Source organism: Achromobacter sp. NFACC18-2, from assembly GCF_900108985.1.
Lineage (GTDB): Bacteria > Pseudomonadota > Gammaproteobacteria > Burkholderiales > Burkholderiaceae_B > Achromobacter.
On the sequence record NZ_FNYM01000016.1, the window covers coordinates 1 to 55,887 of the forward strand.

Sequence of the window (55,887 nt, forward strand, 5' to 3'; positions counted from 1 at the left end):
CGATGCTGGAGCGATTGTTGTGCAAGACGCCTGCCACGATCTCACCGTTGGCCCCGGCTACTTGCAACTCAAACTTGCCGACATCGACCCCAATAAAAATGATTGAAGTTTGCATGACAGCTCTCCCTGCGATACGTTAAGTCCGCTGGGGTAGCCACGCCTCGGGCGTTACCTTGCGATCAATCGGCGGTCTCGGCCGCTAGATTCCTTATCGACGCGTGAGGCGGGGTGGGATGCTCTCGTAGTGGCAGTCCGGGTGCAACCGGCTGATGGTTGAGGACGTCCCTTACCCCAGCGCCTTTCTTCTTCGAAAGACGCATCCGCACCATACAAGGTTGAGGATGGGGCAGTCCGGAGCGAAGGCTCCGGACCGCAACCGGAGCCCCGCCCGCCCCAGGCCCACGCCGCGCCGGGCGTCTAAAGAACCCAACTCACCCGCCCCAGGTCCCAGGTCCCAGGCCTCAAGCCTCAGCCCACCATCAGCCATGAACAGCCCCCCGCAGCATCGCCTCCCGAGCCCCCCGGTACTCCTGCGCCAACTGCTCCACCAACTCCCCCACAGCCAGGATCTCCTGCGCCGCGCCGACGCCCTGCCCAGCGCTCCACACATCCTTCCAGGCCTTCGGCCGCGAGTTCTTGTCCATGTTCGGCGGCGGCGCAACGCCGTTGGCCGCCAGCGCCACAGGGTCCAGCCCCGCGGACCGGATGCTCGCCGACAGATAGTTCGCCGGCACGCCGGAAAAATAGGGTGTATAGGTCACATCCGCAGCCTGCGCGGCCAGCACCATTTCGCGGTAGTCATCCCCCGCCAGCGACTCCTGCGTCGCAATGAACCGCGTGCCCATGTATGCAAAATCGCAGCCAAGGATCTGCGCCGCCAGAATATCCTTGCCGTGGCTGATGCAGCCTGACAACGCCAACGGCCCGTCATAGAACGCCCGGATTTCGTTCACCAGCGCGATCGGATTGATCTGCCCCGCATGGCCGCCCGCGCCGGCCGCCACCAGGATCAACCCATCGGCGCCGGCTTCCAGCGCCCGCTTCGCATGGCGCACGTTCGTGACGTCGTGATAGACCAGGCCGCCATAGGCGTGCGCCGCCTTCACCACGGCCTCCGGCGCGTGCAGCGACGTGATCAGCAGCGGCACCCGGCGTTCGGCGCAGATGGCCAGGTCGCCCTGCCAGCGCGGGTTGCTGGGGTGGATGATCAGGTTCACGCCGTAGGGCGCTACTGTCGCCGACGGGGCCTCGCGCCGCGCGTCAGCAAGGCCGTCCTCGATGCGCGTGATCCACTCGTGCAACTGCTCCTGTGGCCGGGCGTTCAGCGACGGAAACGTCCCGATGATGCCCGCCGCGCACTGCGCCACCACCAGTTGCGGCCCCGAGACCAGGAACATGGGGGCGCCGATCACAGGCAGGCGGATCTGGTCTCGCAATGCGGTCGGGGAATTCATCGTGATGCTCCGGAGTAGGTCAGTTGGCCTGGATATTGGCGGTCTGGATGACATCGGACCACAGGGCGTACTCGCGGTCGATGCGGGCCTGCAAGGCGGTGGAATCGCCCGTGTTGATCGTGTAGCCGCCCTCGGTCATCGCCTGGCGGAACGCGGGATCCCTGGACACCTCGGCCAACGCGCGCGTCAGGCGCGCCGTCACGGCGTCGGGCAGCTTCTTGGGGCCGACCAGCGCGTACCAGCCGACCACCTCGTAGTCCTTCATGCCCGCTTCCATCATGGTCGGCACGTCCGGCAATTCAGGATTGCGCGTCCTGGACGTCACCGCCAGCGCGCGCGCCTTGCCGCTCTTGATGAACGGGATCGCCGTGCTGGTGATGTCGAACATGAACGTCACCTTGCCGCTCACCACGTCCATCATGGCCGGCGAATTGCCGCGATAGGGAACGTGCAGCATTGGCGACTGGGTCTGCTTCTTGAGCAGCTCGGCCGACAGGTGATTCGACGCCCCGATCCCGGCCGACCCGAACGACACCGCGTCCGGATGCGCGCGGGCGTAGTCCACCAGTTCACCCACGTTCTTCGCCGGAATCTGCGGGCCGATCAGCAACACGTTCGCGTAATCCACGACCAGCCCGATCAGCGAAAAATCCTTGCGCGGATCAAACAGCGTGCTGCGCTGGACCTGTGGCGACATGGTCAGCGTCGGGCTGGCGGCAAAGCCCAGCAGGTAGCCGTCCGGCGTGGCCTTGGCGGTCGCGTCCGAGGCGATCATGCCGCTCGCGCCGGCCCGGTTCTCCACCACGACGGATTGTCCCAGCTTGTCGCCCAGGTACTTGGCGAAGACGCGGGCCGTCGTGTCCACCGGCCCCCCGGGCGCGTAGCCCACGAGCAGGCGGATGGGGCGGTCGGGATAGGTCTGCGCCTGGACGGCGCTGGCGCCGGCGAGGGCGGCCACGGCGGAGGCCGTGGCGATGAGGGTCTTGAGGTTCACGCTCTTGTCTCCTTGTGCATGGGGGCGGGTCGTGGAGCGGAACATCTGTCCGCGCCTACGCCAGCCTTTCTTTCAGCGGCTGCTTCAGGATCTTGCCGCTGACGGTGGTGGGAATCGTCTCGATGGGAATGATTTGCGCCGGCCGCTTGTACGGCGCAAGCTGGGCGCGCAGGTGCAGCATCAGCAGGTGGGTGTCGACCGTCGCGCCGGGCAGGGCCTCGACGAAGGCGATGACTTCTTCGTTGTGGTCGGCGGTGTCGCGGCCCACCACGGCGGACAGGCGCACGCCGGGAAAGGCGTTGATGACCGACTCGACCTCGATCGGGTAGACGTTGAAGCCCGAGCGGATGATCAGGTCCTTGGAGCGGCCCGATATGAAAAGCGCGCCGCTGTCGTCCACGTAGCCGATGTCGCCCGTGTTGAGCCAGCCGCCCGGCAGCAGCGCCAGCGCGGTCTGTTCCGGATTGCGGTAGTAGCCCAGCATCACGCCGGGACCGCGGATCAGGATGTCGCCGCGTTCGCCGGGGACCGTGGCCGCGTCCGGGCTGCCGATGCGCAGCTCGACGCCGTCCACCGCGTGGCCCGCCGAGCAGTCGTCGCGCGGCGCATCGATGTCGGTGATGAACATCGACCCCGCATATTCCGTGATCCCGTAGCCGTGGTGCATCGGCACGCCGAAATAGCGTTCGGCGTCGCGCTTCTGGGTCGGATCGAGCGCCGCGCCGCCGGTGTAGAGGTAGCGCAGGGCGGGCGCGCGCAGTTCCGCGCGGGGCGGCGCCGCCGCCATCAGGCGGCTGAACATCGTCGGCACACCCTGCAGGATGCTGACGCCGGGATGCGCCAGCGACTTGAACACGTCCTCCGGATCGAAGCGGCTGCGCAGCACCAGGCTGGCGCCCGCGTGCAGCGTGGCCATCAACACGGTCGCGATGCCGAAGATGTGCGACATGGGCAGCGCCGCGTAGCCGATATCCTGGGGCGTCAGGCGGCGCGAGGCGGCCGACACCCGCGCGAAATGCACCAGCCCCCGATGCGGCACCATCACGCCTTTCGGCGCGCCCGTGGTGCCGGACGTGTAGATCACGGTGGCGACTTCGCCGGCCAGTTCGCCGGTTTCCGGCTGCGTGGGCGCGGCCGCGCGCCAGAACTGCACGCCGGGGCCCCACGCGGCCGGGTCCGCCGCGATGGCGCCGGCGTCCGCGGCATGGGCGGCGGCGGCCGGCGACACCCCGTTGGTGTACAGCACCAGCTCGGGTTGCGCGTGCTGGCGGATGTTGTCGATCTCGCGGGCCGACAGGCGCGCGTTCACGCCCACCGGCCACGCGCCCGCCACGCCGCAGCCGAACAGCGCGGCGATCATGGCCGTGCAGTTCTCGCCCACCATCATCACGCGGTGGCCGGCCTGCACGCCTTGCGCGCGCAGCCAGTCCGCCGTGTCCTGCGCCCGCTGCCATAACTGGCCGTAGGTGAGCGTGCCGCCGCCTTCCTCGTAAAGGCAGATGGCGTCGGGCTGCCGGCGCGCCTGCTGCGCCAGGACGTGGTGGATGCGGGTGATGGGTTCTGCTTGGGACATGGGTGTTACGGTCGGATCAGAGTGTTGCCTGGGTGCCCAGGATGGCGGTCGATTGGCTGGACAGCGTACCGCCATTGCCATGCACCAGCGCCAACTGCGCATCCGCGACCTGCCGTTCGCCGCATTCGCCGCGCAACTGGCGCACCGCTTCGATCATGATGAACACCCCATACATGCCGGGATGCACGCAGCACAGGCCGCCGCCATTGGTGTTGACGGGCAGCCGCCCGCCTGGCGCGATGGCGCCGTCCGCGATGAACTCCTTGCTTTCCCCCTTGGCGCAGAAGCCCAGGTCTTCCAGGAACAGCAGCGTATTGATGGTGAAGGCGTCGTAGAGCTCGACGACGTCGATGTCCTTCGGCGTGACGCCGGCCATGTCATAGGCGCGGCGGCCGGATTCGGACGCCGCGGTCACGGTCAGGTCTTCCATGGAGGAGATCTGCCGGTTCCAGACCGCCGTGGCATTGCCCAGCACATAGACGGGCGGACGCGGCAGGTCGCGCGCCCGGTCGGCGCGCACCAGCACGTAGGCGCCCGCGCCATCGGTGACCAGGCAGCAGTCGCGCACGCTCAAGGGATCGGACACCATGCGCGCGGACAGGATCTGCTCCAGCGTCGTCGGCTCGCGCAACTGCGCCTCGGGATTGAGCCGGGCCCATTGGTTGGCCGCCAGCGCCACCCGCGCCAGGTCTTCGCGGCGGGTGCCGTACTGGTGCATGTGGCGGGCCGCCGCCAGGGCATACGAGGACAGCGGGCTCAGCGGGTCGTAGGGCGTTTCATAGGGTTGTGGATCGAACTGCTTGCGCACGCGGCCGATCTCGGCGCGGCTCAGCGTGGACGTGCGCTGCGTGCTGCCATAGCAGACCAGCACCGCATTGCACTGGCCCGACGCCAGCGCGTGCAGGGCGGGCATCAGGTGCGCCACGAAGCTGGAGCCGCCCAGCATGGTGCTGTCGATAAAGGTGGGGCGGATGCCCAGGTGTTCGATCACCGGCATGGCCCACATCGGCGCGGCCACGCTGGCGGTGCAGATGCCGTCGATGTCGCGCATCGACAGGCCCGCGTCCGCCACGGCGCGCTGCGCCGCCTGGACCAGGATTTCCATTTCGGTGTAGCCCGCGGCCTGTCCCAGGCCGGCATGGCCCACGCCGGCCACGGCCACGGCGCCGCGCAGATCCTTCAGCGTCATGGCGCCTCCTTGTTGGGGATGAAAACGACCAGCCCGCGCCCTTCCTGCTGGACCACCTGCGCGCGCACCGCCATGCCGATCCGGACCGCGTCCGGCGCCACGCCGTCGACGCGGCTCATGAGCCTGACGCCCTCGTGCAGGTCGATCAGCGCCACGTTGTAGTCGCCGCCCGCCTCGGGCTTGCGCCGCACCACGGTCGTGGAATAGACGGTGCCGCGTCCGTCGGGCGTTGCCCAGGCGAGTTTGTCCGCGCCGCAATGGGGGCAGATCATGCGGGGATAGAACACGGCGCGGTCGCAGCCGGCGCAGCGCTGGATGAGAAAGCGGCCGTCGTCGAGCGCCTGGCGGTACTGCGCCTCGACGCCTTGCGACACGCTATCCGTCTGATCGGGAGCAGTCATGGTGCGTTGAATTTCCGGTGATGACGGGTTGAATCGGAACAGGCCCCTAGTGTCGGCACTGCGGCCCCGCTTCGGCCATTCTTCATTGCTGAAGCAGGACTTTTGCCAATCCGTAGTGGGCCGCGCGCCCTACACGCAGCGCGAAGCCCGTCTTCGGGAGAGGCAGATTGTCCGGCCGTGCGGGCCGTGGCTAGATACCGGGCAAAGGAGGTGGACCATGAACCTGACCTGGACGCCGCAAGAGCGCCAATTCCGCGAAGACGTGCGCGCCTTCGCCGCCGCCAAGCTGCCGGACGACATCCGCGGCAAGGTGCTGCGGCACCAGCGGCTGGAACGCGACGATTACGTGCGCTGGCACAACATCCTGGCCGATCAGGGCTGGGGCGCGCCCAACTGGCCCGTCGAGCACGGCGGCACGGGCTGGAACGCGCTGCAGCGCCTGATCTTCGAGGTGGAATGCTTCAAGGCCGGCGCGCCGCGGCTGCTGCCGTTCGGCCTGTCCATGATCGGCCCCGTGCTGATGAAATACGGCAGCGCCGACCAGAAGGCCCGCCTGCTGCCGCGCATGATCCGCGTGGAGGACTGGTGGTGCCAGGGCTATTCCGAGCCGGGCTCGGGGTCCGATCTGGCGTCCCTGAAGACGCGGGCCGTGCGCGACGGCGACGATTACGTCGTCAACGGCCAGAAGACCTGGACCACGCTCGCCCAGTACGCCGACTGGATGTTCTGCCTGGTGCGCACCGATCCCGAGGCGCGCGCCCAGCGCGGCATCTCGATGCTGCTGCTGGACATGCGCTCGCCCGGCGTCACCGTGCGCCCCATCCGCACGCTCGACGGCGGCCATGACGTCAACGAAGTCTGGCTCGAAGACGTGCGCGTGCCGGCGGCCAACCTCGTGGGCGAAGAGAACCAGGGCTGGACCTACGCCAAATACCTGCTGGGCCACGAGCGCACCGGCATCGCGGGCCTGGGCCACTGCCACCGCGAGCTGGGCATCCTGAAGGACATGGCGGCGCGCGCGCAGTCGCGCGGCAGGCCGCTGCTGCAAGACAGCCGGATGCGCGACCGCATCTCGCGCATCGAGGTCGACATCATGGCGCTGGAGATGCTGCTGCTGCGCGTGGCGGCCAGCAACGACGGCACGCCGGGGCCGGAGGCCTCGGTGCTCAAGATCCGCGGCTCGGAAATCCAGCAGGATCTGGCCATGCTGCAGATGGAGGTCGCGGGTCCGGATTGCTGGCCCTACGACCCCGACTGGATGCGGGCGGACGCCGACGATCACGGCCCGGGGCCCGAGATGGCCGCGGCGGCGGGCGCCGGCTATGCCGATATGCGCAAGACCTCGATCTACGGCGGCACGACCGAAGTGCAGAAGGGCATCATCGCCCGGCTGGTGCTGGGCGTATAGCGCACAGGCGCCGCCGCAACCCGACAGGAACACGACGCATGGATTTCATCTACACCGAAGAACAGCGCATGCTGGCCGACAGCCTGCGCCGCCTGGTAGACCAGGCATGGACCTTTCCCCAGCGCCGCGCCCGGCAAGCCGCGGGCGCGCTGGACCGGCAGGCCTGGAATGCGCTGGCCGAGCTGGGCGTGCTGGGCCTGAATATTTCGCAGGACCACGGCGGCTTCGGCGAAGTGCCCGCGAGCCTGCTGCCCGTGCATGTCGTGCTGGGCCGCGCGCTGGTCTCCGAGCCGGTCATCCCCAGCGCCGTGATGGGCGCCGCGCTCATCGACGCCTGCGGCGATGCGGCGCGCGGGCGCTGGCTGCCGGCCATCGCCTCGGGCGAGGCCATCGTCAGCGTGGCCTGGCAGGAGCCGGGTCGCCGCTACGCGGCCGAGCCGGTGGACTGCCGCGCCGCCCGCACCGCCGAAGGCTGGCGGCTGGACGGCGCCAAGCACCTGGTGTGGCACGGCGCGGCAGCGGATGCCTGGTTCATCAGCGCGCGCGGCGACGACGGCAAGACCGTCCTGCTGGCGGTGCCGGCCGATGCCGCCGGGGTGCGCGTTACGGACACGCCCACGCTGGACGGCGCGCGCTGCGCGCGGCTGGACCTGGACGCGGTGGGCGTGCCCCAGGACGCGCTGCTGGCGCAGGGCGAGGCCGCCGACCACGCGCTGGCCCAGGCCCTGCAGTGGGGCACGGCCGCGCTGTGCGCGCATGCGGCGGGCGCCATGGAGCGCCTGCTGGAGATCACGGTCGACTATCTGAAGACCCGCAAGCAGTTCGGCCAGCCGCTGGCCGCGTTCCAGGCATTGCAGCACCGCCTGGCCGAGATGCTGGTGGCCAAGGAGCTGGCGCTGTCGATGGCGTACGTGGCGGTGGCGGCGCTGACCGAACCCGACGCCGCGCAGCGGCGCCGCATGATCGCATCGGCCAAGCTGGAGGCCGCGCGCGCCGGGCGGCTGGTGGCGCAACTGGCCGTGCAATTGCACGGGGGCATGGGCATGACGGACGAACTGGAAGTCGGCGACTACTTCAAGCGCCTGACGGTCGTGGACCTGTTGATGGGCGACAGCGCCGAGCAACTGGCCGTCCTGGAGGAACTGGCATGAACGCGCAGACACCTGAATTCACGCAGATCCGCTTCACGCTTGAGCGCGGCGTAGGCGTCATCACGCTCAACCGCCCCGAGCGCATGAACAGTTTCACCGAGATCATGCACGGCGAGCTGGCGCGGGCGCTGGACGTGCTGGAAGGCCACCAGGGCCTGCGCGGCCTGGTGATCACGGGCGCCGGCCGCGGCTTCTGCGCCGGGCAGGACCTGGGCGAGCGCAAGCCTGCCGAGGACGGCTCGCGCCGCGACCTGAGCCTCATTCTGGAAAAGTGCTATCGGCCCCTCATCAACCGTCTGCGCGCCCTGCCGGTGCCGGTGGTGTGTGTGATGAACGGCGTGGCGGCGGGCGCGGGCGCCAGCCTGGTGCTGGCCTGCGACGTGGTCTTTGCCGTGGAGTCGGCGCGTTTCGTGCAGGCGTTCAGCAAGATCGGCCTCTTGCCCGATGCCGGCGGAACGTGGTTCCTGCCCCGGCTGGTGGGATCGGCACGCGCGATGGGCGCGGCGCTCTTCGGCGAATCGGTGTCGGCGGCGCAGGCCGAATCCTGGGGTCTCATCTGGCGGGTCGTGCCCGACGCGGCGCTGGCCGACACGATCGGGCAGGTGACCGACACGCTGGCCGCCGGCCCCACGCGCGCCTACGCGGCCACCAAGGCGGCGCTGCAGGCGTCCAGCGGCAACACGCTGGCGCAGCAGTTCGACCTGGAATGCCGCTTGCAGCGCGAGCTGGGCTACACCGACGACTACCTGGAAGGCATGCGCGCCTTTGCGGAAAAGCGTCCGCCGGCGTTCAAGGGAAAGTGAGGCGCGGCGGACTCAGGGCGCGGCCGGCGACTGGATCTGTTCGATGAGTTCGCGCGCGCAACCGGGCAGGGCGTCGATGTCCCGCACCAGCAGCTTGCGTTCGCGCACCACCCACGGCTCGTCCAGTTCGACGACGCGCAGCGCGGTGTCCGCCCCATAGCGGCGCGCGGCCGAATCGGGAATGACGCCGATGCCCACGCCCGCCTGCACCATGCGGCAGATCGAGTCGAAGCTGTAGAGCTGGATGCGCTGCGGCAGGCGCTGCCCGACGCGTTCGAGCTGGTCGCGCAGAAAGGCCACCAGCGTCGAGCCTTCGTGCATGGTGATGAACGGATAGCGCACCGCGTCCGCGAGCTTGACCTTGTCCTGGTCCTGCAGCGGATGGCCGTTGGGCACTACCAGGACCAGCCGGTCGGTGCTGAAGTGGATGGCCTGCAATTCGGGCGCGTCCACCGGCCCGGCGACGATGCCCAGGTCGGTGGTGCCGTCCAGCACGCCGCGCACGATGTCGCGCGTCAGGCGTTCCTGCAGGTCCACCGTGACGCCGGGATGGCCCGACAGGAATTGCGCCAGGATGTCCGGCATAAACTCGGTCACGGCCGTGGTGTTGGCGAAGATGCGGATGTGGCCCGCGTCGCCATCCGCCTGTTCCTGGAAGTCGTGCTTCAGGTGATCCACCTGCCGCATGATGACCCGCGCGTGCTGCAGCAGTTTCTGGCCCGCGGGCGTGATTTCCACGCCGCGGCTGTCGCGATACAGCAGGCGCGTGTTGAGCTGGTTTTCCAGCGCCTTGATCCGCACGCTGACCGCGGCCAGGGACAGGTGCGCCCGCTTGGCCGCCTGGGTCAGGCTGGGGGATTCGGCGATGTGGATGAACAGACGGAGATCGGCTAGGTCGAAGTGCATGGCCCATATATTACGGCGCGCCGACGCGCCACGGGCTACTGGCGATACGAGGGTGGCGACCGGCCGCCGGTCGCGGCGTGGATGGCCGATTCAGGCGCAGCAAACCCCGCCTTGAGGAAAAACGAATTCACAGGGGCGATGGCTTGCGGGCATGCTTCAGGCTGTGAAAACTCCACCAAAGGGACTCGGCATGACATCTACAGATCCGGCCGCATGGGTCGGCAGCGGCGAGCGCAAGGCGGACGCCATGGATCCCGGCCACGCCGCGCGCATCGCCGCCACGCTGGGCGGGCCCGTGCCGGGCCAGGGGGACGACCTGCCGCCGCTGTGGCAATGGGCGTTCTTCATTTCCACGGTGGGCATGGACGGTTTGGGGACGGATGGCCATCCCTCGCGCGGCGGCTTTCTGCCGCCCGCCCAGGACCGCAACCGCATGTGGGCGGGCGGCCGGGTCGAATTCCGCCAGCCCCTCAAGGTCGGCGTGCCGGCCGAGCGCGTGTCCACGGTGGCCGAGGTCAAGGAAAAGACGGGCCGCACCGGTTCCCTGCTGTTCGTCACCGTGCGGCATGAGTACGTGCAGTCGGGCGAAGTGGCCATCCTCGAAGAGCAGGACATCGTGTATCGCCAGCCGACGCCGCCCAAGCTGACGGGCAGCGAGCCCGCGCCGCGGGCCGAATGGAGCGATACCGTCCATCCGACCCCGGTCCTGCTGTTCCGCTATTCGGCCGTCACGTTCAACGGCCATCGCATCCACTACGACCATCCCTACGTCACCGGCGTCGAGGGCTATCCCGGCCTGGTCGTGCACGGTCCGCTCATCGCCACCGAGATGGTCGCCGCCTTCGTGCGCGCCCATCCCGGGGCCCGCCTCACGCATCTGTCCTACCGCGGCTTGCGCCCGCTGATTTCACCCGCGCCCTTCCAGGTTGCCGGCCGCTTGTCCGAGCCGGGCGTCGCCCAGCTCTGGGCCGAGCAGGACGGCACGCTGGCCCACCAAGCCGAACTGAGGTTCACCGAATGAACACGCAGGCCTCCCGACCGCTGGACGGCATCACCGTTGTCAGCCTGGAACACGCCATCGCCGCGCCTTTCTGCACCCGCCAGCTGGCGGACATGGGCGCGCGCGTCATCAAGATCGAACGCCCGGGCAGCGGCGACTTCGCCCGCGGCTACGACGAACGCGTGCGGGGGCTGTCCTCGCACTTCGTCTGGACCAACCGCAGCAAGGAAAGCCTGACGCTGGACCTCAAGCGCGACGAGGCCGCCGGCATCATGGGCCGCCTGCTGGAATCGGCCGACGTGCTGGTGCAGAACCTGGCCCCCGGCGCCGCGGCGCGGCTGGGCCTGTCGTTCGAGGCGCTGCACGCGAAGTACCCTCGCCTGATCGTCTGCGACATCTCGGGCTACGGCGAGGGCGGTCCCTACCAGGACAAGAAGGCCTATGACCTGCTGATCCAGAGCGAAAGCGGCTTTCTGTCGGTGACCGGCACGAAGGACGATCCGGTCAAGGCGGGCTGCTCGATCGCGGACATCGCCGCGGGCATGTACGCCTATTCGGCCATCCTCAATGCCCTGCTGCTGCGCCAGCGCACGGGCCTGGGCAGCCGCCTGGACGTGTCCATGCTGGAAAGCATGGTCGAATGGATGGGCTTTCCCATGTACTACGCCTTCGACGGCGCGGCCCCGCCCGTTCGCGCCGGCGCGGCCCATGCGTCCATCTATCCCTACGGGCCGTTTCCCGTGGGCGGCGGCTCGACCATCATGCTGGGCCTGCAGAACGAGCGCGAATGGCGCGTCTTCTGCGCCCAGGTGCTGCGCCAGGCCGAGCTGGCCGAGGATCCGCGCTTCATCTCGAATTCGCTGCGCACGGCCAATCGCGAGGCCCTGCGCGCGCTGATCGTTGCCGCGTTCGCCGACCTGTCCATCGAGCAGGTGACGCAGCGCCTGGAGGACGCGCAGATCGCCAATGCCCGCGTCAACGACATGGCGGGCGTGTGGGCGCATCCGCAGTTGCAGGCGCGCCAGCGCTGGAGCGAAGTGGACAGCCCCGCCGGCGCGCTGCCGGCGCTGCTGCCGCCCGCCAGCAGCAGCGCGTTCGCGCCGCGCATGGGGGCGGTGCCCGCGGTGGGCCAAAATACCGATGCGGTGCTAGCATCACTGGGATACGCGCCGGAACAGGTGGCGCAGTTCCATGCCTCGGAGGTCGTGTGATGCATCCCGTCGTACGTAGCGCGCTGTTCGTGCCGGCCTCGCGGCCCGAGCGCATCCCCAAAGCGCTGGCCGCCGGCGCGGACGCCGTGATCGTGGACCTGGAAGACGCCGTGGAGCACCTGGCCAAGGCGTCGGCCCGCGAAGCCCTGTGCGATTTCTTGAGCCTCAATCCCCAGGCGCGGCTCTGGGTGCGCATCAACGACGCGTCGACCTCCTGGCATGACGACGACCTGAAGGCCTGCCGCGGCCGGGCCAACGTGGCCGGGATCCTGCTGCCCAAGGCCGAAGGCATGATGCAGGTGCGGCATGCGGCGCAGGCCGGCTGTCCGGTGATCCCCATTCTTGAAACGGCGCAGGGCATCCTCAATGCCGGCGAAATCGCCGCGACGCCGGGCGTGGCGCGGCTGGCGTTCGGCAGCCTGGATTACGGCCTGGACCTGGGCCTGACGCCCGACACCCCGGGCGCCGACACGGTGCTGGACCAGGCCCGGGTGCAGGTGTTGCTGCATACCCGCGCCGCGGGTCTTGCGCCCGCGCTGGACGGCGTCTTTCCCGGCGTGCAGGACCTGGCGGGGCTCGCGGCCGCCGCCGGCCGCGCGCAGCAGATGGGTTTTGGCGGCATGCTGTGCATCCACCCGACGCAGGTGCCGGTCATCCATGCCGCCTTCGTGCCGGCGCAACAGGAACTCGAATGGGCGCGGCGCGTCGTCGCCGCCCATCGCGACACGGCCGCGGGCACGTTCATGCTGGACGGCAAGATGGTCGACGCGCCCGTCATCGCGCGGGCCCGGCTGGTGCTGGCGCAGGCGGGCGAATCCGCGCGCGCCTGACGCGCCCGGCGCAGCCAGACTCCTCACACTGCTTCCTGACAAGGCGGGCCCATGGGCGAGGCGCTTTTCATCGGACATACCTATATCGACGTCACCGTGCTGGCTGACGAGTGGCCCACGGGCGACCAGAAGCGCGTGGCGCGGGATTACGCCGTGTCCTTCGGCGGCAACGCGGTCACGGCCGCATTCGCCTGCGCGCGGCTGGGATGCCCGCCCGACCTGATCTGCACGCTGGCGCCCGACTGGCTGGGCCACATGTACGCCGACATGGCCGCCGCGCACGGGGTCACGCTGCATGCGCGCCAGGTGCGCCGTTCCTCGCTGTCGTTCATCATGCCCAAGGACGGCAAGCGCGCCATCCTGCGCGCGCGCGATGCCGACTACCTGAACGATTTTCCCCGGCTGGACATCGGCCGCTACCGCGTCCTTCACCTGGACGGCCATCAGCCCGACGCTGCCCTGCATTACGCGCGCGCGTGCCGCCAGGCCGGCGTGCTCACCTCGCTGGACGGCGGCGGCGTGCGCGAGAACACCGACGAGCTGCTGCGATATATCGACGTGGCGGTGTGCGCCGAGCGCATGTGCGAGCAGCTTGGCCTGTCGCCCGAGGGGCTGCTGGACCTGCTCAAGGCGCGCGGCTGCCGCATCGGCGCGGTGACGATGGGCGAGCGGGGGATGCTCTGGTACGACGAGACGGGGCGGGTCGACACGCTGCCTTCGCTGGACGTCCCGGCGTCGCGCATCATCGATACCTCGGGCGCCGGCGACGTGTTTCACGGCGCTTATGTGTGGTCCTACCTGACGCGGCCGGAGCAGCCGTGGATCGAACACTTCACGTTCGCGCGCGCCGCGTCGGCGCACAAGATCCAGCATCTGGGCAATGAGGCGGGGCTGCCCCAGGTGGAAGACGTCGAACGCGCCATGATGGCGTTCACGCCCAAGGGATGATGCGCGGGTCCGGCGCCGGTCTGATCAGCCGGCGAGCCGTTCGATCGGCTGGTCGTGGATGGCGTCGATCCACGCGTCGACCGGCTTGCCCGATACCAGCATGCCGGGCGCGAGGTCGCGCAGGGGCAACAGCACGAACGCGCGCAGATGCAGGCGGGGATGCGGCAGGATGAGCCGCTCGTGGTCCAGCCGCGTGTCGCCGTACAGCAGCAGGTCCAGGTCCAGCGTGCGGGGGGCGTTGCGATAGGGGCGCTGGCGCCCGTGCTGGTTCTCCAGCGCCTGCAGGACGTCCAGCAGGTCCAGCGGCGCAAGCGCGGTATCCACGGCGGCCACGGCGTTGACGAAGTCCGGGCCGGCGGCGTCCACCGGCGCGCTGCGGTAGAACGGCGATGCGGTCACCGCGTTGATGCCGGGCGTCGCCTGCAGTTGCGCCAGGACCTGGCGCAGCGTGGCCGCGCTGTCGCCCAGGTTGGCCCCCAGGCCGACATATGCGCGCACGGTCGGCTGCGGCACGGCGCTACTCGGCGGCGGGCGCGCTGCGCGGGCCGCTGCGGCGCGGACGGCGGCGCCGGCGCGCGGGCGAGGCGGGCGCATCGCCGGCCTCGCGCGGCTGGCGCGAGACTTCTTCGATCATGTCGGCGCGGGTCGCGTCGTCGGCATTGGCCAGGTCCATCCACCACTGCGCCAGCACGCTGTCGAACTCGCCGGCGGCGGCGCGCAGCTGCAGGAAATCGCAGGCGGCGCGAAAGCGCGGCTGCTCGATCATGCGGTAGATGGTCTTGCCCATGCGGCGCTCGAAACGCGGCTGCATGAACCAGATCTCGCGCATGTCGGACGAGAAGCGGCGCTGGATGGCGAGCTTTTCCGTCTGTTCGTCCAGCACCGAGTCCGCGGCCGTCGACAGCGCCGGGATGGTGTGCTCGCCCTGGGCGCGCAACTGCTTCCAGCGCACTTCGACCTGCTGCCACAGCAGCGCGGCGAAAAGGAAGCTGGGGCTGATGGTCTTGCCGGCGCGCACGCGCGCGTCGGTGCGTTCCAGCGCAAGTTCCACGAAGTGCTCGCCGCCGGGCTGCTCCAGCACCACGTCCAGCAGCGGCAGCAGGCCGTTGTGCAGGCCGTCGGCACGCAACTGGCGCAGGCAGTCCATGGCGTGGCCGCAGGTCAGCAGCTTGAGCATTTCGTCGAACAGGCGCGAGGCCGGGACGTTTTCGATCAGGTCCGCCATGGTGCTGATCGGTTCGCGCGTCGCCGGGTCGATCGTGCCGTTGAGCTTGGCGGCAAAGCGCACCGCGCGCAGCATGCGGACCGGGTCTTCGCGGTAGCGCTTGACGGGGTCGCCGATGATGCGGATCTGGCGCTTTTTCAGGTCGGCCACGCCATCGTGGTAGTCGATGACTTCCTCGTTGTGCGGGTCGTAGTACAGCGCGTTCATGGTGAAGTCGCGGCGCTTGGCGTCTTCTTCCTGCGATCCGAACACGTTGTCGCGCAGGATGCGGCCGTGCTCGTCGGTTTCCTGGTCTTCCGAGGCGGGCGCGCGGAAGGTGGAGGTCTCGATGATCTCCTGGCCGAACACGACGTGCACGAGCTGGAAGCGGCGGCCGATGATGCGCGCGCGGCGGAACAGCGGGCGGATCTGTTCGGGCGTGGCGTTGGTGGCCACGTCGAAGTCCTTGGGCTCCAGGCCGACGATGAGGTCGCGCACCGCGCCGCCGACGATGTAGGCTTCGTAGCCATGCTGGCGCAGCACCTCGCACACCTTGATGGCGTGGCGCGAGACGTTGCGCCGGTCGATGCCGTGCTTGTCGCGCCCGATGCGCAACGGCCCCCTGGGTGTCGGCGCGAACAGCCGGCCGACGAATTTTTTTATGGTTTCAGTGATCATTAGGACTTCGAATCTTCCATGTGGTCGAACAGGTCGATCACTTGCCAGCCGCGTTCCTGGGCGATGGCGCGCAGGGACGGGCTGGGGTTGGCGGCAATCGGACGGGTCACTTTTTCGAGCAGCGGCACATCATTGACCGAATCGCTATAGAAAAACGATTCGGAGAAATCCGCAAGCCCCAGCCCCATGCCGCCCAGCCAGTCGTTGACGCGCACGACCTTGCCTTCCTTGAAGCTGGGCGTGCCCAGGATGCGGCCCGTGTAGCGGCCGCGCAGGTACTCGGCGTCGGTCGCGACCAGGTGGGGCACGCCGAAGGCGCGGGCGATCGGGGCGGTGACAAAGCTGTTGGTCGCCGTGACGATCGCGCAGAGATCACCGGCTTCCAGGTGCGCTTCCACGAGGTCGCGCGCGGCGGGCGTGATGGACGGGCGGATGACTTCGCCCATGAAGGTTTCATGCCAGGCCGCCAGATCATGCGGCGCATGCGCGGCCAGCAGCCCCAGCATGAACTCGGCGGCCTGTTCGGCGGTGAGCTCGCCGCGGTTGTAGCGGTCCATCAGGTCGTCATTCAGGCGGCGGGCCTGGACGGGGTCGCCCGCGCGGCCCGTGCGCGCCAGGTAATCGGCCCATTGGTAGTCGCTGTCGAGCGGCAGCAGGGTGTGATCCAGGTCGAACAGGGCGAGACGTCGGGTGGTCATGTGCGTTGTGAATCAGGATCTGCGAGCATGGCGCGCAGCAGGGGCAGGGTGATGGGACGGCCGGTGGCCAGGGAGTAACGGTCCAGCGCGTCGAGCAGCGCCGCCAGCTTGCGGATGTCGCGCTCGTGGTGCGTGAGCATCCAGTTGATGATTTCGGGCGCCAGGTGCAGACCGCGTTCGGCCGCCTGGGCGGACAGCGCGGCCAGCTTGTCGGCATCGGACAGCGGATCCAGGCGGAACACCAGGTCCCAGCCCAGGCGCGTGCGCAGGTCTTCGCGCAGCGGCATCGACAGCGTCGAGCGGTCGCCCGACAGCGCCAGCGCGAAGGCCCGGCCGGTGGCCGCGGATTCGCGCCAGCGGTTGTACAGCGCGAACAGCGCGGCCTGGCGGCTGTCGTCCATGCGGTGCACGTCGTCGACCGCCACGAACTGGGGCATGGGCGATTTGGAATCGGCCTCGGCCAGGCGGCGCAGCATGTTTTCGCCGTTGGCGGGGTCGATGAAGACGGCGTCGGGGCGCGCGGTCAGCGCGCGCAGCAGGTGGGTGCGGCCGCAGCCGGCGGCGCCCCAGATGTACAGGGCCCGGCCCGGCTTGAGCGCACGCACGGCCGCCACCGCTTCCCCGTTGGGGCCGGCGATATAGTTGTTCAGCGATGGCGCTGGCGCGGGGAGAACGTCGAGCAGAAGCTGGCGGTTCATGAGAGTTAGCAATCGGGCTTTTTCGGAACCACCGGAAATCCGCGCCTGCCAGGCAGGGGATTTCCGCGGGCGACATGCCGGGCAAACATTGCCGGGGCGCCGGAAAAGCCAAGAAAATCGGTGATACACGGGTCGAAAAGCGCCCCGGCCTGGCCCATGGGGACTGTGCCGTGGGGCTTGCCGGACGGCTGCCCGGACCCGCCCGGGGGCTTGCCTTGCCAGAAACTGGCAAAATCAATACCGGCCAACCCTACACTTTAAACCACCTGGGGGGCTGGTGTCGCGTCCGAGCGCCTGCACTGGCACGGGTTTGCGCCCCGCATGCCTGTCGGCGCCCGCGTCATCGTAAAATGCAGGGCGTTCCACCAAAATCCCAGCAATTGTTACATACCCCACGGCATTTCTCATGACGAACCAACCTAAAGCCCCCCTGACCTACCGCGACGCGGGTGTCGACATCGACGCAGGCGACGCCCTGGTCGACCGTATCAAACCCCTAGCCGCGCGCACCATGCGCCCGGGGGTGCTGGCCGGTATCGGCGGCTTTGGCGGCCTGTTCGAAGTGCCGAAGACCTATAAAGAGCCCGTGCTGGTGTCCGGCACCGACGGCGTCGGCACCAAGCTGCGCCTGGCGTTCGACTGGAACCGCCACGACACGGTCGGCATCGACCTGGTCGCCATGAGCGTCAACGACATCCTGGTGCAGGGCGCGGAACCGCTGTTCTTCCTGGATTACTTCGGCTGCGGCAAGTTGTCGGTGGACACGGCCGCCGCCGTGGTGGGCGGCATCGCCAAGGGCTGCGAACTGTCGGGTTGCGCCCTGATCGGCGGCGAGACCGCCGAAATGCCGGGCATGTATCCGGACGGCGAATACGACCTGGCCGGCTTCGCGGTGGGCGCGGTGGAAAAGTCCAAGATCATCGACGGCAAGTCCATCAAGGCCGGCGACGTGGTGCTGGGCCTGGCTTCCAGCGGCGCGCACTCCAACGGCTATTCGCTGCTGCGCAAGATCCTCGAACGCGCCAACGCCAAGCCGGACGACGATTTCCACGGCCAGAAGATGGTCGATGTCGTCATGGCCCCGACCCGCATCTACGTCAAGCAGGTGCTGGCCGCGCTGGCCAAGCACGGCACGGCCATCAAGGGCCTGGCCCACATCACGGGCGGCGGCCTGCTGGACAACGTGCCGCGCATCCTGCAGGACGGCCTGGCCGCCAAACTGCACCGCGACGCCTGGGAAATGCCCAAGCTGTTCCAGTGGCTGCAGGAGCAGGGCGGCGTCGAAGACACCGAGATGTACCGCGTGTTCAACTGCGGCATCGGCATGGTGCTGGTGGTGGATCCGGCCCAGGCCGACGCCATCGCCGCCACGCTGCGCGAGCAGGGCGAGACCGTCAGCAAGCTGGGCGAGATCGTGCCGCAGGAAGCCGGCATGGCGCAGACCTTCGTGGTGTGACGCCGCGGCGAATGCGCTGCAAGAAAGATGACCGCCTGATGGCGGTCATTTTTTTTTGAGTGGGGGGCGGATGGCGGGGCGGCGCTGCGTTGCTGGGGGTGTCTGACACCTTCGCGTACCGCGAGCCCCGCAACCCGTCAGTTGGCCAGCGCCCGCGCCACGGCGTCGATGGTCTGCGCGACGGCGTCGGCGGCCAGGCAATCCACGATCACGCGTTCGGGCTGCGCGCGCAGCCAGGTGATCTGGCGCTTGGCGAGCTGGCGGGTCGCGGCGATGCCCTGTTCGCGGGCCGTGTCCAGGTCGACCTCGCCGTCCAGGTACGCCCACATCTGCCGATAGCCGACGCAGCGCACGGACGGCAGGCCCGGGTGCAGGTCGGCGCGGGCGTGCAGGCCGCGCACTTCGTCGAGCAGGCCCTGGCGCAGCATCGCGTCGAAGCGCTGTTCGATGCGCGCGTGCAGGGCGGCGCGGTCGGAGGGTTCCAGGCTGATGGTCAGGTAGCGGTTGCCGTCGTCGTCCGGCTTGCGCTGCGCGCGCTGCAGCAGCGCCGACATGGGCTGGCCGGAAAGCTGGCAGATTTCGAGGGCGCGCTGGATGCGCTGGCTGTCGTTGGGCGCGAGCCGCGCCGCGGTGACGGGGTCCAGCGCCGCCAGCTCGGCGTGCAGGGCGGGCCAGCCCAGGCGCGCGGCGCGCGCTTCCAGTTCGGCGCGCAGGGCCGGATCGGCCTGTGGCAGGTCGTCCAGGCCGTCGCGCAGCGCCTTGTAGTACATCATCGTGCCGCCCGCCAGCAGCGGAATGCGGCCGCGCGCGCGGATGTCGTCGATCAGGCGCAGCGCGTCGGCGCGGAATTCCGCGGCCGAATACGACTGGGCGGGATCCAGGATGTCCAGCAGGTGCTGGGGCACGCGCGCCCGTTCCTCGGGCGAGGGCTTGGCCGTGCCGATGTCCATGCCGCGATAGATCGTGGCCGAATCCACGTTGACGATTTCGAGGGGCCAGCGTTCGGCCAGGGCCAGCGTGGACGCGCTTTTTCCGGCCGCGGTGGGGCCCGCCAGGCAGATGACCGGAAGCGTTGCGGGGGTGAGGTCGGAGGGCAAGCTACTGTCCGCGCAGGAAAAGCTTGTCGAGGTCCGACATCGACCACTGCACCCAGGTGGGGCGGCCGTGGTTGCACTGGTCGGCGCGTTCCGTGGATTCCATCTGCCGCAGCAGGCCGTTCATCTCTTCGAGGGTGAGCTTGCGGTTGGCGCGCACGGAGCCGTGACACGCCATGGTCGAGAGCAGTTCGTTGCGCTGTTCCGTAAGCAGGCGCGAAACGCCCACGGCGCCCAGGTCGCGCAGCACGGCGCGGGCCAGGGTTTCGATGTCGCCGCGGGCCAGGATGGCGGGCACCGAGCGCACGGCGATGGACGTGGGACCCGAAGGCCGCATTTCGAAGCCCAGGTCATTCAACTGTTCTTCGTATTCTTCCACCAGGGCCACGTCCTTCTCCTGGGCGTGGAACACCACGGGCACCAGCAGGTCCTGGCGCGGCAGGCTGCGCGCGTCCAGCGCCTGCTTGAGCTGCTCGTACACCACGCGCTCGTGGGCGGCGTGCATGTCCACCAGCACCATGCCGCGCCGGTTCTGCGCCAGGATGTAGACGCCGTGCAGTTGCGCCACCGCCATGCCTAGCGGATGCTCTTCATCGGTGGGCAGCGCGGCGGCGGGCGCGGGCTCGCGCAGCGGCGCGGTCCGGGCGGCGGTGTCGTCGTTCAGCGGGCGATAGAGGGATTGCCAGTCGGCGGCCGGAATGCCGGCGGGTTCCGCGTGCAGACGGAAGGGCACCTGGGTGTGCGGGCGCTGCGGCGCGGGCGACGGACGCAGGCCGTAGGCCGGGCCGTTGCCTGAACCTGAGCCGGCGCCTGTCCCGCCGTTCATGCCGTTCATGCCATTCACGCCGCCGTACCCCGGGCGCGGGGACTCGGACTCGGCCTGCGCGGCGGGGCGGTAGGCGGGCGGGGCGGAAGCGGGCGAAGGCGGGGCCGTTTCGCCCGCGGGTCGCGCGACGGTTTCGAATTCCGCGTCGCCGGTTTGTCCCGCCGGGGCGACCGCCGACGAGCCGCCCAACTGCGCCAGCGTCTGGCTGACCGCATGCGAGACGAAACGGTGGACGGCGCCGCTGTCGCGGAATCGGACTTCATGCTTGGCCGGATGGACGTTCACGTCCACGGCGGCCGGGTCGATATCCAGGAACAGCACGTAGGCGGGCTGCCGGTCGCCATGCAGCACGTCCGCATAGGCGGCCCGCAGCGCATGGCTGACCGTGCGGTCGCGCACGTAGCGGCCGTTCACATACAGGTACTGGCGGTCGGCGCGCGCGCGCGCGGCGGTCGGCCGGGTGATCATGCCGGCCAGGCTGACCGTGCCGACCGAATGCGACAGCAGCAGGCCGTGCTCGGCGAATTCCGCGCCCAGCACGTCGCGGATGCGCTGGGGCGGATCGGCCGGCAGCCACTGGCGCTGCGCGCGGTCGTGGTGGAAGAGGCGAAAGGCGATCTGCGGATGCGCCAGCGCGATGCGCTCCATGGCATCGACGCAGTGGCCGAACTCGGTGGCCTCGGATCGCAGGAACTTGCGGCGGGCGGGCACGGCGTCAAAGAGCTGGCGCACGTCCACGGTGGTGCCGGGCGGGCCCGACGCCGGACCGACCTGCATGCTGCCGGCGTCGATCTGCCAGGCGTGGTCGCCGTCGCGCGTGCGGGAAATGATGGACACCTGGGCCACCGAGGCGATGGACGCGAGCGCTTCGCCACGGAATCCCATGGACGCCACCGATTCCAGCTCGTTCAGCGATCGGATCTTGCTGGTGGCGTGGCGCGCCAGGGCGAGCGGCAGTTCTTCGGGGGGGATGCCGCCGCCGTCGTCGGTGACGGCGATGCGCCGGATGCCGCCGCCTTCGAGGCGGACCTCGATGGCGCGCCCGCCCGCGTCGATGGCGTTTTCGAGGATTTCCTTGAGCACCGACGCGGGGCGCTCGATCACCTCGCCAGCGGCGATCTGGCTGATCAGCAGGTCGGGAAGCGCGAGGATGGAACGACGTTCGGTCATGTGGCCCAGATCTTGTGTAGCAGTGCGGACGATTTTAGCGTCATGCCCCGGTCGGCTATAGTCGCTGGAAATTTCCCTTCCGATATCGGGGCCGCTTCAATGCTTGAGTTTTTCAATATGGTGCTCCACATCGACCAGACGCTCGGCCTGTGGGTCGAGCAGTATGGGGTGTGGGTGTATCTGGTGCTGTTCCTCATCGTCTTCGCCGAGACCGGACTGGTGGTGCTGCCCTTCCTGCCGGGCGACTCGCTGCTGTTCATCGCCGGCGCGTTCGGCGCGACGGGGCACATCGATCCGATCCTGATGTCGGTGCTGCTCATCGTCGCGGCGGTGACCGGCAATTCGCTGAACTATGCCATCGGCCGCTACATCGGGCCGCGGGTGTTTTCGATGAACCTGCGCTTTCTGGACCGCGGCGCGCTGATGCGCACGCACGCGTTCTATGAGAAGCACGGTGGCAAGACCATCGTCATGTCGCGCTTCATTCCGGTGGTGCGCACTTTCGCCCCCTTTGTGGCGGGCGTGGCCGACATGTCGCTGGCGCGCTTTCAGATGTTCAATATCCTGGGCGCGCTGCTGTGGGTGATCAGCCTGGTGGCGGCCGGCTATTTCTTCGGCAACATCCCGATCATCCGCGATCACCTGAACACCATCGTCCTGGTGGGCCTGGCCGCGGCCATCGTGCCGGTGGTGGGCGCCGCCCTGGTCAAGCTCTTTCGCGCGCGCCGCACGCAGTAGGGCGCCAGATGGGGTAAGCAAAAAGGCTATGCGCCGGGGCGCATAGCCTTTTTTTCGTTGGGCCGGGGCCCGGGCTAGCTGATGTCGCCCAAACGGGCCAGCGGCGGGTTGGCGGTGAAGTAGCGCTGAATGCCGGTCATCATGGCCTGCGCCAGCTTGTCCTGGTGCGAGGAGCTGCGTAGCAGGGCTTCTTCCTGGGGGTTGCTGATGAAGGCGGTTTCGACCAGGACGGACGGGATGTCCGGCGCCTTCAACACCGCAAAGCCGGCCTGTTCGACGCTGTTCTTGTGCAGGCGGTTGATCTTCTTGATCTCGTCCAGGAAGGCGCTGCCGACCTTGAGCGAATCATTGATCTGCGCGGTGGTGGACAGGTCCAGCAGCACCTTGGCGACCTGGCGGTCGTGGGTGCCCAGGTTGACGCCGCCGATCAGGTCGGCCGCGTTTTCCTTGTCGGCCATCCAGCGCGCCTGCGCGCTGGAGGCGCCGCGCTGGGACAGCGCGAACACCGACGACCCGTTGGCCGACGGCTTGACCCAGGCGTCCGCATGGATCGAGATGAACAGGTCCGCGTGCACGCGCCGCGCCTTCTGGACGCGCACGTGCAGGGGCACGAAGTAGTCGTCGTCGCGCGTCAGGTAGGCGCGCATGTAGGGCTGGCTGTCGATCAGCGCCTTCAGGCGGCGCGCGATGCGCAGCACCACGTCCTTCTCGCGCAGGCCGGTCTTGCCGATGGCGCCGGGATCTTCGCCGCCATGGCCCGGGTCCAGCGCGATGGTCAGCATGCGCGGCTTGCCCCGGCTTGCCGTGGCCGGCGGCTTGGGCGGCGTGGGCAGGGGCGGGGCGGGCTGCTGGCCGCGCACGCGGGGCGGCTCGGGGGGATCGGCGCGGGTGACCGGGTTGCGCTGGATGTCTTCGAGGATGCGCGCGAGCGGATCGTCCACATCGGGACCGCTCGACTTGTTCAGGATCGCGATCAACGGGTCCTGCGCCACCTTCGGGTACAGGTCCAGCACCAGACGGTACTGGTAGTCGGCAACCGGCTTGAGCGTGAAGACCTGCGGCGCCACCGGCTGCTTCAGGTCGAACACCAGCCGGACCACGTTGGGGCGATTCTGCGCCACGCGCAGGCTCTGGATGTAGGGGTCGTCGGGGCGGACCTTGGAGACCAGATCGTTCAGGGCCGCACTGAGGGTCAGTCCCTCGATGTCGACCACCAGGCGATGGGGATTTTCCAGGGTGAATTGTTCCGCCTTGAGTTCGCTGTCCAGTTCCAGCGTGACGCGGGTGTATTCGTCGGCAGGCCAGGTCCGCACGGCCAGGATCGTTGCCGCCTGCGCCAGCGTCGGCACGACAGGCAGGACGAGCAGGGTGGCAGCGACGCTGATCAGGCGTCGGCGGGTGGCGCCTGCCGGGGGGAGGGCGCCGTCAGGGGCGGGGGGACAATCGCGTTCAACCATGTTTGTCCTCGGGCGGTGTACGCGGTCAGGGTGGCGTCACGTCCGTCGCCTGCATAGGCGAGGTTGATCAGCAGGTCGGGCGGGGGCAAAAGACCTTCGGCCCGCTCCGGCCATTCGATCAAAACGACCGCATCGTCACGCAGTAAATCCCGAAATCCTGCGTCCAACCATTCGCGCGAATCACTAAATCTATAAAAATCAAGGTGATAGAAGTATAAGTTAGAAACTTTATAGGATTCAAGCAGCGCGTAGCTTGGACTCTTGATTCGGCCTGTGATGCCGCTTTCCCGCAACAATGCCCTGGAGAAGGCCGTTTTTCCTGCACCCAGGTCCCCTTGAAGGTGGATGCATGCGCCTGCCGGGCCGGTTTTGCCTCCGGACACCATGGGCGCAAGCTGGCGCGCCAGCGACTCGGTGGCAGCTTCGTCGGGCAAGTGCAAAGTCAGGGTGGCGAGGGGGGCGGACATGGCGCGGGGCGAGTGGTAAAAGACGATGATCGGAGCACAGATTGGAGCAATTATAGGAATGCGGGTTTCTGCTAACCTATAACTGATTGTTATTCTCAATAATGTCGTGAACGACGGCTTCCCGCCGCCCGCGACTGACGCCGCCACGGAGTTGTACGCGCCATGAAGACCCGCATCGAAAAAGACACGTTTGGCCCCATCGAGGTGCCGGAAGACCACCTGTGGGGCGCCCAGACCCAGCGCTCCCTGCATTTCTTCGCGATTTCCACCGAAAAAATGCCGGAACCGCTGACCAACGCGATGGCGCGGCTCAAGCGCGCGGCGGCCAAGGTCAACGCCGACCTGGGCGAGCTGGACCCCAAGATCGCGGACGCCATCATGCGCGCGGCCGACGAGGTCGTCGCCGGAAAATGGCCCAACGAGTTTCCGCTGTCCGTCTGGCAGACCGGTTCTGGCACGCAGAGCAACATGAACATGAACGAGGTGCTGGCCAACCGCGCTTCGGAACTGCTGGGCGGCGTGCGCGGCGAAGAGCGCAAGGTGCACCCCAACGACCACGTCAACCGCGGGCAGTCGTCGAACGACACCTTCCCGACCGCGATGCACGTGGCCGCCGCCGTCGAGGTCGAACATCGCCTGCTGCCGTCCCTGAAGGCGCTGCGCGCCACGCTGGCCGCCAAGAGCGCCAAGTTCTATGACATCGTCAAGATCGGCCGCACCCACCTGCAGGACGCCACGCCGCTGACCCTGGGCCAGGAGATCTCGGGCTACGTGGCCCAGCTCGACCTGGCCGAGCAGCAGATCCGCGCCACGCTGCCGGGCCTGCACCAGCTTGCCATCGGCGGCACCGCGGTCGGCACGGGCCTGAACGCGCATCCGCAGTTCAGCGCCAAGGTGTCGGCCGAGCTGGCGCACACCACCGGCACGGCCTTTGTCTCCGCGCCTAACAAGTTCCAGGCGCTGGCGTCGCACGAAGCGCTGCTGTTTGCGCATGGCGCGCTGAAGTCGCTGGCGGCGGGCCTCATGAAGATCGCCAACGACGTGCGCTGGCTGTCGAGCGGCCCGCGCTCGGGCCTGGGCGAGATCAGCATTCCCGAGAACGAGCCGGGCAGCTCGATCATGCCGGGCAAGGTCAACCCCACGCAGTGCGAGGCCATCACGATGCTGGCCGCGCAGGTCATGGGCAACGACGTGGCCATCAACATCGGCGGCGCCAGCGGCAACTTCGAGCTGAACGTCTACAAGCCGCTGGTGATCCACAATTTCCTGCAGTCCGTGCGCCTCCTGACGGACGGCATGGCCAGCTTCGACAAGCACTGCGCGGCGGGCATCGAGCCCAACCACGAACGCATCGCCGAACTGGTCGACCGTTCGCTGATGCTGGTGACCGCGCTGAATCCGCACATCGGCTACGACAAGGCCGCGCAGATCGCCAAGAAGGCGCACAAGGAAGGCCTGTCGCTGAAGGAGTCGGCGCTGGCCCTGGGCTACCTGACCGAAGCGCAGTTCGCCGAATGGGTCGTGCCCGGCGCGATGACTAACGCGCACAAGCCGTCGTAATCCGCCGTCGTAATTCAGCCCGCGTCGCGTCAATCCGGAATGGCCGCCCCCCGGGCGGCCATTTTCATGGCGCGTGGGGGCTCAGGTCTCGGTGTCGCCGTAGGCGGCATCCACGATTTCCCAGACCAGACGGCGGGACGAGTCGCTCTCCAGATCCACGTCCTGGAGGGGAACGAGCAGCCCCCGATCCCCGGCTGCCACGAGGAATCTCTCCCATGGCGCGTTTCGCGGCCAGCGGGCCAGGTAGGCGCGCCGCTGCGCGGCGTCCAGGGTTTGCCAGAACGCAAGCCAGATGTCGCCGAAGTAGCTGTCCCGGGTTCCATACCGCATCACCAGCGGCAGATTGTCCTCGTCGCCAAACATGCACAGCCAAGGGGGAGGCAGGGCGTAGTCATCCGCGGGAAGCAGGGGAAAGGGCAAGGCGGGCCCCAGGCGATCGTCTTCGCGTCCGCGCAGCCTTAGCGCCCAGCGGTGCATGCGGCGTTCCGCCCCGGTGTCGGTCACGCCGGCATAGGCGCGGCGCGTCCTGCGCGCGCAGTCCCAGGCCCAGGAAAGCTGCAGGTGGAAGCAGCCGCCCGCCATGCGCCATTGCGCCTCGTAGGCCATCTTTTCGGCCAACGACAAGGATTGCCAATAGGGCCACCAGACGCCGTTGAACCATCGCGATGCGGCGGGCTCGATCCAATCGGTCCAGGCCGCCGGATCGGGAAATTCGATCCAGGGCGGGCGCGGGCTGCGACACGCCGGCGGTGCTGATCGCTTCATGCATTCGTCCTTCAGTTCGGTGATATGTGGTCCGCCAGCCAATCCGCGCCAAAATAGCCGGCCGCGCCAAAAATGAGGGCGCCCAGCGCGCCGGTCACGATCAATCCCGGGCCGGTTTCAATGCCGAGCGCCGCGCCGCCGATGAACCCGATTTTTGCACCGGCCCACGCCCCGCCCCAACCCCCGGCCTGGCGAACCGCTTCGGCCGCAATCGGCCGGAACGATCGTTGCTCAGCGGATTGCCGCGTCGCGCGTGCCACGTCCACCGCGGTGATGATCAACCCCAGCACGGTCAACACCCGGCCGTAGCGGCCAATGGTGCGAGCCAGGGCGTAGGACTTTTCCAGTTGGGCAAGCCGCTGCATGGCCTGGTCGCGGCTGATCTTGTTCGCGCTCAGGTCGTTCCAGACGTTGCGGGCGGCATTGATCTGCACCTGATGCACTTCGCTGGCAACCCGGACGGAGTCGGACGTGAATCTCGTGTTCCGGATCAGCACTTCCTGCTCTGCGCCGACGATGGTGTCGATCAGCCGTTCCACACTGTGGCGGGCAGCAGGATTGGAGGCGACGAAGCGCCGGAGGTCGGCCACCACTTCCGGCACGGAAAACACCTGGGCGCCCGACGCCCTGGCCTTGTTCATGTCGATGATGAGCGGGACGCCGTCCATGGTGGGCGCGCCCAGGCGCTTCGTACTGGCGGAAAGATAGCCGCCCTGGCCTCTGCCCAGGGCATGTTCGGCCGGACTGTACAGGGCCGCCGGGTTGGAGGGCGCCATGGAAAAGTCGCGCGGCAAGGCAATGACCCTGACGGTTCCTTTCAGGGAGCCCGCCGGGGGTTGCCCGCCACGCCACACGTTGCCCGGAGACTCCTTGCGGATCACGGCGTCGGCGCCGATGTCTGGCAAGACCTCGACCACGACGAACATGTAGCCGCGGGCCAGGGCGATCCGCGCCGTCAGGCGGCCTTCGCCATCGTCGGTTTGCGGGATCGAGCCTGTGCCGTTTCGCCGCATGCCGTCGGGGATCCAGATCCGTTGGCCGACATAGAGTTTCGTATCGGTAAAGCTGGTGACGGTCAGCCGCTTCCAAAGCCTGCCGTCGCCCATGTGTTTGCGGGCGATGCTCCAGAGTGAATCGCCGGGTTGGACTATGTATTCGCTCATTCCTGGTTCCCCTAAGCCTGGTCGGAAGGTGTGCGTGGCGCGCCGCGCGGCCGGCGCGCCACGATTTCCGGGGGAATGGGCGATATCCGTCGGCGCGCCGTGCCTCAGACGCCGACGTCATACTGGTCGGCGGGCGCGCAACAGGGCAATCAGGCTTGTCCTGTTTCAGGGGTTTTTTTCAAGGCGGCTCCGCGCCGTTGCGGGCGTTAGGGGCGGCCCGCCAGCAGCAGCCACATCGGGATGGTGACCGCCGAGAACAAGGTGCCCAGGGAGATCAGCACGGCCACCATGCGGCCGTCGCCGCCCATGCGCATCGCGAGCACGTAGGCGGCCGATGCCGTGGGCAAGGCCGCGAACAGCAGCAGCATGCGGGCCTCCAGGGGCGGCAGGTCCAGCAGGTGCGCCACCAGCAGGGCGACCGCGGGCAGGGCGACGAGCTTGACCGCCAGCATCCAGGCGATGAGCGACCCGTAGCCCTTGCCGCCTTCCCAGGCGAGGCTGGCGCCCACGCAGAGGATGCCCAGCGCGATGGCCGCCGCGCCCAGGCGCGCGAGCACCGTGTCCACGGGGCCGGGCAATTGCAGCCCGGCCAGGTTGCAGGCCAGGCCCAGCACGGTGGAGATCACCAGCGGATTGCGCGCCAGTTCGCGCAGCAGGTTGCCGCCGCTGTGCCGCGCCAGGCCGTAGACGGCGGCCAAGTTGGCCATGGGCACGGCGAAGCCGACGATGAGCGCCATCACGGTCTGGCCCTGCGCGCCCGCCAGGCTGGCCGACAGGGCCAGGCCGATGTAGGTATTGAAGCGGTAGCCGCATTGCGCGGAGGACGCCAGGCCCAGCGACGAGGGCCGCAGCACCAGGCCCGCCAGCCAGGCCATCGCCACGCCGGCGGTGATGACGGCGGCGGTGGCCTGCAGCAGGAGCGCCGCGTTGCCCGCCGTGATGGGCGTGCGCAGGATGGACTGGAACAGCAGCGCGGGAAACAGCACGAAGTAGACGAGCCGTTCCGTGCCGGCGAAGAATTCGCGCGAGAAACCGAGTTTGTGACGTAGCGCCCAACCCAGCGCGACCAGCATGAAATCGGGGAAAACCAGGAGGGCAACCGACATGGGAAAAGTGGTTTTTGTCTGGCGCCAAACGGGGCTCGGCGCGCTATGCGGGTGTAAGCGTTTGCTGCTATTCTCCGACATTCTGGCGGGCGCGTGTGCCACAAGCAACCTATAAATGCAGCGCAGACGCGCTGTCCAAAAGCAAAACAAGCAATGCGCCCGCACCGTTATCTGCTGGTCCGCCTACAGGCGGGCACATCACACAACGGTCCGTCTACACACGGGCTCGCAATCTTGGAGGAAACACATCTATGAATAAAGTCCGCACCCTGGCTGTGGCCATCGCCTTTGCTACCGGCGCAGCCGGCATGTTGGGCGCTACGGTCGCGCACGCCGCAGACAAGTATCCCAGCAAGGCCATCCGCGTGATCGTTCCGTTCGCGCCCGGCGGCTCCACCGACATCATCGCGCGCCTCGTGACGCAGCGCATGAGCCAGGAACTCGGCCAGCCCATGGTCGTGGAAAACAAGGGCGGCGCAGGCGGCGCCATCGGTGCGGCCGAAGCCGCGCGCGCGCCGGCCGACGGCTATACGCTGTCCATCGCCACCGTCTCCACGATGGCCGTGAACCCCGCCTGCCGTCCGAAGGACCTGCCGTACGACCCGATCAAGGACTTCCAGCCGGTCACCAACTTCGCCAACACCGCCAACGTCGTGGCCGTGAATCCGAAGTTCCCGGCCAAGGACTTCAAGGGCTTCGTCGAAGAACTGAAGAAGAACCCGGGCAAGTACTCCTACGGCAGCTCCGGCACCTGCGGCGTGCTGCACCTGATGGGCGAATCGTTCAAGATGGCCACCGGCACCGACATCGTGCACGTGCCCTACAAGGGGTCGGGCCCGGCGTTGGCTGATGCCGTCGGCGGCCAGATCGAAATCCTGTTCGACAACCTGCCGTCGTCGATGCCGCAGATCCAGGCCGGCAAGCTGAATGCCATGGCCATCGCCTGGCCCGAGCAGATCGGCACGCTCAAGGGCGTCCCGACCTTCAAGGACGCGGGCTTCCCGGTGCTGAACCAGCCGGTGTGGTATGGCCTGCTGGCCCCCAAGGGCACGCCGATGGACGTGGTGAACAAGCTGCGTGACGCCGCCGTCGTGGCCCTGAAGGACCCGAAGGTCGTCAAGGCGCTGGAAGAGCAAGGCTCGGCGCCGTCGGGCAACACGCCGGAAGAGTTCGCCAAGGAAATCCAGGAGCAGTTCAACTGGGCTCAGGACGTCGTGAAGAAGCAGAACATCACGCTGAACTGATGCCGCACGGGGCGTTCCGCGCCCCGGCCGACACCACAACGGGCGCCTTCGGGCGCCCGTTGTGCGTTGCGGGCCGTGCGCCCGCTCAGGCGGGCGCTTCCAGCCCGGCCAGCCGCGCGGCGCAGGCCGCCCGCAGGCGTTCGATCAGGTCGCGGTGCAAGGCCGAAAGCGGATCCTGGTTGCGCGTCATGATGCTGATCGGCACGCGCAGGGCGGGCTCCAGGCGGCGCAGGTTCATGCCCGGCCGCAGCATCGCCTGCGCGGTGATGGCGTCCACGATGGCGTCGCCGCAGCCGGCGTCCACCAGCGCGCACGCGACGTAATGCGTCTGCACCTGGATGGCGACCTGCGGGGCCAGGCCCTGCGCATCGAGCGCCAGTTGCAGCAGCGCGCCGGACGCATCGCCGGCATCCAGCACGATCAGGGTGCCGCCCGACGCATCGCCCAGTTCGGACAGCCGCATCGGCCCCTGCGTCGCAGTGCGGCTCAGGTGCACGAGTTCCGTATGGCCCAGCCCCATGCGCGTCAGGCCCGGGTAGTCGTTGGTGTCGAACGTGATGGCCAGGTCGAGCTCGCGGGTCAGCAGTCCCTGCACCAGCTCGGCGCTGTGATGGGTATGGATGTCGAAGGTGATGCCGGGCTGCGCGTCGCGGCTGTCGCGCACCACGCCGGGCAGCAGGCCCAGCCCCAGCGCGGGTGCGCATCCCAGGCGCAGGTGGCCGTGGGGACGGTCGCGCAGATTGGCCGCCAGCCGGCGCACGCTGCTCAGGTCCTGGCTCAGCCGCGCGATCTCGGGCGTGAGGATCTCGGCCTCGCGCGTGGCGACCAGCCGGCCCTTCACGCGGTCAAAGAGCCTGAAGCCGAGCTGGCTTTCGGCGTGGGCCAACAACTTGCTGGCGGCAGGCTGGGAGATGTGCAGCGCCGCGGCGGCTTCCGTCAGGGAGCCGGTGCGGCGGATCGCTTCGAAGATCTCGATGTGGCGCAGGCGCATGGCGCAAACGGGGGCTGTGGTGTTCCGGAACCGCGATTCTATGCCGGATGCGGCCGGCGGACAGCGGCGCCCGCGCCGGCCGACGCGCGACAGCGGCGCGGCCCTTTGACTATCATGGACGCCTGCCGGACACCCGGCGATACCGGAGCCCATCATGCGCCTACGCCGCCACGCCGTCCTGCTGTTTGCCGCCGCGATAGCCGGGCTGCCGTTCGTTTCGTCGGGTTGGGCGCGCACGCCGCAAGCGGCCGAGGACCTGAACCCGGAAGCCGCCAGCGGCGTCCAGGCGCGCCAGCTCGTGCGCGCGCCCCATTTCATGATGGTGACGGCCAACCCGCTTGCCAGCCGGGCCGGTGAAGCGATGCTGCGGCGCGGCGGCAGCGCGGTCGACGCCGCCATCGCCGCCCAGCTCGTGCTGAACCTGGTGGAGCCGCAGTCGTCGGGCATCGGCGGCGGGGCGTTCATGGTGCTGTATTCGGCCCAGGACGGCCGCCTGCACACCTATGACAGCCGCGAGACCGCGCCGGCGGCCGCGCGCCCCGACCGCTTCCTGGATGCCGAAGGCAAACCGCTGCCTTTCGCGCAGGCCGTCAACAACGGCATGTCGGTGGCGGTGCCCGGCCTCTTGCGCGGGCTGGAACTGGCGCACAAAGCGCAGGGCAAGCTGCCCTGGGCCGACCTGTTCCAGCCGGCCATCGAACTGGCGGAGCAGGGCTTTGCGGTGTCGCCGCGCCTGCATGCGCTGCTGGCCGGCAACAAGGCCCTGCCGCAGCAGGCGGCGGCCGCGGCCTATTTCTATGCGCCGGACGGCGCGCCCTGGCCCGTGGGCCATGTGCTGAAGAACCCCGAATTCGCGCGCACCCTGCGCGCGGTCGCGTCGCAGGGCGCCGACGCGTTCTACCAGGGCGACATCGCGCGCGACATCGTGGCGGCCGTGCGGGGCCATGACAAGCCGGGCGACCTGAGCCTCGCGGATCTGGCGGGCTATCGCGCGAAGACGCGCGATCCGGTCTGCGGCGCCTATCGCGGCTACCAGCTCTGCGGCATGGGGCCGCCGAGCAGCGGCCCCATCGCCGTGCTGCAGATGCTGGGCGAGCTGGAACAGTTTCCGCTCAGCCGCTATGCGCCCGGCACGGCGCAGGCGGTGCATTACTTTTCCGAGGCGGGCCGGCTGGCTTTCGCCGACCGCGACTTCTACGTGGCCGACCCCGACTTCGTGCGCGTGCCGGTACGCGCGCTGCTGGACCCGGCCTATCTGCGCGCGCGCGGCGCGCTGATCCAGCCCGACCGCAGCATGAAGGTCGCGCTGCCCGGCGACCCCGAAGGCAAGCTGCTGTCGCTGGGCAAGGACGACGCGCTGGAGCTGCCGTCCACCAGCCACCTGGTGGCCGTGGATGCGCAAGGCAATGCGCTGACCATGACGACCACCATCGAAAGCGAGTTCGGCAGCAAGATCTTCGTGCGGGGCTTTCTGCTGAACAATGAGATGACCGACTTTTCGTCGTCGTTCCAGGACCCCGAAGGACGCCTGGTCGCCAACCGCATCGAGCCGGGCAAGCGCCCGCGCAGCTCGATGGCGCCCATGGTGGTGCTGCGCGACGGCAAGCCCTACATGCTGGTGGGGTCGCCGGGCGGCAGCGCCATCATCAACTACGTGGCCAAGACCCTCGTGGGCGTGCTGGACTGGAATCTGGACATCCAGTCGGCCATCGACCTGCCCAACATGGGCAGCCGCAACAAGGACACCGAACTGGAAAAAGGCACCGCGCTGGAAGCGCTGGCGCCGGAACTGGAGCGCATGGGACACCCGGTGCGCATCACCGAGTTTCCCAGCGGCATCCACGGCATCGTGATCGATGCGCAGGGTCTGGAGGGCGGCGCGGACCCGCGTCGCGAAGGGCTGGCGGTGGGGGGCTGAGACGCCCGCCTGCTGTGGCGCTTCAGCTAAGTCGCCCCAGCTAGGACGCCCCCTTCATTCCAGCGAGGACGGGTCCAGTTCCATCCGCGACTCGCGCCGCCGCGCGAACCAGGTCACGAACCACATCACGACGCCCAGCAGGAGCAGCCAGCCGGCGACCTGGTACTGGATGACGTCGCGGCCCGTCAGCGGCGTGACGAGGAACAGGCAGGCTGCCGCGCCCAGCCAGGGCACGACGCGGCTGATGGTGAAGTGGCGGTGCTTCACCTGGTCGCGGCGCAGGACCAGCACCGCGATGTTCACGAAGGCGAACACGCCCAGCAGCAAGAGCGCCGTGGTGCCGCCCAGCGCGCGGATCGCCTGGGAATCGGCCAGCGCCACCAGGATGATCAGGCCGAACGCCAGCGCGGTGGTGAACAGGATGGCGGTCCAGGGCGTCTGGTTCTTGCGGTGCACGTGGGCCAGGAAGGCAGGCAGCACGCCCTGGCGCGACATGCCGTACAACAGGCGGCTGGCCATCATCATGTTGATCAGCGCCGAGTTCGCCACGGCAAACATCGAGATGATGGGCATGATGTATTCGACCGGCAGATTGGGCGCGGCGCGCTTGACCACCAGCACCAGCGGCGTGCTGCTCTTGGCCAGTTCGCCCACCGGCACCAGGGCGACGGCGCAGATCGACACCAGCACATAGATGAGCGCCGTGATGCCCAGGCCCGTCAGCATGACCTTCGGGAAGATGCGGCTGGGGTCGTGCGTTTCCTCGGCCATGTTGACCGAGTCCTCGAAGCCCACCATGGCGAAGAACGCGAGCGCGGTGGCCGAGGTCACGGCGAGGAACACGCTCTTGTCTTCGGGCGTATCGAACGCGACGACGCGGGAAAAGTCCGCCTGCCCGCCGGAAATGGCGTAGAAGCCCAGGATGATCACCATCAGCAGGCCTGACAGTTCGATCAGCGTGAGAATGACGTTGGCGCGCACGCTCTCGGTCGCGCCGCGCAGGTTCACCACCATGATCAGCAACATGAACCCCAGCGCGCCGAGCGTGATCCAGCGCTTGTCGGCCTCGAAGCCCATGGCCACGAAGAGGTTGGCGGCAAAGGCCTGCGACGCGGTCGCGGCCGAGGTCAGGCCGGAACACATGACGGTGAAGCAGACGATGAAAGTCAGGAAATGCAGGCCGAAGGCCTTGTGCACGTAGAGCGCGGCGCCGGCGGCGCGGGGGTACTTGGTGACGAGTTCAAGATAGGACAGCGCGGTCAGCAGAGCCACCCCAAAGGCGACCAGAAACGGCAGCCAGGCCGCGCCGCCGACCTCGGCGGCCACTTGCCCCGTCAGCGCATAGACGCCGGTGCCCAGGATGTCGCCGACGATGAACAGCAGCAGCAGCTTCGGGCCCATCACCCGTTTCAGCTGCGTGTGGTCTTTTGTGTCTGGCGTGGTTTGCGTGTTTTGCGTGTCTTTCGTGGCCATAGTGTCTTTTTTCCTCTTATGTGGCTCGGGGAAGGCGTGCCTGGGCAACGCAGGGCGCTGAAAAAAGTCTAAGGCGGCAATCGGGCGGTGTCCTGAAACCAAATGTCTAAGTTGTTGGCGGCTGTGTATCGGCAGGTGCGCCCGTCGGCGCGGGCGCTTGCGAAAAAAAGCCCGGCGCAAGCCGGGCTGAGTCGCAGGCGTGGTCAGGGCTGCCCGGCCGGGGGCGCCAGCGACGGCGGCAGCTTGCGCAGGGTCGCGGGCGTGCGCGACAACTTGATGGGCGAGCCCACGCCCTTGTAGTCGCCCTGTTCCAGCACCATGCCGCGATGGGCGGTATGCGGATGCGCAAGCGCCTGCTCCACCGTCTGCACCGCGGCCGCGGGCACGCCGGCGCGCAGCAGCCGGTCCGAGAGCGCGGCGGCGTCGTGGCGGGCGAGCAGCGCCGTGAGGTCTTCGCGCAGGGCGGGGCGGTTGCGCAGGCGGTCCGCGTTGGTCGCATAGCGCGCATCCTGCGCCAGGGCGGGGGCGTCGAGCGCCTGGGCCAGCATCGCGAACTGGCGGTTGTTGCCCACCGCCAGGAAGATGGGGCCGCTCGCGGTCGGCAGCGTTTCGTAAGGCGCGATGTTCGGATGCGCGTTGCCGCTGCGCTGCGGCGCCTTGCCGCTGTAGAAATAGTTGGGCGCATGCGGATGCAGCAGCGACAGCGCGCAGTCGTACAGCGTGATGTCCAGGAACTGGCCCAGCTCGCTGCGCACGCGCTCGTTGAGCGCCAGCAGGATGGCGACCGCCGCGTTCAGGCCGGTCACCATGTCCACCACCGGCAGGCCGACCCGCGTGGCCTCGCCGTCCGCTTCGCCGTTCACGCTCATCAGGCCGCACATGGCCTGGGCGCAGGCGTCATAGCCCGGCAGGCCGCCCAGCGGGCCGTCCGAGCCGAAGCCGCTGACGCGGCAATGGATGAGCGCGGGAAAGGCCTGCTTGAGGTCCTGGTAGCCCAGGCCCCACTTCTCCAGCGTGCCGGGCTTGAAGTTTTCGACCAGCACGTCGGCGTCGGCCAGCAGATGGCGCAGCAGCTCCTGGCCGGCGGGTTGCGACAGGTCCAGCGTCATGCCGTCCTTGTTGCGGTTCACGCCGATGAAATACGAGGCCGTCTCGCCCAGAAAGGGCGGGCCCCAGCCGCGCGTTTCGTCGCCGCCGGGCGGCTCGATCTTCAGCACATCGGCGCCGTGGTCGGCCAGGATCTGGGTGCAGTAGGGACCGCCCAGCACGCGCGACAGGTCGATCACCTTGCAGCCCGCGAGGGCGCCGGCGTTGGGTAGGGTAGGGGCCATGATGTGTTCGCTTCAGTCGATGGAGACGTTGGCGCTCTTGATGAGGGCGCGCCACTTGGGGACTTCGGTGCCGATGAACGCGGACAGGCCCTGCGGCGTCTTGTCCTGCGCTTCGACGATGCCCTGCGCGCGCAGGGTCTGGCCGATGGCGGGGTCCGACAGCGCGGTCCGGAACGCCTGGTTCAGCGTGTCGACAACCTCGGCCGGCGTGTTCTTGGGGGCGACGATGCCGAAGAAGACGCTGACGTCATAGCCGGCCAGTCCCTGCTCGGACAGGGTCGGCAGGTCAGGCAGCGCGTCGGAGCGCTGCGCGCTCGCCAGCCCGATGGCGCGCAGCTTGCCGGCCTTGACGTACGGCAGCGCGGTGAGGATGTCGGTGAACGACATCGACACCTGTCCGCCCAGCAGGTCGTTCAGCGCGGGGCCGGTGCCCTTGTACGGGATGTGCATGATCTGGGTGTCGGCCATGCGGTTGAACAGGATGCCGGCCAGATGCGACGACGCGCCGTTGCCCGACGAGGCATAGCTCAGCTTGTCCGGGTTCTGGCGGGCGTAGGCGATCAGTTCCTGCAGATTGTTGGCGGGCACCGACGGGTTCACGACCAGGATGTTGGGCAGGTGGCCGATGCGGATGATGGGCGCAAAGCTGGTCTCGGGGTTGTAGCCCTGGTTCTTGTACAGGCTGACGTTGATGGCGAGCGGCCCCGAGGTGCCGAACAGGATGGTGTAGCCGTCGGGCTTGGCGGCGGCGACGTATTCGGAACCGATGTTGCCGCCCGCGCCGCTGCGGTTTTCGACGATGACGTTCTGCTTGAGCGGCTCGCGCAGCTTTTCGGCCAGGCGGCGCGCCAGCGCGTCGGTCGGGCCGCCGGGCGGGAAGGGCACGACCAGCGTGACGGGCCGCGCGGTCGGGAAGGCGTCGGCGGCTACCGCAGGCGCCGCCGTCACGGCGGCAGCGGCGGCCGCGGCGGCCAGCAGAAGGGGGGCGAAATGGCGTTTCATGGGTGTCTCCGGTGAATGACGCGCCGGCTGTGCCGCCGGCGTCGGGTGAGGGCAAAGCGGGGTGTGTGCGCTACAGCGCGTATTGCAGGATGGCCCGGCAGGCCGCGCTCTCGTCGGGGGGGATGGCGTAGGGATCGCGCGGCGCCAGGCGGTGCAGCAGCACCTGATCGGCCAGCCGCGCGCGGCTTTCCAGGCCGGCGCCGGTGGCTTCCCAGCGCAGCGCGGCCATCGAGACCGCGTGGTAGAGCAACGATGCGGCCTGGCGGGCCAGCTCCGCGTGGTCGCCCTGCGCGGCGTGTTCGGCCAGCGCATAGGTCTTTTCCAGGGCGTCGGCCTGCGCGTCGGCCAGTCCGGCCGGGCAGGGCACGCCCTCGGCGAGCAGGCGGTCGATGTGGCTGCGCAGCGCGGGCAGGGAATTTTCTTTCTTGATGGCGCGCAGCACGTCCAGCGCGACGATGTTGCTGGTGCCCTCCCAGATGGAGCCCAGATGTGCGTCGCGGACCAGCCGGGGCTCGGTCCATTCTTCGATGTAGCCGCAGCCGCCGCGCACTTCCATGGCGTCGCCGGTGACCTTGCGCGCATCGCGGCAGGCGCGGAACTTGATGAGCGGTGTCAGGATGCGGGCCAGCGCGGGGTCGGCCGCGCCCTGGTCGGCGTCGGCCAGCGCCCGCGCCGTCTGGAACATGACGCTGCGCGCCTGTTCGGCCCACACCGTCATCTTGACGAGCTGGCGCTGCATGAGCGGCATGTCGATCAGCCGCTTGCCGAAGGCGCGGCGGTGCTGCGACACGTAGACGGCCTCCGTGACGGCGCGGCGCATCAGGCCGGCGGCGCGCATGCCGTTCGATAGCCGCGAGTTGTTGATCATGTCGGCCATGTGCTTGAAGCCGCGGCCGCGCTCGCCCACCAGCCACGCCACCGCGCCTTCCAGGCGGATCTCGCCGCTGGCCATGGACCGGGTGCCCAGTTTGTCCTTCAGGCGCAGGATGCGGTAGTGGTTGTGCGTGCCGTCGGCCAGGTCGCGCGGCAGCAGAAAGAGCGACACGCCCTTCAGGCCGGGTTGCGCCTCGCTGCGCGCCAGCAACATCGCGAAACCTGCGTCGGGGTTCGAGCAGAACCACTTGTCGCCGTGGATGCGCCAGGTGCCGTCGTCCTGGGCCTGGGCCGTGACCTCGGTGGCGCTGACGTCCGAGCCCGCACCCTGTTCGGTCATGAACATCGCGCCCTGGCGCAGCGTGTCGAAATCCTGCGAGGTGACCTGCGGCAGCACGCGCTCGACCAGCGCGGGGTCGCCGAACTTGCGCAAGGTGCGCGCCAGCGAGTCGGTCATGCTGACCGGGCAGCACAGGCCGAATTCGGCCTGCACGAAGAGGTGGCTGAGCGCGTACTTGGCCGCCGCGGGCATGGGTTCGGGCCAGCCGAGCACGCCGCCGCGATGGGACAGCGCGGCCAAGCCGAATTCGCTGTAGGCCAGGCGTTCCAGTTCCACGTAGGCGGGGTGCTTGTCCACGCGCGACTCGTCCGTGCCGGCGCGGGTGCGCACCGACAGCGTGGGGGGATGCTTGTCGGCCACGGACGCCAGTTCGTCCATGAGGCCGCCCGCCAGTTCGCCCAGGCGCCGCAGGTGCGGCAGCAGATGCGCCTGCAGGTCGGCGGGCAGGTAGCGGCGGCTGAGCGCCTCGGCATACGGGTCCGCGTCGAACAGGTTCAGCCCCCGGGAGTCCGGGACGGGCGTGGTGGTGGCGGCAACGGGAAAGACGGGGGTATCCATGGCAGCATCCGGGGACGAGGGCGGGAGATGGCCTATGGTGCGGGGCTTGATTAATCTATTCAAATACTGTTTTGATGTAGATCAATCCAAAGAAAATATAGATCTGCCTAGGGAGCGATGCATGGACCTGGACCCGCGCCTGCTGCGGTATTTCATCGCCGTGGCCGAGGAACGCCATTTCAGCCGGGCGGCGGCGCGCCTGCACATTTCCCAGCCGCCGCTCAGCTATGCGATCCGCCAGCTGGAAGAAAACGTCGGCGCGCGCCTGCTGGCCCGCACCAGCCGGCACGTGGAACTGACCGATGCCGGACAGGTGCTGTACCGCGAGGCGCACATCCTGCTGCGCCAGGCCGAGGAGGTGCGCACGCTGGTGCGGCAGGTGGACGCGGGCCTGCGCGGCCGCCTGCGCATCGGCTTCGTGGGATCGATGCTGTACCGGGGCCTGCCCGCGCTGCTGAACGCCATGCGGGCGGCGCTGCCGGATGTGGAACACGTGTTGACCGAACTGAACTCGCACGACCAGATCGAGGCGGTGCGGCGCGGCGAGCAGGACCTGGGCTTCATCCACGCCAATCCGGTCCCGGACGGGGTGCAGGCGCGCGACCTGATGGCCGAGCCCTTCGTGGTCTGCCTGCCGGACGCGCATCCGCTGGCGGGGCGCGACTCGGTGGGGCTGGCGGAGCTGGCGTCGGACGATTTCGTGTTTTTCGCCCGCGCGGCCTCGCCCAGCTATTACGAGACGGTGCTGTCGATGTGCGTGTCGGCCGGCTTTACGCCGGCGATCCGGCACGAAGTGCGCCATTGGCTGAGCGTGGCGTCGCTGGTGTCGCAGGGGCTGGGGGTGTCGATCGTGCCGGCCTGCCTGTCGCGCAGCGGGCTGGCGGGCACCCGCTTCATCGCTTTCGAGCACCAGGCGCGCTCGATCAGCCAGGTGATCTGGCCTGATACGGCGCGTTCGCCCCTGCAGGAGCGCGCGGTGGCGCTGGTGGCGCAGGCGTTTCCGCCGCCGCCGAGCGCCGCCGCGGGGTGAGGATCAGCGGAACACGACGGTCTTGTTGCGGTTCAGCAGGATGCGGTGCTCGACGTGGCTGCGCACGGCGCGCGACAGCACCAGCGATTCGATGTCGCTGCCCACCTGGGTGAGGTCCTGGGCGGTCATCGTGTGATCGACGCGTTCGATGTCCTGGTCGATGATCGGGCCTTCGTCCAGGTCCGAGGTCACGTAGTGGGCGGTGGCGCCGATGATCTTCACGCCGCGTGCATGGGCCTGGTGATAGGGCCGCGCGCCCTTGAAGCTGGGCAGGAAGCTGTGGTGGATGTTGATCGCCCGGCCGGTCAGGGCGCGGCACATGTCGGCCGACAGGATCTGCATGTAGCGGGCCAGCACGACCAGGTCGATGTTCGCCTTGTCGACGATCTCCAGGACCTGCTTTTCCTGTTCCAGCTTGGTGTCGGGCGTGACCGGCAGGTAGTGGAACGGGATGCCGTAGGAGGCGGCCAGGCTGGCGTAGTCGTTGTGGTTGGAGACGATTGCCGCCACGTCGGCGTGCAGGTGGCCGCTGTGCACGCGGAACAGCAGGTCGTTCAGGCAGTGGCCCTGCTTGCTGACCATGATCAGCAGGCGCTCCTTGCGGCGCGCGTCGTGCAGCTTGAGTTCCATGCCGTAATCGGCGGACAGGGTATCCAGGCGGGCGCGCAGGTCGTCGGCGGCCACGTTGACCGGCAGGTCGAAGTGCACGCGCAGGAAGAAGCGGCCCGTCTCTTCGTCGCCGAACTGCTGCGAATCCAGGATGTTGCAACCCAGTTCGAACAACAGGCCGCTGACGCGGTAGACGATGCCGGTGCGGTCAGGGCAGGACAGGGTCAGGATGTAGTCGTTGTGCTGCATGGCGGGGATGGCTGAAAGGGAAAAAAGGAGTCGGGCGGATCAGGCGGACAGGCGCGCCAGGGTTTCTTCCGCCAGGGCCAGGCTGGAGGTCAGCCCGGGAGATTCGATGCCGAACAGGTTCACCAGGCCGGGCACGCCATGCACGGCGGGGCCGGCGATGACGAAGTCCGCGGCCGGCTCGTGCGGGCCGGAGATCTTGGGCCGGATGCCGGTGTAGCCGGGCGCCAGCGCGCCGTCGGGCAGGTCGGGCCAGTAGCTGCGGACGGCTTCGTAGAACACGTCGGCGCGGGCCGGGTCGATCGTGTAGTCCTCGGTGCCGACCCATTCGGTGTCGGGGCCGAACTTGGCCTGGCCGCCCATGTCCAGCGTCAGGTGCACGCCCAGGCCGGCGTGCTGCGGCACGGGGTAGATCAGGTGCGAGAACGGCGCGCGGCCGGACAGCGTGAAATAGCTGCCCTTGCACAGGTAATCGGTGGGGATGGTGTCCGCCGGCACGCCGTCGATGCGGCGTGCCAGCGCCGGCGCCTGCAGGCCGGCCGCGTTGATCAGCACGTTGCAGGTCAGGGTCATGGCTTCTTCGCCGCCGAATTGCAGGTCGAACCCGCCTTCGGGGCGCATCCGGCCCGACACCAGCGGGGTGTGGAACACGCATTGGGCGCCCGCGTTTTCGGCCTCGCCCTGGAACGAGAGCATCAGCGCGTGGCTGTCCACGATGCCGGTGGACGGCGACACCAGCGCGGCGGTGCATTGCAGCGCGGGCTCCAGACGCATGGCCTCCGCGCCCGAGATGTACTGCAGGTCGTCCACGCCGTTGGCGCGCGCACGCTGCGCGATGCCTTCGAGCTGCGTCGCCTGTTCCGGGCTGGTCGCCACGATGAGCTTGCCCAGACGCTTGTGCGGCACGCCCCGTTCGGCGCAATACGCATACAGCAGGTGCTTGCCGCGCACGCAAAGGCGCGCCTTCAGGCTGCCGGCGGGGTAATAGATGCCGGCGTGGATGACTTCGGAATTGCGCGAGCTGGTGCCGGTGCCGATGGCCTCGGTGGCCTCGGCCACCAGCACTTCGCGGCCCGACTGGGCCAGCGCGCGGGCGATCGCCAGGCCCACTACGCCGGCGCCGATGACGACGCAATCGATGTCGACGCTCATGAGGCGGCCTTTCCGGAACGGGCGCCGGCCGGCGTCAGGTCGAATCCGCCGGCGTGAAAGACCAGCGGCGGCTCGCCGCTATGTCCGCAACGTTCGACTTCTCCCACCATGATGACGTGATCTCCTTCGACATAGCGGCTGCGGTTGCGGCATTCGAACCAGGCGGCGCAATGGCCGTCCAGCATGGGCGTGCCGCCCGGCGCGTGGTGCACTGCCAGCCCCGCAAAGCGGTCCGGCGTCTTGCCCGTCGCGAAGCGGCGCGCCAGCGCGATCTGATCCGCGCTCAGCACATTGACGACGTAGCGCTCGCACTGTTCGAAGGCCGCCAGCGACGACGAGCCCAGCGACAGGCTCCACAGCACCAGCGGCGGATTCAGCGATACCGAATTGAACGAGCTGACGGTCAGTCCGATGGGCGCGCCATCCGGGCCGGCGGTCGTCACGACCGTCACGCCGGTGGCGTAGCGGCCCAGTGCGGTGCGAAAGAAGGCGGAGTCGAAATCAGGGGAGGAGGCGGACATGCAATAGACGGTTCGGTCGGGCGCCCTCAGGTGGCGCGCCCGGCGTAGGGGCGCCCCGCATGAGGGCGCCCGGTATCAGGGCGACAGGCGTTCGATCTTCCAGGCCGCGCCGTCCGCGACGTAGCGCAGGCGGTCGTGCAGGCGGGACGGGCGGCCCTGCCAGAATTCGAAGGCGGTGGGCTTGAGGCGATATCCGCCCCAGTGCGGCGGACGCGGCGGTTGTTCGCCGAAGCGCTCGCGGAATTCCTTTTCGCGGGCTTCCAGTTCTTCGCGGGTGATGGGCTGGCTCTGGCGCGAAGCCCAGGCGCCGATGCGCGAACCGGCCGGGCGGCTGTTGTAGTAGGCATCGGACTCTTCGGCCGCCACCTTTTCCACCACGCCCTCGATGCGGACCTGGCGCTCCAGCGGCTGCCAGAAGAAGAGCAGGCTGGCGCGCGGTTCGGCCAGGAGGTCCAGGCCCTTGCGCGATTCGTAATTGGTGAAGAACGTGAAGCCCTGTTCGTCAAAGCCCTTGATGAGGACGATGCGGGCGCTGGGCTGACCGCTGGCGTCCACGGTGGCCAGGGTCATGGCGTTGGGTTCCGGCACCTTGGAGGCCAGGGCCTCGTCGAACCAGCGGGCGAATTGCTCGAACGGAGAGGCGGCTGCCTGGCTTTCCAGCAGCACGTTCTTTTCATAGCTTTGACGCAGATCTGAGACGGACATGGTCTTGGGGGTTCAGCGTTGATAACAGGGAGTTTATACCGCTTGGGAGACCGGCTCCCCATTGACCCCGCGCAGGCCCCGGGCAAGTTCGCCGCGGCCGGCCGCCGCCGCGGCGTCAGGCGCCTTCGGGCAGGGAATGGCCGTCCACTTCAAGACGGCGGGCGATGGCATCCAGCCGGGCGTCGTGGATCCCGGCGGCGCGCAGGGCCTGGGCGGTCTGCACCACGTAGTCGGTGCAGGGGCCGTAGCGCCCCGCGGCGCGCCGCACGATAGCCAGCAGTTCCGGTTCGGGCAGGGCCCGGATATAGGCCGGGTTGCTGCGGTTCATGATGAAGACCAGCGCGCGGATGATGCCCTCGTCGGTCGTGCAGCGGATCCAGCGGGGCAGATAGGCGCCGGTGGACATCTCGCGCTCCCAGAGCGCGGGAAAATAATTGGGGACCTGGTCCCCGGCCAGCCGGTAGACGACGCCGCGGCAGGAGCCGCCGCGGTCCAGTCCGAACACGAGGCCGGGACATTCGGGCGTGCCGCGGTTGACCCGCGACCACAGGCAGAGCGCCCGGTGATGGCCGCGCAGGGTGGCCAGCCGGCGTTCCATGAAATCGAAATCGGGACGCCAGATGAGCGATCCGTACCCGAATACCCAGACGTCCTCGCCCTCCTGCCAGTGCCGCAGCGCATCCTCGAGCGAGGCTTGCCGCTCCTCCGGGGTCCAGAGGCGAAAGGGCAGGGAGGCGCCGGAGAGATCCGAGGCGGGTGGGGATGACGCTTTGTTCACGACTACGTTTTCCGTTCAGGCTCGTGCGGAGGATTGCGATTGGCCCAGCCCCCGGCCATCAATGCCACGGAATAGGCCCAGAAAAGCGGGGCAACGCCAATTACCGCACCCAGCGCGCCGAAGGTCAACGGCAGCGACACCTGCGAACCGTTGATCAGGGCCATCCGCAGGCCCACGGCCTCGGCCGCCCGGCCCGGCGGCGAATGCTGGTGCAGCAAGGCCAGCATGCTGGGCTGGCAACAGCCCAGCGCCAGGCCTAGGATGAAGGACAGCACGATCAGGACGGTAACGTCGGTGAACAGCGGGTAAAACATGAAGTCGATGGCGGCCGTGGCCATGGCCACGCGCACCAGCGTCCATGAGCGGACGCGGCGCTGGATCAAGGGGAGAACCAGGCGGATGACGAAAGTTGCCGCCGCGAAGGACGCCAGGATGACGCCGATGGTGGTGGCCGACAGGCCGATCGCCACGCCGAAGATGGGCACGACGAACAAATGGGTGTCCCAGGCGCCGGACAGAATGGTGTTCACCATGAGGATGCGGCGCAGGGCGGGGACGGCCAGCAGTTCGGTGACGCGGCGGCGCTGGGCCTCGCGCACGACGGTGATCGCGGCGTCCACGGCCTTCAATTGGTGACGGAGCGCATACAGTCCGCCGGCCGACAGCAGGGGCCCGAGGGCCAGGATGCCGAACGCCGTGCGGGTGCCCAGGTGGTCGATCGCCAGCCCCGCGATGAGCGGGCCGGAGAAACCGGAGCCCGCCAGCGCCAGCGACATGAACGAGAAATTGCGCAGGCGCTGTTCGGGTTCGGCATGGCCCAGCAGGTCCTGCGTGGCGACCTGGTGCAGCATGAACCCGATGCCGATGCAGCACGAGGCGACCAGCAGCGCAGCCTGGGTCTGCGAGATGAAGGGAAGTAAGGTGCCGAAGGCGACCAAAGCCGTGCCGATCACCAGGGGGCGCACGATGCCGACCCGATCGACCCAACGCCCCGCGCGCACCGAAAACAGCATCGGCAGCACCGCGAACACGGCGACCAGGGTGCCGACCTTGAATGTGGACAGCCCCATCTGCAGCGCGGTCAGGGAAACGGTGATCCGTCCCCCGGTAAGCGCCACGTGATTCATCATGGCCAGCAGGCACAACAGCACCGCCCCGGAAAATTCTGGGGAACTGGATGGCGCGGAGGGGGATCTGTTGGAGGTAGACACGGCTTAACTGCAGCCATTCTGTTCGTAACATCCGCCTATGTCGAGGCGAGGATTTTTTGCGCCGCCGCAATTGGGGGCGGGTCACGGCGGGGAGTTAGCGGTCATCTAGCCGCCAAGTCGTGTTCTTATTCATACAGATGACAGCACGTTCACGGCAGGTGCGGTAAAAAGGGTTCCGTCTTTGCGCCGCACTCGTTGTATCGTTCTCGCAACGGAACAATCATGGCGGGTGTCATTCGCCAGCATCACCGGCGCCGTTCTCGGCGCCAGCCGTCCCTCTTATCCAGTTCAATGAAAAAGTCCCGCAGCAAGCTCAAGCGCTATGGCCTGATCGCCGTCATCCTCCTGCTTCTCGTGTTCGCCGCCCGGGCCGCGTTCTTCTCCGCGCCGCCGCCGCCGACCTTCGCGGTGGCCGAGGTCACCCGCGCCGACCTGGAAGACAGCGTCCTGGCCAGCGGCACCATCGACGCCATCGAACGGGTCAGCGTCGGCGCCCAGGCCACGGGCCAGTTGAAGTCCTTGAAGGTGGAGCTGGGCGACCGGGTCAAGAAGGGCCAGCTCGTGGCCGAGATCGACGACCTGACCCAGCAGAACGAGCTGCGCAACGCCGAGGCCGCGCTGCAGACGCGACGCGCCGAGCGCGCCGCCAAGGTTGCGATGCTGAAACAGGCCGAGCTCGCCTTCAAGCGGCAGCGCCAGATGCTGGCGGCCGATGCCAGCTCGCGCGAGGCCTACGAATCCGCCGAGGCCACGCTGGGCGTGACCCGCGCCGAGATCGCCTCGCTGGACGCGCAGATCGCCCAGGCGGAAATCCAGGTCGACACCGCCCAGGTCAACCTGGGCTATACGCGTATCGTCTCGCCGATCGACGGCATGGTGGTGGCGGTGGTGACCAAGGAAGGCCAGACGGTGAACTCGATCCAGAGCGCGCCGACCATCATCAAGGTGGCGCAGGTGGACACCATGACGATCAAGGCGCAGATTTCCGAGGCCGACGTGACCCGGGTCAAGCCGGGCCTGCCGGTCTATTTCACCATCCTGGGTGAGCCCGACGAGCGCTACCGGGCGACGCTGCGCGCGGTGGAACCGGCGCCGGATTCCATCCAGAAGGACGATGCGACCTCGTCGCTGACGTCGTCCACCAGCACGTCGACCAGCGCGGCGGTTTATTACAACGGCCTGTTCGACGTGCCCAACCCGGACGAGAAGCTGCGCATTTCGATGACGGCGCAGGTGTTCATCGTGCTGGGCGAGGCCAAGAATGCCGTGGTGGTGCCCGCCTCGGCGCTGGGCAAGCGCGGCGAGGACGGGCGCTATGCGGTGCGGGTGGTGCTGGACGGCAACAAGACCGAGACGCGGCAGGTCCGCATCGGCATGAACAACAATGTGCAGGCGCAGGTGCTGGAAGGCCTGGAGGTGGGCGAACGCGTCGTGTCGGCGGATTCTGCCCCGGCGGCCGGCGCGCAGCCGGGGGCCTGACATGGCCGGCCCGTTGATCTCCCTGTCCGGGGTGCGCCGCGAGTTCCCCGCGGGCGACCAGACGATTGCCGTCCTGAAGGACATCAACCTCACGATCGAAGCCGGCGAGATGGTCGCCATCGTGGGCGCGTCCGGCTCGGGCAAGTCCACGCTGATGAACATCCTGGGCTGCCTGGACCGCCCCACGGTCGGCGACTACAAGGTCGATGGCCGCAGCACCGGCGAGCTGGATCCGGACGAGTTGGCCGAGCTGCGCCGGGAGCACTTCGGCTTCATTTTCCAGCGATACCACCTGCTGGCCGACCTGAGCGCGCAGGGCAACGTGGAGGTGCCGGCAGTCTATGCGGGCAAGCGCCGCGAGGCCCGGCTGGAGCGCGCCTCGGCCCTGCTGGCGCGGCTTGGCCTGGCCGACCGGTCCGGGCACCGGCCCGGCCAGCTCTCCGGGGGCCAGCAGCAGCGTGTGAGCATCGCGCGGGCGCTGATGAACGGCGGGGACATCATCCTGGCCGACGAGCCCACCGGCGCGCTGGACACGCATACCGGGCAGGAGGTGCTGCGCATCCTGGAGGAGCTGAACGCGGCCGGGCACACCATCATCATCGTCACGCACGACATGAATGTGGCGCGCCATGCCCAGCGCATCATCGAGATCAGCGACGGCGAGATCGTCGCCGACAAGCGCAATCCGGAAGCGCCGCGGCACCAGGCCGCGCGGGACGAGGCGCCGGCGCTGGCCCAGCGGCCGGCCTGGCAGGCCTATCTGGACCGTTGCGGCGAGGCGCTGCGCATGGCGCTGCTGGCCATGAACGCGCACCGGCTGCGCACGTCGCTGACGATGCTGGGCATCATCATCGGCATCGCCGCCGTGGTGTCGGTGGTGGCGCTGGGCGAGGGCTCGCGGCGCAAGATCCTGGAGGACATCAGCGCGATCGGCACCAATACGGTGGAGGTCTTTCCGGGCAAGGATTTCGGCGATGAGAAGGCGGTCAATATCCGCACCCTGGTGCCGGCCGACGCGGATGCGCTGGCGCGCGAGTCCTATGTGGACAGCGTGACGCCGGAGGTGGCGACCAGCAATACGCTGCGCTATCGCAATGTGTCGGTGAACGGATCGATCCAGGGGGTGGGGGAACAGTATTTCCGCGTGCGTGCGATCAAGCTGGCGGAAGGCAAATTCTTTGACGAGACCAGCGTGGCCCGCCGCGCGCAGGAGGTGGTGATCGACGAGGGCACGCGCCGCAAGCTGTTCGGCTCGCACACCGAACCCATCGGGCAGGTGGTGTTCCTGGGTTCGATGCCGGCGCGCGTGATCGGGGTGACGCAGAAGAAAGACACGGTCTTTGGCAACAATGATTCGCTGAACGTGTGGATTCCCTATACGACGGCGCTGTCGCGCGTGCTGGGCCAGCAGCACCTCAAGAGCATCACGGTGCGGGTCAGCGACGCCACGCCGCCCGCGGCGGCGGAGCAGGCGATCGTGCGCGTGCTGACGCGGCGCCACGTGGTGAAGGACTTTTTTGTGTTCAACACGGACGCGGTGCGCAAGACGATCGAGCGCACGACGGCCACGATGACGCTGCTGGTTTCGCTGATCGCGCTGATTTCGCTGATGGTGGGCGGCATCGGGGTGATGAACATCATGCTGGTGTCGGTGACCGAGCGCACGCGCGAGATCGGGGTGCGCATGGCGGTGGGCGCGCGCCGCAGCGACATCATGCAGCAGTTTCTGATCGAGGCGGTGCTGGTGTGCCTGATCGGGGGCGCGGTGGGCATTCTGTTGTCGCTGGGCCTGGGGGTGCTGGTGAGCAAGGCGACGGGCGGCTCGTTCCAGATGATCTATTCCACGGCATCGATGGTGGCGGCGTTTACGTGCTCGACGCTGATCGGTGTGATTTTTGGCTATCTGCCGGCGCGCAATGCGGCGCGCCTGGATCCCGTCGAGGCGCTGGCCCGGGAATGAGGACGATGAAAGCAGTTTTCCCTATGTGCAAACCGGCCGTTCTGGCGCTGCTGCTGGCGCTGGGCGGTTGCGGCGGTCTGCTGCGCACGGATTATGAGCCGCCGGCCGCGAATGTGCCGGCGGCCTGGACCCATGCCGGCGCGGACCCGGACACGGGCGCGCAGGCGATGTTGTTCGAAGGGGGCGCGTGGTGGCGCAATTTCAATGACCCGGTGCTCAATGGGCTGGTCGAGACGGCGCTGGCGCGCAATAACGACCTGGCGGCCGCGGCGATCCGCGTGCGACGGGCCCAGTATCAGGCGGGGCTGGCCGATGACCAGCTGATGCCGCAGTTCGGCGGCGACGCGAATGTTTCGCGCATCCGCAATCTTTATGGCGATCGCGCCATTACGCGCGCGAATTCGGCGGAGCTGACGGTCAGCTACCAGGTGGACCTGTGGGGCAAGCTGGCGCGCCAGCGGGATGCGGCGCAGTGGGAGGCGCTGGCGACGGAGCAGGACCGGCAGAGCGCCGCGCTGTCGCTGGTGGGGACGACGGCGACGCTGTATTGGCAGACGGCGTTCATCAATCAGCGCATTGCGAGCAGTGAGGAAAGCATTGCCTATGCGCGCCGCACGCAGGAGCTGGTGCGGGCGCAGTATGCGGCGGGCGGGGCGTCGGCGCTGGAGCTGGCGGAGGCCGAGCAGACGGTGGCGAGCCAGCAGGCGGCGCATGCGCTGCTGGTGCAGCAGCGCGTGGAGTATACGAATGCGCTGGCGATTCTTTTCGACGGTCCGCCGGACCGGATTATGGCCGATCCGGCCCGCCTGCCGTCCAGCGCGTTGCCGCAGGCCCGCGCGGGCGTGCCGGCGGAGCTGCTGGGGCGGCGGCCGGACCTACGCGCGGCGGAGCTGCGGCTGCGGGAGTCGCTGGCGACGGTGGATGCGACGCGCGCAAGCTTTTATCCGCCGGTGACGCTGACCGGGGCGCTGGGCAGTTCGAGCCCGACGCTGTCGGAGGTGCTGCAAAATCCCATTGCGACGTTGGGGGCGGGGCTGACGCTGCCGTTTCTGCAATGGAACCAGATGCAGCTCAACATCAAGATCTCCAAGGCGGATTACGAGGAGCGGGTGGTGAGCTTCCGGCAGTCGCTGTATCAGGCGATGGCGGATGTGGAGAATGCGCTGTCGAACCGCACGCAGTTGGCGCGGCGGGCCGAGCAGCTGGACCTGTCTTTGCGGTCGGCGCGCGAGGCGGAGCGGTTGTACGAGGTTCGATACCGGGCGGGGGCCGTGCCGTTGCGGGATTGGCTGGATGCGCAGGAACGGCGCAGGACGGCGGAAGTTGCCAGCGACGAGAACATGTTGAACCGGTTGGTGAATCAGGTGACGGTTTATCAGGCGCTTGGCGGGGATGATGTGGATGTCGCGGCTTCGGGGGATGTGAGTTCTTAGGGCGTATGGTGCGGCGGGCGGCTTTGGTTGCTTGAGGGTAGGTTCTATTTTCTATTGACGCCCGGCGCGGCGCGGGCCTGGGGCGGGCGGGGCTCCGGTTGCGGTCCGGAGCCTTCGCTCCGGACTGCCCCGCGCTCATCCTCGTTGCCGCCTCCGGCGGCTGCCTTCGGATTCCGCCGGGCGCACCTAAACGCCCCGCCCACCCCAGGCCCGCGCCACACCGGGCTCGGGCGGCTGGATCTTGCCGGGCGCTGGGACGGGTGGGGTTCTTGAGGTTCTTGCGGGCGCCGGGTGGGCTTTGGAGCGTCTTGCGGGGCCCGCCCCCGGCCGGCCGCGCGGGCGGCCTTGGGGGGCTTACGCGGTGTCTGGCGTCGTGGCGGTGACGCTTCGCGTGTGGGCTGCGCAGGGGGGGCGGGCGTTTAGGTTGTCACGATCACGTCCGGCGTGCCTGACGCCACCTTCAGCACGGTTTGCGATGCGACGACGGGCGCCGCTGGGGCTTGCGTGCCGTCGAGCGGCTTGAGCTTGTTGAAGACGCAGCGCAGTTCGGTCTCGGTCAACGTCACGACGGCGTAGCCCTGTGCGTCGGTGTCGATGTGGCGCATCCAGTTTGCGTTGAACTGCCGCAGCGTGTCGTTGAACGCGTTCTGGATCTTGCCCGCCGTCTCGCCGTAGATCAGCGGCTTGGCGGCCGCGAAGCTTGGGTCGGTGTCGACGACATTCTTGAAGTAGCTGAAGAAGGAGTTGCTGGAGATGCCGGCTGTCACCAGGTCCACCATCACGGGCTGGGGGGTGGCGGCGTCGTAGTCGTCCATCACGGGGCCGGCGAAGAAGGCGTGGATGTCGCCCGTCAGCGCGACGAGGTTGCGCACGCCGGTGTCGCGCACGAAGGCCATGAGGTGCTTGCGCTCGGCGTTGTAGCCGTCCCATTGGTCGGCGTTCAGCAGGTATTCGTTCAGCAGCAGCGACGGCGGCAACTGGGCGTCCAGCAGGGGTTTGATCTGTGCGGCGAAGGCGGCGGGGGGAATGCCGGCCTGTATGTCCAGCAGGCCCGACAGCATGGGATACGCCGTGACGGGTTTGCCGCTGGTGTGGTCGGCGGCCGTGAGGTCCTGCGCCAGCGCGGCGGCCATGGCCGTGACCAGGGGGGCCAGCGCGGATTGCGCGGCGGCCAGGCCCTGGGCCAGCAGGCCGGAGACGGCCTGGGTGCCGTTGAACTGCATGCGCAGCAGCGAGACTTCATTTCCCCAGAGGTTCCATGACGTGGTGCTGGCGCCCAGTTGGGCCTTCCACCAGTCGCGCTGGGTGTCGCCCAGGATCGAGACGGGCGTCAACTGGCCGCCGGCGTTGGTCATTTTCAAGGTCTCGACTTGCGACAGCAGGCTTTTGGGCACGAAGTAGCGGCTGCCGATTTCGCTTCCCACTTGTTGTTCGGGAATGACGTGGTCGGTTCGGTACAGGCGTTCGTCCGTCATGAGCAGGGTGGCGAGGCTGCCGAAGCGGAAGGCGCGATAGATCTGGATGTTCTGGAATGACGGGTTGGTCAGGTCCAGCGACACATCGGCCGGCATGAATTCGAACCAGGCCTGGCTGGCGCCGCGGCGGCGCGATGTGATGGGCGTTTCGTCGTCGGCGACGCCGTAGGTCTGGTGGTCCTGCCAGCAGTCGTCCGAGAATTCGTGGTCGTCCCAGATGGCGATGACGGGGAATCGCGCGTGCAGGGCTTGCAGCCGGGGGTCGGAGCGGTAGCTGCGGTACAGGCTGCGGTAGTCGGCGAGGGTGGTGGCGTAGATGGCGCCGTCGGCCCGCGCGGTGCCGTCGGGTAGCGACAGCGGCGCGTGGGCGCCTTCCACGCCGCCGGTCTGGAAGCCCGCCTTGACGGTTTCGTAGATGTAATCGCCCAGGTGCACCACGAAATCCAGGTCCTGTGCGGCGAGGTCGTCGAAGGCCGCCCAGTGGTTCACGCTCCAGTCCTGGCACGAAATGAAGGCGAACTTCAGTTGCAACACGGCGGCGTTCTCGGCGGGCGCGGTGCGCGTCCGGCCGATGGGGCTGGTGCTGCCGCCGGCCACGAAGCGGTAGTAGTAGTTGCTTGCCGGGTCCAGGCCCGTGACTTTGTGGCGCACGGTGTGGTCCCAATCCGGTTCGGCGCTGATCGAGGCGTCGACCAGGAGTTGGGTGAAGGATGCGTCGCGGGCCAGTTGCACGCGCACGGGCACGGCCGCGCCATCGTCTCCCAGCACCCGCGTCCACAGGATGATGCTGTCGGGCCGCGGGTCGCCGGAGGCGACGCCTTGCGGGTACTGGAAGCGTGCCGGGGCGCCGCCGCCCTCGTTGCCGCCGTCGCCACCGCCATTGTCGTCATCGTCGTCGTTGCTGCCGTTACAGCCGGCCAGGCCGGCGGTGGCGGCGGAGACGGTCAGGAAGCTGCCCCATTTAAGGAATTTTCTGCGGTCCATGGTGATTACTACGCCCTGTCGGACGATGCCGGCGCGCGGCACCTGATTGGTGGGGAGCGGGCGTGAGGACGGTTCGCGCCGTCGCCAGCCCGCGGCGGCGTATTACCCCATCCGGGCGTTACGTGGGAGTGACAGGATGCGGCGCACGCGATCGGAAGCCCGGCGGATCGCGGCGCCGGTGGAATGTCGCGTATATCGCCAGGCGGGCAGGGTCCGCGCCTGCAATAAAATCCCGTTCATGAACTCGCCCGAACCGCTTCCTGAACCCGCCGACCTCGACCGGCGCTTCGGCGCCCTTTCGCGCCTGTACGGTCCCGAGGCGCCCGCCCGCATCCGCAATGCCCACGTGGCCGTCGCCGGTCTGGGGGGCGTGGGCTCGTGGACCGTCGAGGCGCTGGCGCGCTGCGGTGTTGGGGCGTTGACGCTGATCGACCTGGATCACATTGCCGAATCCAACGTCAACCGGCAGATCCACGCGCTGACGTCCACCCTGGGGCAGTCGAAGGTGGATGCGATGGCCGAGCGGGTGCTGGCCATCAATCCGGAATGCCGGATCACGCGGGTGGATGATTTCGTGTCGCCCGAGAATGTGGGCGACGTGCTGCCGGGGCCGTATACCGTCATCATCGACTGCACCGATCAGGCCGCCGCCAAGATTGCGATGATCCTGCATGCGCGCACGCTGGGCGTGCCGATGCTGTTGTGCGGCGGGGCGGGGGGAAAGACGGATCCGCTGGCCCTGCGGGCGGGGGATCTGTCCGGGGCGGTCAATGATGCGCTGCTTGCCAAGCTGCGCAACAAGCTGCGGCGCGAACACGGGTTTCCGCGGGCGTCCAACAAGAATGGCAAGGCGCTCAAGCGCGTGCCCAAGATGGGCGTGCATGCCTTGTGGTTCGACCAGCCGGCGATCCTGCCCGACGCGTGGACCCGGCCGTTCGAGGGCGAGGACGACATGGGGGCGTCGGGGCTGACGCTGGCGCCGCAGGGGCTGTCGTGCGCGGGCTATGGGTCGGTGGTTACCGTGACCGCCGCCATGGGCATGGCGGCGGCCAACGAGGCGTTGCGCCTGGCGGTCTGAAGGCGGCCAGGCGCGCGCCCTTACATCGCCACGAACACGACGCCGTCCTCGATGCGGACGGGGTAGGTCGCGATGTTGTCGCGCAGCGGCGAGCACAGGGCGCGGCCGTCGCGCACGTCGAAGCGGCCCTGGTGCAGCGGGCATTCGATTTCGTGGCCTGTCAAAAAGCCATCGCACAGCCTGGCGTTGCCGTGCGTACAGAGGTTGTCGGTGGCGTAGACCTCGCCGTCCACGCCGTACAGCGCGATCTCGCGCCCGCCGGCCTGCACGGCGATGACGTCATCTTCGGGGACGTCGTCGCGTCCGATGGCCTTGATCCATTGCACAGTCATTGCGTCGTCTCCTGGTTCAGATGGGGTAGATCAGCGAGTTCGGAATCAGTTCGCTGTCGAAGATGCACAGCCGCGACTGGAATTTCAGGCCGTCCGGCGTCTGGCGGATCACGTCCAGGTAGCGCCCCACGTTGAAGACGGTGGTGAGCTGGCTGGGTTTGGTGCGGAATACGGCGTAGTTGGCCTCGGCTTCGATGCGCCCGTCCTGCACCAGGAGCACGCGCGGCGCGCCCACGACGTGGCGCTGGTAGTAGGGGTCGTGGAAGATCGTTTCGGTGGCGCCGTAGATGCGGTCCTTGAGCATGCCGCGGCTTTCGAATGCCATGGTCGCGAGGGGAAAGCCGCGTTCGTAGTTCTCGCGCGGCAGCACTTTGTAGATGCAGTCCTCCACGAAGAAGTCCGGCCACTTTTCCCATTCGCCGGCGTCCAGGGCGGCGGCATAGTCGCTGTACAGGCGGGACAGCTGGTAATAGAGCGGAAAGTCCAGCATGTCAGGCCTCCATCACGCGGCGCCAGTACGCGTACATGCCGCGTATCAGCGTTTCGGTGACCATGTGGTCGGTGTTCTCGGCGGTCTTGCCGCCCAGTTCCGCGACGCTGCGGTGCCACGGTTTCTGTTCGAAGCCGGATTGCGAAAACTCGATGACTTCGCCGTCGTCGGCCGACACGAAGCCCGCGGGGCCGAACAGGTTGGCCTGGCGCAGGCGGCGCTGCGTCATTTCGGGGGTGTCGTCCGCAAAACCGAAATGGGTCCAGACAAAGTCGAAGGCGTCGTGGCCCACGGGCTGGATGTGGCGGGTGGACAGGGAATTGACCTGCTGCTGGATGATGACGCTGGGAAACAGGGTCATCAGCACCGCGGTCGGGCCGTTCCACCAGGGCTCCGGCACGATGTCGAGGAAGCGGTCGTCGTGCAGCGACATCTGTTCCTTGAAGCTGGACACGCCGCTGGTGACGGTGCTTTTGCCGCCCTGGCCGCGCGTGGAGATCATGGCGGCGTGGCGGAAATGCCGGTCCATCTTCAGTTCGGACCGGTTGTCCGCGCGCCACAGCCCGAAGGTCACGAACCAGGTGTGCAACAGGCCGGGGTGGTAGGGGTCCTTGATGTTCTCCTGCATCAGCTTCCAGTTGCCCGGAATGCGCTGGCGGCTGTAGCCGTGGATCACCAGCTGGCGGCCGTCGAAGACGCGGTCGAAGTAGTGCAGGATGTCCGGGCCCAGGTAGTCTTCCAGCGGCTCGACGTCGTGGTCGAAGGAGGCGAAGACCACGCCGTTGCGGCAGGCCACCGCCAGCTTGGTGAGTCCGTGCTCCTCGGGCTTGAAGTCGGGCGGCATGCCGCCGTTCACCTTGCCGTCCTGCTTGACGCCGCGGCGGAAGGGCACGCCGATCAGGTTGCCCTGCAGGTCGTAGTTCCACTGGTGATAGGGGCAGACGAATTCGCTGCGGTTGCCGGCGCGCTCGCGGCAGAACTGCACGCCGCGATGGGCGCAGACGTTCTCCACGACGCGGACCTGGCCGTCGTTGTCGCGCAGCAGGATGACGGACCGCTCGCCCACCACCGTGCGCTTGAAGTCGCCGGGCTGGGGGATTTCGGCCTCCAGGCCCACGTAGCTCCAGTGGCCCCGGTAGAAAAAGCGCTCCAGCTCCCGCTGGTGCAGCGCGGCGTCGGTATAGACGCCGAAGGGGATGCGATGGGAGCCGTCGCCCTGCCAGGGCGGGACGATATGGATGGGATGCTCGGGGGCGTTCATGGACGGCCCCTTTTACAGGGCGTGGCGATGCGTTGCGGGCAGGCGCGCATGGTGTGTCTCCATTTTCCATCGGGCCGCGTGGCGGCCGGGCAGAGCCTTGCGCGACATGGGCGCAGGCGTTTGTCGCATCATCGGGCAGCGCATCAAATTAATAAATAGAATCTGGCTAATTACATAAATCACCAGAATCAATATTGGTGCCGGTGGAGACAAGCGCATGAACCTGAAAGACGTGGATCTGAATCTGCTCGTCGTCTTCAATGAGTTGCACAAGCATCGACGGGTGTCGGCGGCCGCCGAAAGCCTGGGCATCTCGCAGCCCGGGGTCAGCAACGCGCTGGGCCGGCTGCGCAAGCTGCTGGGCGACGAGCTGTTCCTGCGGACCTCGCGCGGGATGGTGCCCACGCCGTATGCCGAGAGCCTGGCCCCGCCCATCGCCGATGCGCTCGGCGCGCTGCACGGCAC

General features: G+C 68.2%; 50 protein-coding genes (1 of these 50 only partly in view). 18 read left to right on the plus strand and 32 right to left on the minus strand.

Annotated elements, in window-relative coordinates; all coding sequences use genetic code 11:
* Window positions 1-479 precede the first annotated feature (479 nt).
* Genes BMW75_RS21965 through BMW75_RS21985 form a run of 5 tightly spaced genes read right to left on the minus strand, consistent with a single transcriptional unit; the run spans window position 480 to window position 5,611 of the window.
* Window positions 480-1,454 carry an NAD(P)H-dependent flavin oxidoreductase gene (locus BMW75_RS21965; RefSeq protein WP_092581861.1) on the minus strand — a complete coding sequence of 325 codons (975 nt, stop codon included), beginning with the start codon at window positions 1,452-1,454 and terminating at the stop codon, window positions 480-482.
* A 19-nt stretch (window positions 1,455-1,473) separates the two neighbouring features.
* Window positions 1,474-2,448: a Bug family tripartite tricarboxylate transporter substrate binding protein gene (locus BMW75_RS21970; protein WP_092581862.1), complete on the minus strand. Its 975-nt coding sequence runs from the start codon at window positions 2,446-2,448 to the stop codon at window positions 1,474-1,476.
* Window positions 2,449-2,503: 55 nt separating this feature from the next.
* Window positions 2,504-4,021: a class I adenylate-forming enzyme family protein gene (locus BMW75_RS21975; protein ID WP_092581863.1), complete on the minus strand. Its 1,518-nt coding sequence runs from the start codon at window positions 4,019-4,021 to the stop codon at window positions 2,504-2,506.
* 16 nt (window positions 4,022-4,037) lie between these two features.
* Window positions 4,038-5,210 (minus strand): thiolase, encoded by a 1,173-nt coding sequence (locus BMW75_RS21980; protein ID WP_092581864.1) that lies wholly within the window; start codon window positions 5,208-5,210, stop codon window positions 4,038-4,040.
* A complete protein-coding gene (locus BMW75_RS21985) occupies window positions 5,207-5,611 on the minus strand; it encodes a Zn-ribbon domain-containing OB-fold protein (RefSeq protein ID WP_092581865.1) in 405 nt (134 codons plus the stop codon). Before BMW75_RS21985 ends, BMW75_RS21980 begins: the two co-directional genes overlap by 4 nt.
* A 217-nt stretch (window positions 5,612-5,828) precedes the next feature.
* Between BMW75_RS21985 and BMW75_RS21990 the strand changes: the two genes are divergently transcribed.
* Genes BMW75_RS21990 through paaG form a run of 3 tightly spaced genes read left to right on the plus strand, consistent with a single transcriptional unit; the run spans window position 5,829 to window position 8,973 of the window.
* Window positions 5,829-7,019, plus strand: coding sequence for an acyl-CoA dehydrogenase family protein (locus BMW75_RS21990; protein WP_092581866.1), 1,191 nt, complete (start codon window positions 5,829-5,831; stop codon window positions 7,017-7,019).
* A gap of 38 nt (window positions 7,020-7,057) precedes the next feature.
* Window positions 7,058-8,170, plus strand: coding sequence for an acyl-CoA dehydrogenase family protein (locus BMW75_RS21995; RefSeq protein WP_092581867.1), 1,113 nt, complete (start codon window positions 7,058-7,060; stop codon window positions 8,168-8,170).
* Window positions 8,167-8,973: a 2-(1,2-epoxy-1,2-dihydrophenyl)acetyl-CoA isomerase PaaG gene (gene paaG / locus BMW75_RS22000; protein ID WP_092581868.1), complete on the plus strand. Its 807-nt coding sequence runs from the start codon at window positions 8,167-8,169 to the stop codon at window positions 8,971-8,973. Before BMW75_RS21995 ends, paaG begins: the two co-directional genes overlap by 4 nt.
* Before the next feature lie 12 nt (window positions 8,974-8,985).
* Here paaG and BMW75_RS22005 read toward each other — a convergent pair whose 3' ends face one another.
* Window positions 8,986-9,879, minus strand: coding sequence for a LysR family transcriptional regulator (locus BMW75_RS22005; RefSeq protein WP_092581869.1), 894 nt, complete (start codon window positions 9,877-9,879; stop codon window positions 8,986-8,988).
* 190 nt (window positions 9,880-10,069) lie between these two features.
* Here BMW75_RS22005 and BMW75_RS22010 point away from each other — a divergent pair, with 190 nt between their 5' ends.
* The 4 genes from BMW75_RS22010 to BMW75_RS22025 are packed head-to-tail and all read left to right on the plus strand — an operon-like array spanning window position 10,070 to window position 13,868.
* Entirely contained in the window at window positions 10,070-10,900 is an 831-nt protein-coding gene (locus BMW75_RS22010; RefSeq protein ID WP_092581870.1) for an HTD2 family dehydratase, read from the plus strand.
* Entirely contained in the window at window positions 10,897-12,090 is a 1,194-nt protein-coding gene (locus BMW75_RS22015; RefSeq protein WP_092581871.1) for a CaiB/BaiF CoA transferase family protein, read from the plus strand. The genes BMW75_RS22010 and BMW75_RS22015 overlap by 4 nt, the downstream gene beginning before the upstream one ends.
* A complete protein-coding gene (locus BMW75_RS22020) occupies window positions 12,087-12,920 on the plus strand; it encodes an HpcH/HpaI aldolase/citrate lyase family protein (protein WP_092581872.1) in 834 nt (277 codons plus the stop codon). Before BMW75_RS22015 ends, BMW75_RS22020 begins: the two co-directional genes overlap by 4 nt.
* 51 nt (window positions 12,921-12,971) lie before the next feature.
* Window positions 12,972-13,868, plus strand: coding sequence for a sugar kinase (locus tag BMW75_RS22025; RefSeq protein ID WP_092581873.1), 897 nt, complete (start codon window positions 12,972-12,974; stop codon window positions 13,866-13,868).
* Window positions 13,869-13,892: 24 nt separating this feature from the next.
* Here the strand turns inward: BMW75_RS22025 and BMW75_RS22030 are convergent, their stop codons facing one another.
* The 4 genes from BMW75_RS22030 to hda are packed head-to-tail and all read right to left on the minus strand — an operon-like array spanning window position 13,893 to window position 17,146.
* Window positions 13,893-14,381, minus strand: a complete 489-nt coding sequence (locus BMW75_RS22030; protein WP_254792101.1) for a 2-amino-4-hydroxy-6-hydroxymethyldihydropteridine diphosphokinase — start codon at window positions 14,379-14,381, stop codon at window positions 13,893-13,895.
* A gap of 4 nt (window positions 14,382-14,385) precedes the next feature.
* Window positions 14,386-15,750 (minus strand): polynucleotide adenylyltransferase PcnB, encoded by a 1,365-nt coding sequence (gene pcnB / locus BMW75_RS22035; RefSeq protein ID WP_092581875.1) that lies wholly within the window; start codon window positions 15,748-15,750, stop codon window positions 14,386-14,388.
* Window positions 15,750-16,448 carry an HAD family hydrolase gene (locus BMW75_RS22040; protein WP_092581876.1) on the minus strand — a complete coding sequence of 233 codons (699 nt, stop codon included), beginning with the start codon at window positions 16,446-16,448 and terminating at the stop codon, window positions 15,750-15,752. Before BMW75_RS22040 ends, pcnB begins: the two co-directional genes overlap by 1 nt.
* Window positions 16,445-17,146: a DnaA regulatory inactivator Hda gene (gene hda, locus BMW75_RS22045; protein WP_076518976.1), complete on the minus strand. Its 702-nt coding sequence runs from the start codon at window positions 17,144-17,146 to the stop codon at window positions 16,445-16,447. Before hda ends, BMW75_RS22040 begins: the two co-directional genes overlap by 4 nt.
* A gap of 406 nt (window positions 17,147-17,552) precedes the next feature.
* Between hda and purM the strand changes: the two genes are divergently transcribed.
* Window positions 17,553-18,602 (plus strand): phosphoribosylformylglycinamidine cyclo-ligase, encoded by a 1,050-nt coding sequence (purM, locus tag BMW75_RS22050; protein WP_076518977.1) that lies wholly within the window; start codon window positions 17,553-17,555, stop codon window positions 18,600-18,602.
* Window positions 18,603-18,739: 137 nt separating this feature from the next.
* On the opposite strand, the gene miaA is transcribed toward purM, so the two are convergent.
* A complete protein-coding gene (miaA, locus tag BMW75_RS22055; protein ID WP_092581877.1) occupies window positions 18,740-19,699 on the minus strand; it encodes a tRNA (adenosine(37)-N6)-dimethylallyltransferase MiaA in 960 nt (319 codons plus the stop codon).
* 1 nt (window position 19,700) lies between these two features.
* Window positions 19,701-21,692, minus strand: coding sequence for a DNA mismatch repair endonuclease MutL (gene mutL, locus BMW75_RS22060; protein WP_092581878.1), 1,992 nt, complete (start codon window positions 21,690-21,692; stop codon window positions 19,701-19,703).
* 99 nt (window positions 21,693-21,791) lie between these two features.
* Between mutL and BMW75_RS22065 the strand changes: the two genes are divergently transcribed.
* The gene (locus tag BMW75_RS22065) at window positions 21,792-22,430 is read left to right on the plus strand and encodes a VTT domain-containing protein (protein ID WP_092581879.1); all 639 of its coding nucleotides are present in this window, start codon (window positions 21,792-21,794) and stop codon (window positions 22,428-22,430) included.
* A 74-nt stretch (window positions 22,431-22,504) separates the two neighbouring features.
* Here BMW75_RS22065 and BMW75_RS22070 read toward each other — a convergent pair whose 3' ends face one another.
* On the minus strand, window positions 22,505-23,887 hold the full coding sequence (locus BMW75_RS22070; RefSeq protein ID WP_139208580.1) for an N-acetylmuramoyl-L-alanine amidase: 1,383 nt from the start codon (window positions 23,885-23,887) through the stop codon (window positions 22,505-22,507).
* Complete coding sequence (gene tsaE, locus BMW75_RS22075) at window positions 23,815-24,354, minus strand: tRNA (adenosine(37)-N6)-threonylcarbamoyltransferase complex ATPase subunit type 1 TsaE (RefSeq protein ID WP_092581880.1); 540 nt, start codon at window positions 24,352-24,354, stop codon at window positions 23,815-23,817. The genes BMW75_RS22070 and tsaE overlap by 73 nt, the downstream gene beginning before the upstream one ends.
* Window positions 24,355-24,516: 162 nt before the next feature.
* Here tsaE and fumC point away from each other — a divergent pair, with 162 nt between their 5' ends.
* Window positions 24,517-25,914, plus strand: a complete 1,398-nt coding sequence (gene fumC / locus BMW75_RS22080; RefSeq protein ID WP_092581881.1) for a class II fumarate hydratase — start codon at window positions 24,517-24,519, stop codon at window positions 25,912-25,914.
* Window positions 25,915-25,995: 81 nt separating this feature from the next.
* On the opposite strand, the gene BMW75_RS22085 is transcribed toward fumC, so the two are convergent.
* The 3 genes from BMW75_RS22085 to BMW75_RS22095 form a co-directional block, all read right to left on the minus strand.
* The gene (locus BMW75_RS22085; protein WP_092581882.1) at window positions 25,996-26,679 is read right to left on the minus strand and encodes a hypothetical protein; all 684 of its coding nucleotides are present in this window, start codon (window positions 26,677-26,679) and stop codon (window positions 25,996-25,998) included.
* Window positions 26,680-26,690: 11 nt separating this feature from the next.
* The gene (locus BMW75_RS22090) at window positions 26,691-27,842 is read right to left on the minus strand and encodes a LysM peptidoglycan-binding domain-containing protein (RefSeq protein WP_092581883.1); all 1,152 of its coding nucleotides are present in this window, start codon (window positions 27,840-27,842) and stop codon (window positions 26,691-26,693) included.
* A 206-nt stretch (window positions 27,843-28,048) separates the two neighbouring features.
* Window positions 28,049-29,029 carry an AEC family transporter gene (locus BMW75_RS22095; protein ID WP_371467509.1) on the minus strand — a complete coding sequence of 327 codons (981 nt, stop codon included), beginning with the start codon at window positions 29,027-29,029 and terminating at the stop codon, window positions 28,049-28,051.
* Between the two features lie 170 nt (window positions 29,030-29,199).
* Between BMW75_RS22095 and BMW75_RS22100 the strand changes: the two genes are divergently transcribed.
* Complete coding sequence (locus BMW75_RS22100) at window positions 29,200-30,192, plus strand: tripartite tricarboxylate transporter substrate binding protein BugE (RefSeq protein WP_092581885.1); 993 nt, start codon at window positions 29,200-29,202, stop codon at window positions 30,190-30,192.
* An 85-nt stretch (window positions 30,193-30,277) separates the two neighbouring features.
* On the opposite strand, the gene BMW75_RS22105 is transcribed toward BMW75_RS22100, so the two are convergent.
* Window positions 30,278-31,183 carry a LysR family transcriptional regulator gene (locus BMW75_RS22105; protein WP_092581886.1) on the minus strand — a complete coding sequence of 302 codons (906 nt, stop codon included), beginning with the start codon at window positions 31,181-31,183 and terminating at the stop codon, window positions 30,278-30,280.
* 154 nt (window positions 31,184-31,337) lie between these two features.
* Here BMW75_RS22105 and ggt point away from each other — a divergent pair, with 154 nt between their 5' ends.
* Window positions 31,338-33,101 (plus strand): gamma-glutamyltransferase, encoded by a 1,764-nt coding sequence (ggt, locus tag BMW75_RS22110; RefSeq protein WP_092581887.1) that lies wholly within the window; start codon window positions 31,338-31,340, stop codon window positions 33,099-33,101.
* A 54-nt stretch (window positions 33,102-33,155) separates the two neighbouring features.
* Here ggt and BMW75_RS22115 read toward each other — a convergent pair whose 3' ends face one another.
* From BMW75_RS22115 to BMW75_RS22130, 4 genes are all read right to left on the minus strand, one after another.
* On the minus strand, window positions 33,156-34,574 hold the full coding sequence (locus tag BMW75_RS22115; protein WP_092581888.1) for an APC family permease: 1,419 nt from the start codon (window positions 34,572-34,574) through the stop codon (window positions 33,156-33,158).
* Window positions 34,575-34,777: 203 nt separating this feature from the next.
* Window positions 34,778-35,905 (minus strand): CaiB/BaiF CoA transferase family protein, encoded by a 1,128-nt coding sequence (locus BMW75_RS22120; protein ID WP_092581889.1) that lies wholly within the window; start codon window positions 35,903-35,905, stop codon window positions 34,778-34,780.
* Between the two features lie 12 nt (window positions 35,906-35,917).
* Window positions 35,918-36,907: a Bug family tripartite tricarboxylate transporter substrate binding protein gene (locus BMW75_RS22125; protein WP_092581890.1), complete on the minus strand. Its 990-nt coding sequence runs from the start codon at window positions 36,905-36,907 to the stop codon at window positions 35,918-35,920.
* Window positions 36,908-36,977: 70 nt separating this feature from the next.
* Window positions 36,978-38,678: an acyl-CoA dehydrogenase family protein gene (locus BMW75_RS22130; RefSeq protein WP_092581891.1), complete on the minus strand. Its 1,701-nt coding sequence runs from the start codon at window positions 38,676-38,678 to the stop codon at window positions 36,978-36,980.
* Between the two features lie 121 nt (window positions 38,679-38,799).
* On the opposite strand from BMW75_RS22130, the gene BMW75_RS22135 reads away from it, so the two are divergent.
* Window positions 38,800-39,708 (plus strand): LysR family transcriptional regulator, encoded by a 909-nt coding sequence (locus BMW75_RS22135; RefSeq protein WP_092581892.1) that lies wholly within the window; start codon window positions 38,800-38,802, stop codon window positions 39,706-39,708.
* A gap of 3 nt (window positions 39,709-39,711) precedes the next feature.
* Here the strand turns inward: BMW75_RS22135 and purU are convergent, their stop codons facing one another.
* The 6 genes from purU to BMW75_RS22165 form a co-directional block, all read right to left on the minus strand.
* Window positions 39,712-40,566 (minus strand): formyltetrahydrofolate deformylase, encoded by an 855-nt coding sequence (purU, locus tag BMW75_RS22140; RefSeq protein WP_076518993.1) that lies wholly within the window; start codon window positions 40,564-40,566, stop codon window positions 39,712-39,714.
* Between the two features lie 39 nt (window positions 40,567-40,605).
* Window positions 40,606-41,715, minus strand: a complete 1,110-nt coding sequence (locus BMW75_RS22145; protein WP_092581893.1) for an NAD(P)/FAD-dependent oxidoreductase — start codon at window positions 41,713-41,715, stop codon at window positions 40,606-40,608.
* Window positions 41,712-42,236: a flavin reductase family protein gene (locus BMW75_RS22150; RefSeq protein ID WP_092581894.1), complete on the minus strand. Its 525-nt coding sequence runs from the start codon at window positions 42,234-42,236 to the stop codon at window positions 41,712-41,714. Before BMW75_RS22150 ends, BMW75_RS22145 begins: the two co-directional genes overlap by 4 nt.
* 75 nt (window positions 42,237-42,311) lie before the next feature.
* On the minus strand, window positions 42,312-42,941 hold the full coding sequence (pdxH, locus tag BMW75_RS22155; RefSeq protein WP_092581895.1) for a pyridoxamine 5'-phosphate oxidase: 630 nt from the start codon (window positions 42,939-42,941) through the stop codon (window positions 42,312-42,314).
* A gap of 115 nt (window positions 42,942-43,056) precedes the next feature.
* Window positions 43,057-43,719 (minus strand): gamma-glutamylcyclotransferase, encoded by a 663-nt coding sequence (locus tag BMW75_RS22160; protein WP_092581896.1) that lies wholly within the window; start codon window positions 43,717-43,719, stop codon window positions 43,057-43,059.
* A 2-nt stretch (window positions 43,720-43,721) separates the two neighbouring features.
* Window positions 43,722-44,930: an MFS transporter gene (locus tag BMW75_RS22165; RefSeq protein ID WP_092581897.1), complete on the minus strand. Its 1,209-nt coding sequence runs from the start codon at window positions 44,928-44,930 to the stop codon at window positions 43,722-43,724.
* Between the two features lie 291 nt (window positions 44,931-45,221).
* Between BMW75_RS22165 and BMW75_RS22170 the strand changes: the two genes are divergently transcribed.
* From BMW75_RS22170 to BMW75_RS22180, 3 genes are read left to right on the plus strand one after another with little or no spacing between them, the layout of a single operon-like run.
* Window positions 45,222-46,409 carry an efflux RND transporter periplasmic adaptor subunit gene (locus tag BMW75_RS22170; protein ID WP_092581898.1) on the plus strand — a complete coding sequence of 396 codons (1,188 nt, stop codon included), beginning with the start codon at window positions 45,222-45,224 and terminating at the stop codon, window positions 46,407-46,409.
* A 1-nt stretch (window position 46,410) separates the two neighbouring features.
* Window positions 46,411-48,369, plus strand: a complete 1,959-nt coding sequence (locus BMW75_RS22175; protein WP_092581899.1) for a MacB family efflux pump subunit — start codon at window positions 46,411-46,413, stop codon at window positions 48,367-48,369.
* A 5-nt stretch (window positions 48,370-48,374) separates the two neighbouring features.
* Window positions 48,375-49,802 (plus strand): efflux transporter outer membrane subunit, encoded by a 1,428-nt coding sequence (locus BMW75_RS22180; RefSeq protein ID WP_092581900.1) that lies wholly within the window; start codon window positions 48,375-48,377, stop codon window positions 49,800-49,802.
* 419 nt (window positions 49,803-50,221) lie between these two features.
* On the opposite strand, the gene BMW75_RS22185 is transcribed toward BMW75_RS22180, so the two are convergent.
* Window positions 50,222-52,261, minus strand: a complete 2,040-nt coding sequence (locus BMW75_RS22185) for an alkaline phosphatase D family protein (RefSeq protein ID WP_092581901.1) — start codon at window positions 52,259-52,261, stop codon at window positions 50,222-50,224.
* A gap of 238 nt (window positions 52,262-52,499) precedes the next feature.
* Here BMW75_RS22185 and BMW75_RS22190 point away from each other — a divergent pair, with 238 nt between their 5' ends.
* On the plus strand, window positions 52,500-53,339 hold the full coding sequence (locus tag BMW75_RS22190; protein ID WP_092581902.1) for a tRNA threonylcarbamoyladenosine dehydratase: 840 nt from the start codon (window positions 52,500-52,502) through the stop codon (window positions 53,337-53,339).
* Between the two features lie 20 nt (window positions 53,340-53,359).
* Here the strand turns inward: BMW75_RS22190 and BMW75_RS22195 are convergent, their stop codons facing one another.
* Genes BMW75_RS22195 through BMW75_RS22205 form a run of 3 tightly spaced genes read right to left on the minus strand, consistent with a single transcriptional unit; the run spans window position 53,360 to window position 55,422 of the window.
* On the minus strand, window positions 53,360-53,671 hold the full coding sequence (locus tag BMW75_RS22195) for a non-heme iron oxygenase ferredoxin subunit (protein ID WP_076519001.1): 312 nt from the start codon (window positions 53,669-53,671) through the stop codon (window positions 53,360-53,362).
* Window positions 53,672-53,687: 16 nt separating this feature from the next.
* Window positions 53,688-54,161, minus strand: a complete 474-nt coding sequence (locus BMW75_RS22200) for an aromatic-ring-hydroxylating dioxygenase subunit beta (protein WP_076519002.1) — start codon at window positions 54,159-54,161, stop codon at window positions 53,688-53,690.
* A 1-nt stretch (window position 54,162) separates the two neighbouring features.
* Window positions 54,163-55,422 carry an aromatic ring-hydroxylating dioxygenase subunit alpha gene (locus tag BMW75_RS22205; protein ID WP_092581903.1) on the minus strand — a complete coding sequence of 420 codons (1,260 nt, stop codon included), beginning with the start codon at window positions 55,420-55,422 and terminating at the stop codon, window positions 54,163-54,165.
* A 217-nt stretch (window positions 55,423-55,639) separates the two neighbouring features.
* Here BMW75_RS22205 and BMW75_RS22210 point away from each other — a divergent pair, with 217 nt between their 5' ends.
* A protein-coding gene (locus BMW75_RS22210) for a LysR family transcriptional regulator (RefSeq protein WP_092581904.1) crosses the window boundary here: on the plus strand, window positions 55,640-55,887 show its beginning. The gene runs 655 nt beyond the window's last position; only the first 248 of its 903 coding nucleotides appear in the window; its start codon is at window positions 55,640-55,642; its stop codon lies beyond the right edge, outside the window.

Coding starts and splice junctions, on each gene's coding strand:
- BMW75_RS21965 (WP_092581861.1), bottom strand. CDS start 1,454: ATGAATTCCCCGACCGCATTGCGAGACCAGATCCGCCTGCCTGTGATC.
- BMW75_RS21975 (WP_092581863.1), bottom strand. CDS start 4,021: ATGTCCCAAGCAGAACCCATCACCCGCATCCACCACGTCCTGGCGCAG.
- BMW75_RS21980 (WP_092581864.1), bottom strand. CDS start 5,210: ATGACGCTGAAGGATCTGCGCGGCGCCGTGGCCGTGGCCGGCGTGGGC.
- BMW75_RS21985 (WP_092581865.1), bottom strand. CDS start 5,611: ATGACTGCTCCCGATCAGACGGATAGCGTGTCGCAAGGCGTCGAGGCG.
- BMW75_RS21990 (WP_092581866.1), top strand. CDS start 5,829: ATGAACCTGACCTGGACGCCGCAAGAGCGCCAATTCCGCGAAGACGTG.
- BMW75_RS21995 (WP_092581867.1), top strand. CDS start 7,058: ATGGATTTCATCTACACCGAAGAACAGCGCATGCTGGCCGACAGCCTG.
- paaG (WP_092581868.1), top strand. CDS start 8,167: ATGAACGCGCAGACACCTGAATTCACGCAGATCCGCTTCACGCTTGAG.
- BMW75_RS22005 (WP_092581869.1), bottom strand. CDS start 9,879: ATGCACTTCGACCTAGCCGATCTCCGTCTGTTCATCCACATCGCCGAA.
- BMW75_RS22010 (WP_092581870.1), top strand. CDS start 10,070: ATGACATCTACAGATCCGGCCGCATGGGTCGGCAGCGGCGAGCGCAAG.
- BMW75_RS22015 (WP_092581871.1), top strand. CDS start 10,897: ATGAACACGCAGGCCTCCCGACCGCTGGACGGCATCACCGTTGTCAGC.
- BMW75_RS22025 (WP_092581873.1), top strand. CDS start 12,972: ATGGGCGAGGCGCTTTTCATCGGACATACCTATATCGACGTCACCGTG.
- pcnB (WP_092581875.1), bottom strand. CDS start 15,750: ATGATCACTGAAACCATAAAAAAATTCGTCGGCCGGCTGTTCGCGCCG.
- BMW75_RS22040 (WP_092581876.1), bottom strand. CDS start 16,448: ATGACCACCCGACGTCTCGCCCTGTTCGACCTGGATCACACCCTGCTG.
- hda (WP_076518976.1), bottom strand. CDS start 17,146: ATGAACCGCCAGCTTCTGCTCGACGTTCTCCCCGCGCCAGCGCCATCG.
- purM (WP_076518977.1), top strand. CDS start 17,553: ATGACGAACCAACCTAAAGCCCCCCTGACCTACCGCGACGCGGGTGTC.
- mutL (WP_092581878.1), bottom strand. CDS start 21,692: ATGACCGAACGTCGTTCCATCCTCGCGCTTCCCGACCTGCTGATCAGC.
- BMW75_RS22065 (WP_092581879.1), top strand. CDS start 21,792: ATGCTTGAGTTTTTCAATATGGTGCTCCACATCGACCAGACGCTCGGC.
- BMW75_RS22070 (WP_139208580.1), bottom strand. CDS start 23,887: ATGGTTGAACGCGATTGTCCCCCCGCCCCTGACGGCGCCCTCCCCCCG.
- tsaE (WP_092581880.1), bottom strand. CDS start 24,354: ATGTCCGCCCCCCTCGCCACCCTGACTTTGCACTTGCCCGACGAAGCT.
- fumC (WP_092581881.1), top strand. CDS start 24,517: ATGAAGACCCGCATCGAAAAAGACACGTTTGGCCCCATCGAGGTGCCG.
- BMW75_RS22085 (WP_092581882.1), bottom strand. CDS start 26,679: ATGAAGCGATCAGCACCGCCGGCGTGTCGCAGCCCGCGCCCGCCCTGG.
- BMW75_RS22090 (WP_092581883.1), bottom strand. CDS start 27,842: ATGAGCGAATACATAGTCCAACCCGGCGATTCACTCTGGAGCATCGCC.
- BMW75_RS22095 (WP_371467509.1), bottom strand. CDS start 29,029: ATGTCGGAGAATAGCAGCAAACGCTTACACCCGCATAGCGCGCCGAGC.
- BMW75_RS22100 (WP_092581885.1), top strand. CDS start 29,200: ATGAATAAAGTCCGCACCCTGGCTGTGGCCATCGCCTTTGCTACCGGC.
- BMW75_RS22105 (WP_092581886.1), bottom strand. CDS start 31,183: ATGCGCCTGCGCCACATCGAGATCTTCGAAGCGATCCGCCGCACCGGC.
- ggt (WP_092581887.1), top strand. CDS start 31,338: ATGCGCCTACGCCGCCACGCCGTCCTGCTGTTTGCCGCCGCGATAGCC.
- BMW75_RS22115 (WP_092581888.1), bottom strand. CDS start 34,574: ATGGCCACGAAAGACACGCAAAACACGCAAACCACGCCAGACACAAAA.
- BMW75_RS22120 (WP_092581889.1), bottom strand. CDS start 35,905: ATGGCCCCTACCCTACCCAACGCCGGCGCCCTCGCGGGCTGCAAGGTG.
- BMW75_RS22125 (WP_092581890.1), bottom strand. CDS start 36,907: ATGAAACGCCATTTCGCCCCCCTTCTGCTGGCCGCCGCGGCCGCCGCT.
- BMW75_RS22130 (WP_092581891.1), bottom strand. CDS start 38,678: ATGGATACCCCCGTCTTTCCCGTTGCCGCCACCACCACGCCCGTCCCG.
- BMW75_RS22135 (WP_092581892.1), top strand. CDS start 38,800: ATGGACCTGGACCCGCGCCTGCTGCGGTATTTCATCGCCGTGGCCGAG.
- purU (WP_076518993.1), bottom strand. CDS start 40,566: ATGCAGCACAACGACTACATCCTGACCCTGTCCTGCCCTGACCGCACC.
- BMW75_RS22145 (WP_092581893.1), bottom strand. CDS start 41,715: ATGAGCGTCGACATCGATTGCGTCGTCATCGGCGCCGGCGTAGTGGGC.
- BMW75_RS22150 (WP_092581894.1), bottom strand. CDS start 42,236: ATGTCCGCCTCCTCCCCTGATTTCGACTCCGCCTTCTTTCGCACCGCA.
- pdxH (WP_092581895.1), bottom strand. CDS start 42,941: ATGTCCGTCTCAGATCTGCGTCAAAGCTATGAAAAGAACGTGCTGCTG.
- BMW75_RS22170 (WP_092581898.1), top strand. CDS start 45,222: ATGAAAAAGTCCCGCAGCAAGCTCAAGCGCTATGGCCTGATCGCCGTC.
- BMW75_RS22175 (WP_092581899.1), top strand. CDS start 46,411: ATGGCCGGCCCGTTGATCTCCCTGTCCGGGGTGCGCCGCGAGTTCCCC.
- BMW75_RS22180 (WP_092581900.1), top strand. CDS start 48,375: ATGAAAGCAGTTTTCCCTATGTGCAAACCGGCCGTTCTGGCGCTGCTG.
- BMW75_RS22185 (WP_092581901.1), bottom strand. CDS start 52,261: ATGGACCGCAGAAAATTCCTTAAATGGGGCAGCTTCCTGACCGTCTCC.
- BMW75_RS22190 (WP_092581902.1), top strand. CDS start 52,500: ATGAACTCGCCCGAACCGCTTCCTGAACCCGCCGACCTCGACCGGCGC.
- BMW75_RS22195 (WP_076519001.1), bottom strand. CDS start 53,671: ATGACTGTGCAATGGATCAAGGCCATCGGACGCGACGACGTCCCCGAA.
- BMW75_RS22200 (WP_076519002.1), bottom strand. CDS start 54,161: ATGCTGGACTTTCCGCTCTATTACCAGCTGTCCCGCCTGTACAGCGAC.
- BMW75_RS22205 (WP_092581903.1), bottom strand. CDS start 55,422: ATGAACGCCCCCGAGCATCCCATCCATATCGTCCCGCCCTGGCAGGGC.